Origin of the sequence: Exiguobacterium sp. s48, assembly GCF_018617395.1 — a bacterium.
GTDB lineage: Bacteria > Bacillota > Bacilli > Exiguobacteriales > Exiguobacteriaceae > Exiguobacterium.
In genome coordinates this window covers 689,893-746,774 of sequence record NZ_JACSKC010000001.1, presented here as the reverse complement: position 1 = coordinate 746,774, position 56,882 = coordinate 689,893, and the positions used below count along the sequence as shown (strand labels likewise).

63 protein-coding genes, 1 tRNA gene and 1 other annotated feature (2 of these 65 only partly in view) are annotated in these 56,882 nt (G+C 45.9%); of the genes, 22 read left to right on the top strand and 42 right to left on the bottom strand.

What is annotated here, in order from left to right:
• A protein-coding gene (locus KNO66_RS03845; RefSeq protein WP_214740592.1) for a PH domain-containing protein crosses the window boundary here: on the bottom strand, positions 1-172 show its 5' end (the start). The gene continues 197 nt to the left of window position 1, outside the view; 172 of the gene's 369 nt are visible here — the first part of the coding sequence; its start codon is at positions 170-172; the stop codon falls past the left edge of the window.
• A 118-nt stretch (positions 173-290) separates the two neighbouring features.
• On the opposite strand from KNO66_RS03845, the gene KNO66_RS03840 reads away from it, so the two are divergent.
• The 5 genes from KNO66_RS03840 to KNO66_RS03820 all read left to right on the top strand — a co-directional run bounded on the left by KNO66_RS03840 (position 291) and on the right by KNO66_RS03820 (position 3,088).
• A complete protein-coding gene (locus tag KNO66_RS03840) occupies positions 291-1,496 on the top strand; it encodes a cation:proton antiporter (RefSeq protein ID WP_214740590.1) in 1,206 nt (401 codons plus the stop codon).
• A gap of 98 nt (positions 1,497-1,594) precedes the next feature.
• Complete coding sequence (locus KNO66_RS03835; protein ID WP_214740588.1) at positions 1,595-1,891, top strand: hypothetical protein; 297 nt, start codon at positions 1,595-1,597, stop codon at positions 1,889-1,891.
• A gap of 66 nt (positions 1,892-1,957) precedes the next feature.
• On the top strand, positions 1,958-2,380 hold the full coding sequence (locus KNO66_RS03830; protein ID WP_483299181.1) for a helix-turn-helix transcriptional regulator: 423 nt from the start codon (positions 1,958-1,960) through the stop codon (positions 2,378-2,380).
• An 84-nt stretch (positions 2,381-2,464) separates the two neighbouring features.
• The gene (locus KNO66_RS03825) at positions 2,465-2,665 is read left to right on the top strand and encodes a hypothetical protein (protein WP_214740584.1); all 201 of its coding nucleotides are present in this window, start codon (positions 2,465-2,467) and stop codon (positions 2,663-2,665) included.
• Positions 2,666-2,683: 18 nt separating this feature from the next.
• Entirely contained in the window at positions 2,684-3,088 is a 405-nt protein-coding gene (locus KNO66_RS03820; RefSeq protein WP_214740582.1) for a nucleoside 2-deoxyribosyltransferase, read from the top strand.
• Here KNO66_RS03820 and KNO66_RS03815 read toward each other — a convergent pair.
• Complete coding sequence (locus tag KNO66_RS03815; RefSeq protein ID WP_214740579.1) at positions 3,075-3,839, bottom strand: helix-turn-helix domain-containing protein; 765 nt, start codon at positions 3,837-3,839, stop codon at positions 3,075-3,077. The genes KNO66_RS03820 and KNO66_RS03815 overlap by 14 nt on opposite strands.
• 115 nt (positions 3,840-3,954) lie before the next feature.
• Here KNO66_RS03815 and KNO66_RS03810 point away from each other — a divergent pair, with 115 nt between their 5' ends.
• Positions 3,955-5,205: an MDR family MFS transporter gene (locus KNO66_RS03810; RefSeq protein ID WP_353048531.1), complete on the top strand. Its 1,251-nt coding sequence runs from the start codon at positions 3,955-3,957 to the stop codon at positions 5,203-5,205.
• A gap of 99 nt (positions 5,206-5,304) precedes the next feature.
• Positions 5,305-5,558, top strand: a binding site (T-box leader).
• A gap of 66 nt (positions 5,559-5,624) precedes the next feature.
• Entirely contained in the window at positions 5,625-6,848 is a 1,224-nt protein-coding gene (locus KNO66_RS03805; RefSeq protein WP_214740575.1) for an MFS transporter, read from the top strand.
• A gap of 67 nt (positions 6,849-6,915) precedes the next feature.
• Here KNO66_RS03805 and KNO66_RS03800 read toward each other — a convergent pair whose 3' ends face one another.
• The gene (locus tag KNO66_RS03800; protein ID WP_214740573.1) at positions 6,916-7,302 is read right to left on the bottom strand and encodes an NUDIX hydrolase; all 387 of its coding nucleotides are present in this window, start codon (positions 7,300-7,302) and stop codon (positions 6,916-6,918) included.
• 91 nt (positions 7,303-7,393) lie between these two features.
• Between KNO66_RS03800 and KNO66_RS03795 the strand changes: the two genes are divergently transcribed.
• Positions 7,394-8,095, top strand: a complete 702-nt coding sequence (locus KNO66_RS03795; RefSeq protein WP_214740571.1) for a CPBP family intramembrane glutamic endopeptidase — start codon at positions 7,394-7,396, stop codon at positions 8,093-8,095.
• A gap of 5 nt (positions 8,096-8,100) precedes the next feature.
• Here KNO66_RS03795 and KNO66_RS03790 read toward each other — a convergent pair whose 3' ends face one another.
• Together KNO66_RS03790 and KNO66_RS03785 are read right to left on the bottom strand one after the other, a co-directional pair.
• On the bottom strand, positions 8,101-8,835 hold the full coding sequence (locus tag KNO66_RS03790; RefSeq protein WP_214740569.1) for a MerR family transcriptional regulator: 735 nt from the start codon (positions 8,833-8,835) through the stop codon (positions 8,101-8,103).
• A gap of 111 nt (positions 8,836-8,946) precedes the next feature.
• On the bottom strand, positions 8,947-9,492 hold the full coding sequence (locus tag KNO66_RS03785; protein WP_214740567.1) for a Rossmann-fold NAD(P)-binding domain-containing protein: 546 nt from the start codon (positions 9,490-9,492) through the stop codon (positions 8,947-8,949).
• A gap of 216 nt (positions 9,493-9,708) precedes the next feature.
• On the opposite strand from KNO66_RS03785, the gene KNO66_RS03780 reads away from it, so the two are divergent.
• A complete protein-coding gene (locus tag KNO66_RS03780) occupies positions 9,709-10,524 on the top strand; it encodes a diguanylate cyclase domain-containing protein (RefSeq protein ID WP_214740565.1) in 816 nt (271 codons plus the stop codon).
• 14 nt (positions 10,525-10,538) lie between these two features.
• Here KNO66_RS03780 and KNO66_RS03775 read toward each other — a convergent pair whose 3' ends face one another.
• From KNO66_RS03775 to KNO66_RS03745, 8 genes are all read right to left on the bottom strand, one after another.
• Positions 10,539-11,228 carry a glyoxalase gene (locus tag KNO66_RS03775; protein ID WP_214740563.1) on the bottom strand — a complete coding sequence of 230 codons (690 nt, stop codon included), beginning with the start codon at positions 11,226-11,228 and terminating at the stop codon, positions 10,539-10,541.
• A gap of 32 nt (positions 11,229-11,260) precedes the next feature.
• On the bottom strand, positions 11,261-12,016 hold the full coding sequence (locus KNO66_RS03770) for a hypothetical protein (protein WP_214740561.1): 756 nt from the start codon (positions 12,014-12,016) through the stop codon (positions 11,261-11,263).
• 14 nt (positions 12,017-12,030) lie between these two features.
• Positions 12,031-12,558: a DUF2199 domain-containing protein gene (locus KNO66_RS03765; RefSeq protein WP_285800711.1), complete on the bottom strand. Its 528-nt coding sequence runs from the start codon at positions 12,556-12,558 to the stop codon at positions 12,031-12,033.
• Positions 12,559-12,654: 96 nt separating this feature from the next.
• Positions 12,655-12,954 (bottom strand): hypothetical protein, encoded by a 300-nt coding sequence (locus KNO66_RS14855; protein WP_251127288.1) that lies wholly within the window; start codon positions 12,952-12,954, stop codon positions 12,655-12,657.
• A gap of 12 nt (positions 12,955-12,966) precedes the next feature.
• A complete protein-coding gene (locus KNO66_RS14850) occupies positions 12,967-13,266 on the bottom strand; it encodes a dehydroquinate synthase/iron-containing alcohol dehydrogenase family protein (RefSeq protein ID WP_251128051.1) in 300 nt (99 codons plus the stop codon).
• A gap of 129 nt (positions 13,267-13,395) precedes the next feature.
• Positions 13,396-14,322, bottom strand: a complete 927-nt coding sequence (locus KNO66_RS03755) for an NAD(P)-dependent alcohol dehydrogenase (protein ID WP_214740559.1) — start codon at positions 14,320-14,322, stop codon at positions 13,396-13,398.
• A gap of 99 nt (positions 14,323-14,421) precedes the next feature.
• Complete coding sequence (locus KNO66_RS03750) at positions 14,422-15,465, bottom strand: ABC transporter permease (RefSeq protein ID WP_214740557.1); 1,044 nt, start codon at positions 15,463-15,465, stop codon at positions 14,422-14,424.
• Positions 15,465-16,325: an ABC transporter permease subunit gene (locus KNO66_RS03745; protein WP_214740555.1), complete on the bottom strand. Its 861-nt coding sequence runs from the start codon at positions 16,323-16,325 to the stop codon at positions 15,465-15,467. Before KNO66_RS03745 ends, KNO66_RS03750 begins: the two co-directional genes overlap by 1 nt.
• 208 nt (positions 16,326-16,533) lie before the next feature.
• Here KNO66_RS03745 and KNO66_RS03740 point away from each other — a divergent pair, with 208 nt between their 5' ends.
• The gene (locus KNO66_RS03740) at positions 16,534-16,836 is read left to right on the top strand and encodes a hypothetical protein (RefSeq protein ID WP_214740553.1); all 303 of its coding nucleotides are present in this window, start codon (positions 16,534-16,536) and stop codon (positions 16,834-16,836) included.
• Positions 16,837-17,122: 286 nt separating this feature from the next.
• Here KNO66_RS03740 and KNO66_RS03735 read toward each other — a convergent pair whose 3' ends face one another.
• The 4 genes from KNO66_RS03735 to KNO66_RS03720 all read right to left on the bottom strand — a co-directional run bounded on the left by KNO66_RS03735 (position 17,123) and on the right by KNO66_RS03720 (position 20,474).
• Positions 17,123-17,551: a hypothetical protein gene (locus KNO66_RS03735; protein ID WP_214740551.1), complete on the bottom strand. Its 429-nt coding sequence runs from the start codon at positions 17,549-17,551 to the stop codon at positions 17,123-17,125.
• An 81-nt stretch (positions 17,552-17,632) separates the two neighbouring features.
• A complete protein-coding gene (locus tag KNO66_RS03730; RefSeq protein WP_214740549.1) occupies positions 17,633-18,397 on the bottom strand; it encodes a DUF817 domain-containing protein in 765 nt (254 codons plus the stop codon).
• An 8-nt stretch (positions 18,398-18,405) separates the two neighbouring features.
• Positions 18,406-19,266 carry a metal-dependent hydrolase gene (locus KNO66_RS03725; RefSeq protein ID WP_214740547.1) on the bottom strand — a complete coding sequence of 287 codons (861 nt, stop codon included), beginning with the start codon at positions 19,264-19,266 and terminating at the stop codon, positions 18,406-18,408.
• A gap of 200 nt (positions 19,267-19,466) precedes the next feature.
• Positions 19,467-20,474, bottom strand: coding sequence for a helix-turn-helix transcriptional regulator (locus tag KNO66_RS03720; protein WP_214740545.1), 1,008 nt, complete (start codon positions 20,472-20,474; stop codon positions 19,467-19,469).
• Positions 20,475-20,590: 116 nt separating this feature from the next.
• Between KNO66_RS03720 and KNO66_RS03715 the strand changes: the two genes are divergently transcribed.
• Positions 20,591-21,436, top strand: a complete 846-nt coding sequence (locus KNO66_RS03715) for an alpha/beta fold hydrolase (protein WP_214740543.1) — start codon at positions 20,591-20,593, stop codon at positions 21,434-21,436.
• Positions 21,437-21,459: 23 nt separating this feature from the next.
• On the opposite strand, the gene KNO66_RS03710 is transcribed toward KNO66_RS03715, so the two are convergent.
• From KNO66_RS03710 to KNO66_RS03680, 7 genes are all read right to left on the bottom strand, one after another.
• Entirely contained in the window at positions 21,460-21,873 is a 414-nt protein-coding gene (locus KNO66_RS03710; RefSeq protein WP_214740541.1) for a YhfM domain-containing protein, read from the bottom strand.
• Positions 21,874-21,974: 101 nt separating this feature from the next.
• Positions 21,975-23,393 (bottom strand): glycoside hydrolase family 32 protein, encoded by a 1,419-nt coding sequence (locus KNO66_RS03705; protein WP_214740539.1) that lies wholly within the window; start codon positions 23,391-23,393, stop codon positions 21,975-21,977.
• 19 nt (positions 23,394-23,412) lie between these two features.
• A complete protein-coding gene (locus KNO66_RS03700) occupies positions 23,413-24,843 on the bottom strand; it encodes a sucrose-specific PTS transporter subunit IIBC (RefSeq protein ID WP_214740537.1) in 1,431 nt (476 codons plus the stop codon).
• Between the two features lie 2 nt (positions 24,844-24,845).
• Positions 24,846-25,784, bottom strand: coding sequence for a carbohydrate kinase family protein (locus tag KNO66_RS03695; RefSeq protein ID WP_214740535.1), 939 nt, complete (start codon positions 25,782-25,784; stop codon positions 24,846-24,848).
• Between the two features lie 107 nt (positions 25,785-25,891).
• Positions 25,892-26,881, bottom strand: coding sequence for a LacI family DNA-binding transcriptional regulator (locus KNO66_RS03690; protein WP_214740533.1), 990 nt, complete (start codon positions 26,879-26,881; stop codon positions 25,892-25,894).
• A gap of 47 nt (positions 26,882-26,928) precedes the next feature.
• On the bottom strand, positions 26,929-27,405 hold the full coding sequence (locus tag KNO66_RS03685) for an N-acetyltransferase (protein WP_214740531.1): 477 nt from the start codon (positions 27,403-27,405) through the stop codon (positions 26,929-26,931).
• Between the two features lie 85 nt (positions 27,406-27,490).
• On the bottom strand, positions 27,491-28,354 hold the full coding sequence (locus tag KNO66_RS03680) for a cation diffusion facilitator family transporter (protein ID WP_214740529.1): 864 nt from the start codon (positions 28,352-28,354) through the stop codon (positions 27,491-27,493).
• Positions 28,355-28,535: 181 nt separating this feature from the next.
• Here KNO66_RS03680 and KNO66_RS03675 point away from each other — a divergent pair, with 181 nt between their 5' ends.
• The 5 genes from KNO66_RS03675 (at position 28,536) to KNO66_RS03655 (ending at position 33,252) form a co-directional block, all read left to right on the top strand.
• Positions 28,536-28,847 carry a hypothetical protein gene (locus KNO66_RS03675; RefSeq protein ID WP_012726238.1) on the top strand — a complete coding sequence of 104 codons (312 nt, stop codon included), beginning with the start codon at positions 28,536-28,538 and terminating at the stop codon, positions 28,845-28,847.
• Positions 28,848-28,887: 40 nt separating this feature from the next.
• Positions 28,888-29,679 (top strand): class I SAM-dependent methyltransferase, encoded by a 792-nt coding sequence (locus KNO66_RS03670; protein WP_214740527.1) that lies wholly within the window; start codon positions 28,888-28,890, stop codon positions 29,677-29,679.
• 153 nt (positions 29,680-29,832) lie between these two features.
• Complete coding sequence (locus tag KNO66_RS03665; protein ID WP_483299190.1) at positions 29,833-32,196, top strand: immune inhibitor A domain-containing protein; 2,364 nt, start codon at positions 29,833-29,835, stop codon at positions 32,194-32,196.
• Positions 32,197-32,303: 107 nt separating this feature from the next.
• Positions 32,304-32,374: transfer RNA gene (locus tag KNO66_RS03660), tRNA-Thr, on the top strand.
• Positions 32,375-32,556: 182 nt separating this feature from the next.
• Entirely contained in the window at positions 32,557-33,252 is a 696-nt protein-coding gene (locus KNO66_RS03655; protein WP_214740522.1) for a queuosine precursor transporter, read from the top strand.
• 37 nt (positions 33,253-33,289) lie between these two features.
• Here KNO66_RS03655 and KNO66_RS03650 read toward each other — a convergent pair whose 3' ends face one another.
• Complete coding sequence (locus tag KNO66_RS03650; protein ID WP_214740520.1) at positions 33,290-33,538, bottom strand: hypothetical protein; 249 nt, start codon at positions 33,536-33,538, stop codon at positions 33,290-33,292.
• Between the two features lie 147 nt (positions 33,539-33,685).
• Between KNO66_RS03650 and KNO66_RS03645 the strand changes: the two genes are divergently transcribed.
• The 3 genes from KNO66_RS03645 (at position 33,686) to KNO66_RS03635 (ending at position 35,103) form a co-directional block, all read left to right on the top strand.
• On the top strand, positions 33,686-34,042 hold the full coding sequence (locus KNO66_RS03645; RefSeq protein WP_214740518.1) for a PilZ domain-containing protein: 357 nt from the start codon (positions 33,686-33,688) through the stop codon (positions 34,040-34,042).
• Between the two features lie 84 nt (positions 34,043-34,126).
• Positions 34,127-34,768: a hypothetical protein gene (locus tag KNO66_RS03640; protein WP_214740517.1), complete on the top strand. Its 642-nt coding sequence runs from the start codon at positions 34,127-34,129 to the stop codon at positions 34,766-34,768.
• 62 nt (positions 34,769-34,830) lie between these two features.
• Positions 34,831-35,103, top strand: coding sequence for a hypothetical protein (locus KNO66_RS03635; protein WP_214740515.1), 273 nt, complete (start codon positions 34,831-34,833; stop codon positions 35,101-35,103).
• Positions 35,104-35,166: 63 nt separating this feature from the next.
• On the opposite strand, the gene KNO66_RS14920 is transcribed toward KNO66_RS03635, so the two are convergent.
• Together KNO66_RS14920 and KNO66_RS03630 are read right to left on the bottom strand one after the other, a co-directional pair.
• A complete protein-coding gene (locus tag KNO66_RS14920; RefSeq protein ID WP_285800710.1) occupies positions 35,167-35,295 on the bottom strand; it encodes a hypothetical protein in 129 nt (42 codons plus the stop codon).
• A 57-nt stretch (positions 35,296-35,352) separates the two neighbouring features.
• Positions 35,353-38,016: a cation-transporting P-type ATPase gene (locus KNO66_RS03630; RefSeq protein ID WP_214740513.1), complete on the bottom strand. Its 2,664-nt coding sequence runs from the start codon at positions 38,014-38,016 to the stop codon at positions 35,353-35,355.
• A gap of 259 nt (positions 38,017-38,275) precedes the next feature.
• Between KNO66_RS03630 and KNO66_RS03625 the strand changes: the two genes are divergently transcribed.
• A complete protein-coding gene (locus KNO66_RS03625; protein ID WP_214740512.1) occupies positions 38,276-39,310 on the top strand; it encodes a PTS sugar transporter subunit IIC in 1,035 nt (344 codons plus the stop codon).
• 170 nt (positions 39,311-39,480) lie between these two features.
• Here the strand turns inward: KNO66_RS03625 and KNO66_RS03620 are convergent, their stop codons facing one another.
• From KNO66_RS03620 to KNO66_RS03610, 3 genes are all read right to left on the bottom strand, one after another.
• Positions 39,481-40,476 carry a Gfo/Idh/MocA family protein gene (locus KNO66_RS03620; RefSeq protein ID WP_214740510.1) on the bottom strand — a complete coding sequence of 332 codons (996 nt, stop codon included), beginning with the start codon at positions 40,474-40,476 and terminating at the stop codon, positions 39,481-39,483.
• Positions 40,477-40,531: 55 nt separating this feature from the next.
• Positions 40,532-41,020 carry a GNAT family N-acetyltransferase gene (locus KNO66_RS03615; protein WP_214740508.1) on the bottom strand — a complete coding sequence of 163 codons (489 nt, stop codon included), beginning with the start codon at positions 41,018-41,020 and terminating at the stop codon, positions 40,532-40,534.
• A gap of 74 nt (positions 41,021-41,094) precedes the next feature.
• Entirely contained in the window at positions 41,095-41,529 is a 435-nt protein-coding gene (locus KNO66_RS03610; protein WP_214740506.1) for an OsmC family protein, read from the bottom strand.
• Positions 41,530-41,632: 103 nt separating this feature from the next.
• On the opposite strand from KNO66_RS03610, the gene cls reads away from it, so the two are divergent.
• On the top strand, positions 41,633-43,078 hold the full coding sequence (cls, locus tag KNO66_RS03605; protein ID WP_214742369.1) for a cardiolipin synthase: 1,446 nt from the start codon (positions 41,633-41,635) through the stop codon (positions 43,076-43,078).
• Between the two features lie 41 nt (positions 43,079-43,119).
• On the opposite strand, the gene KNO66_RS03600 is transcribed toward cls, so the two are convergent.
• Positions 43,120-45,093 carry a methyl-accepting chemotaxis protein gene (locus tag KNO66_RS03600; protein ID WP_214740504.1) on the bottom strand — a complete coding sequence of 658 codons (1,974 nt, stop codon included), beginning with the start codon at positions 45,091-45,093 and terminating at the stop codon, positions 43,120-43,122.
• A 234-nt stretch (positions 45,094-45,327) separates the two neighbouring features.
• On the opposite strand from KNO66_RS03600, the gene KNO66_RS03595 reads away from it, so the two are divergent.
• The gene (locus tag KNO66_RS03595; RefSeq protein ID WP_214740502.1) at positions 45,328-45,963 is read left to right on the top strand and encodes a peroxiredoxin-like family protein; all 636 of its coding nucleotides are present in this window, start codon (positions 45,328-45,330) and stop codon (positions 45,961-45,963) included.
• 57 nt (positions 45,964-46,020) lie between these two features.
• Here KNO66_RS03595 and KNO66_RS03590 read toward each other — a convergent pair whose 3' ends face one another.
• The 11 genes from KNO66_RS03590 to adhE all read right to left on the bottom strand — a co-directional run.
• Entirely contained in the window at positions 46,021-46,548 is a 528-nt protein-coding gene (locus tag KNO66_RS03590; RefSeq protein WP_214740500.1) for a GNAT family N-acetyltransferase, read from the bottom strand.
• Positions 46,549-46,609: 61 nt separating this feature from the next.
• Complete coding sequence (locus KNO66_RS03585; RefSeq protein WP_214740498.1) at positions 46,610-47,257, bottom strand: alpha/beta family hydrolase; 648 nt, start codon at positions 47,255-47,257, stop codon at positions 46,610-46,612.
• Positions 47,258-47,266: 9 nt separating this feature from the next.
• Entirely contained in the window at positions 47,267-48,004 is a 738-nt protein-coding gene (gene pyrH, locus KNO66_RS03580) for a UMP kinase (RefSeq protein ID WP_214740497.1), read from the bottom strand.
• An 84-nt stretch (positions 48,005-48,088) separates the two neighbouring features.
• Positions 48,089-48,391, bottom strand: a complete 303-nt coding sequence (locus tag KNO66_RS03575; RefSeq protein ID WP_214740495.1) for a hypothetical protein — start codon at positions 48,389-48,391, stop codon at positions 48,089-48,091.
• Between the two features lie 82 nt (positions 48,392-48,473).
• Positions 48,474-48,995 carry a GNAT family N-acetyltransferase gene (locus KNO66_RS03570; RefSeq protein ID WP_012726215.1) on the bottom strand — a complete coding sequence of 174 codons (522 nt, stop codon included), beginning with the start codon at positions 48,993-48,995 and terminating at the stop codon, positions 48,474-48,476.
• Between the two features lie 141 nt (positions 48,996-49,136).
• On the bottom strand, positions 49,137-51,047 hold the full coding sequence (locus KNO66_RS03565; protein WP_214740493.1) for a PTS fructose transporter subunit IIABC: 1,911 nt from the start codon (positions 51,045-51,047) through the stop codon (positions 49,137-49,139).
• A complete protein-coding gene (pfkB, locus tag KNO66_RS03560) occupies positions 51,044-51,973 on the bottom strand; it encodes a 1-phosphofructokinase (protein WP_214740491.1) in 930 nt (309 codons plus the stop codon). Before pfkB ends, KNO66_RS03565 begins: the two co-directional genes overlap by 4 nt.
• A complete protein-coding gene (locus KNO66_RS03555; protein WP_214740489.1) occupies positions 51,970-52,713 on the bottom strand; it encodes a DeoR/GlpR family DNA-binding transcription regulator in 744 nt (247 codons plus the stop codon). Before KNO66_RS03555 ends, pfkB begins: the two co-directional genes overlap by 4 nt.
• Positions 52,714-52,848: 135 nt before the next feature.
• Positions 52,849-53,763, bottom strand: a complete 915-nt coding sequence (locus KNO66_RS03550) for an alpha/beta hydrolase (RefSeq protein ID WP_214740487.1) — start codon at positions 53,761-53,763, stop codon at positions 52,849-52,851.
• Between the two features lie 84 nt (positions 53,764-53,847).
• Positions 53,848-55,032 carry a zinc-binding metallopeptidase family protein gene (locus KNO66_RS03545; RefSeq protein WP_214740485.1) on the bottom strand — a complete coding sequence of 395 codons (1,185 nt, stop codon included), beginning with the start codon at positions 55,030-55,032 and terminating at the stop codon, positions 53,848-53,850.
• A 763-nt stretch (positions 55,033-55,795) separates the two neighbouring features.
• A protein-coding gene (adhE, locus tag KNO66_RS03540; RefSeq protein WP_214740483.1) for a bifunctional acetaldehyde-CoA/alcohol dehydrogenase crosses the window boundary here: on the bottom strand, positions 55,796-56,882 show its 3' portion. 1,505 nt of this gene lie beyond the right edge of the window; the window shows 1,087 of its 2,592 coding nt (coding positions 1,506-2,592); the start codon falls outside the window, past its right edge; its stop codon occupies positions 55,796-55,798.

Sequence of the window (56,882 nt, the reverse complement as noted above, 5' to 3'; positions counted from 1 at the left end):
GTCCTTGTGCGTCACGGACGATCAGTCGTTTGTTCGTGAAGACGGCGACGTCACGGACAGTCTTATAGGCAGCGACTGCCCGCTCCCCGTCGATGAAAGACTCCGTGATATCACTCGGCACCTCACACTCCGAATAAAACGTCCAAGACAAATCCCCAATCGGGTTTCCCATATTCATCCCTCCTGAAATAAATGAGCATACTACTCCCTATATTCCACAATTATCGTTTGATTAGACCTTGAATGGGAACATATTGTATAGCATGTTGATTTCAGAGGAGGATGTCGTCATGATCGCGCAACAGGTCATCACATTGTTACTGATTGGCTATTTCATATATTTGATTGATTCCAAGCGAAACTATTTCCCTGTCCCTGTTATCCTGGTCTTGATTGGGATCGGACTATCTTATATTGCTTTCTTTGATTCCGTATTCATTACGAAAGATATGATTTTTGAGGTGTTCCTACCGGCTTTACTGTTTACGTCGGCCTATCAATTTAAGTATAACGACTTAAAAGATAATTTTGGAATCATCGCGATATTGAGCACGGTCGGTCTTGTCTTGACCGCCATCTTGATGGGGTATGGTACGTTTTGGATCAGTGAGTGGTTTACCCCGCTCAGCCTGACCGCCTCTTTTTTATTGGCGTCCATCTTGATTCCGACCGACCCAGTTTCCGTGACGGCGATTTTAAAGCGGAGTAAAGGTGAGAAGCGGATTGCGGATGTTGTCGAAGGTGAATCGATGGTGAACGATGGAACGAGTGTTGTCATCTTCACCATCTTTCTCAGTATGTTCGCAACGGGAGAGCGTTTCTCCACCTTCAATTTTTTGACCGAATTTTTGATTGTGTCTGCCGGAGGAATCGGCATCGGTTTTATCTTTGGATTTCTACTTAAGAAATTGATGATTGTCAGTTTTAAAAAACATGAACTCGTCATGTTGACAATCGTCACCGCATATGGGGCTTTCTATCTTGCCGATGCGCTAGAAGTATCGGGTGTCCTTGCGACCGTGACGGCAGGCATGATGCTATCTCATGAACTTGGAACTAAAGAGGATTGTGAAACTGTCCAACGTCATCTTGACGGTTTTTGGGACATCGTCATCCCAATCTTACTTGCCCTTTTATTCTTGTTAATCGGAATCGAGGCGACTAGCTATTTGTCTGTGTCGCTCTGGACATTCGCTGTACTTTTATTCCTCCTTTCCATCCTAACCCGTTTCATCGTCGTCGGCGGTCTTGTTTATACCGTTCCGATCTGGCGAAAAGAGTTTCAGAGTGATTTGACGGCGACTTCCTTACTCACATGGTCCGGCATCAAGGGTACGATGTCGATTGCGCTTGTCCTCTGGCTAGAGGCAGAGAAGATTAACGGGTCGAGCGAAATGATATCTCTCGCATTCGCCGTCATTTTACTCTCTCTGATTTTACAAAGCATCGGTGTCTACCCACTGACGACCTACTTAACGAATAAACATGACGAGTGACGGAACCCTTCCACAGAGAAGGGTTTTTTTGATTATGAAATTGACATCGCCCACTTTTAGTGTAAAATTACACTTGTAATATACTAGGAGGTGATTTGTTGGAAAATACTACAACGCCATCCGCCGCCATCTCTACGGGAATTGTGACGGTCGTGCTTGCACTCATCGCTTCGTTTCTCACTCCATCTTTCTTGAAAGTCGGAATCATCTGGGATATCGTTGCGTTCTTAGTCATCGGGATTGCGACATTCAGTTTTACATACCATTTTTATCAATCGAAACGGTTGACCTACTGGCAATACATTTGCTGTTATATCATCGTCTGCCTGCTCTTATTTATTGTATTTCTCGGAATCTCGTGGATCTTGATTTTCATTAGCTCAGCGACGCTCTGAGTCGGACAAACAGGAAGGAAAAACCATATGCAAAAATCCGAATTTATTGGACAGGTTTCTCGAAAAATGAAATTGATTCGTATCGAATCTCAGTATTCACAGGAAGAGATGGCGAACTTACTCGGTATTTCAAAAAAAACGCTCATCCAAATCGAGAAGGAGCGGAATGAAGCAAGTTGGTCGACGATTGTGACGCTATGCGCCTTGTTTAACGAAAGTGAGATTCTCATACATTTGATCGGTGACGACCCCGTCGAATTCGTCAAACTGATTGCGACCGAGAACACTTATGAGCCGAAAGAAAAAACACTCGGCGGACGCGTCTTTTGGCATGCAATCGAATCAGGTCCACATTTCACCCTTCAGCAAAATATCATCAGCGGACATTATCGGATCATCGATCTCGACCATGTGAGGTGGTACAGCACGTTTGATGCAGAGGATGCCGAACAGGTACGATTGAAGTTAGAACATCAGCGAGAGGTGTAAGATGACGAAGAAACGTAAAGATTTAGTGATCACTCTGTGTCTAATCGTAATGACAATCGCCTATTTTGGCTGATTCCGAATCTCATGATTGGTTACATTTGGGTTATCGGCACAATCATTTTGCTTGTCCTCTCTTCGCTTTATTTGACACGCTTGATTCAATCATACGTTCCACTTTCTTTGATGAAATTCGTCCTGATTAGCGTGATTTCTTTCCTTGTACTTGGCTACCTGTTAATCGTCCAATTTTATTTTGTGGCTCTTTACCAGATGAATCATCTATAACGAATTGGAGGTTCTCCCATGCGATTTTATGTCGGTTCAAGCTTCTCAAATATCGAAGAAGTACGGTTCATGTGTAATGAGCTGATTGCGCTCGGTCACACCCATACATATGACTGGACTCAGAACGAACGCGCCACATCGATTGATGCATTACGCTCGATTGGCGAAGAAGAGGTTTCTGGAATTCAATCAGCGGACTTTGTCGTCATCTTGTTGCCTGGAGGTAAAGGCGCACATGTCGAGCTCGGGATTGCACTCGGAATGAACAAATCGGTCTTTTTATACGATTTGGGTGACCAGATGATGAATATGAAGGAGACGAGCACGTTTTATCATGTGGATGCGATACAACGATGTGAGGGACCGCTCAACGCCCTCCCCCACCAAATTCAAGATCGATTGAAGCTTTCTAATCACGTTTGAGCTGATGCCCTTTATTCTTACGGAATCGAGCCGGGGTGCAGCCTACCCATTCCGTGAAATGCTTGTTCAGCTGAGCCGGACTGTTGAATCCGACTTCTTGGCTGATTGCGAGTAGTGTAAGATCCGAATAGCGAAGGAGCGACTTCGCATGAATCAGGCGTTGTCTCGTGATGTATTGATACGGCGTCTGACCGATTCGCTCTCGAAAGTTCCGTATGAACTGATACTTACTTTGATGGACGATTCGACTTAATTCCTCAATTCTAAGCTCTGTATGATAAGAATCATGAATGACACGCAAAACCGGTACAAATAAGTCTTCATCATCTAAAGAAGTGTGGATGAGGTGACTCTGAATGAACGTCATGACATCATCTGTAAGATCAATCTCTAAAAATCCTCGACTTGACCACTCCCCTAACAGTCTTCTTATCGACATGACCGCTATGGAAGGAAACATTGGATTGACCCTGTTTTCAAACCCGTTCAATCGACTCGCAATAAACCGAAAACTCACATAAGTCGTTTCAGTTGAATCAGCGAATAGTCGATAGGACTGATTCGGTTGAACCACAATCGATTCGCTGTCTTGGAGACGATATTCGAATGCATTCACCTCAATCCCAATTTTCCCTTCCAACACGAGGACCCAGACGATGTCTTCTTTGCTCGCTTCTCTCTCTGTCGTCCAATCTCCACTAGAGGAGACGTAACGTATGACGACGTCAGGCAGTGTAAGTAATTGTTCCATATACCCCTCCAGATTATTGCGCAAAAATCGAGCAATATAGTGCACGATGATTCACTTCAAATCACGCATACTGTTCATAACAGTCAAGTGGCCACTTCGCTGACCTTATGAAAAGATGGTGATTCACATGTTTCAATCGCTTCATCCTAATTTAAAAATACGACTTGCCTTGAACTTCTTTCAAAAGCTGACTCAAACCGCGATATTTCCCTTTATGACGATTTATTTTGTTCGCCAGTTCGGTGCAACGGAGACCGGACCGCTCATCGTCTTGACGATGATTGCCTCATTCATCGCAAGTCTCTACGGAGGCCATTTATCCGATCGATACGGAAGAAAGCGCGTTCTCTTCATTGGAGAAATACTACGTTTTGCATGTTATATCGGAATGGCAATCGCAGGTTCACATGTAATCGACAGTGCCATTTTATTATTTATCTTCTTCTTTTTTAGTAATCTTCTTGGTAGTGCCATCACACCTGCAAACGAGGCCATTTTGATTGATGATAGTCGACCAGACCAACGGAAATATTTGTACACACTCAGTTATTGGCTAATGAACGGGTCCATCGTCATCGGTAGCCTAATCGGCGGCTTTTTCTTCGAACAGCATCTCTTCTACTTGTTAGTATCGGCAGCTATTCTTTCATTCGGATGTGTCTTCCTGATTTCCAATAAACTCGAAGACAACTATAAACCTTTTCCGCGTAAAGAGCAGAAGACCGCTGGTGTATGGACAGGATACCAGACGGTCATGAGGAACCAACTCTTTTTGAAATACCTTGTCGCAGGGATTTTGACGTTGTCATTAGAGTTGCAACTGACGCATTACTTAGCGATTCACTTTGCTGAAACGTTACACGCTATCCCGTTCTTCCATTTCTCACTAGATGGGACGAAGATTCTCGGACTGCTTCGAGCGGAGAATACGATTCTCGTGTTACTGCTCGGTCTTGTGTTGATGCGTTGGACCAAATCACTCTCTGAACGTGCGCTACTTTACACGGGTGTCGCGCTGTTCAGTCTTGGATTCGCCATCTTACCGGTTTCACATGACCTTTCAATGTTAGTTCTCGCTACGGCTTGTTTCACGTTCGGAGAACTGCTGTATGTACCCATTCATCAAGCTATGCTTGCTCGACTCATCGAAGACCATCTCCGCAGTCAATACTTGGCCGCGAACGGTCTCCGCTACCGAGGTGCGCTTCTCATCGGCGCAATCAGTGTATCGTCTTATGATGTCGTGTCACCCGGTTGGATGACCGTGTCGTATATCGGCTTTGGCACATTCGCAATCTTCTTCTATCGTTCCATCTTGAAAGAACTGGATAAGTGTCAACCTTCAGAAATGAACCAAGCTTCCTAGATGACAATCATAGTTTAATACCTTGAAGAAGATATACATCTTTTTACCAAAATTGTTTCCAATATTTTCACAATATGCTATCCTTACAAAAATGATCTGACAAACGCGATGAAGAGAACAGTACATCAATGAATCTTTCGTAGAGAGCTCCGTCCGGTGAAAAGGAGTAAAGAACGTTGGTCGAAACAAGCCTCTGAGCAGCGCTATGGAACTCACCCCGAGGGATATGGCGACGGGCACTCCCGTTATAGAGTTGAGGTATAGTCCGATTCATTCGGCAGTACTGAATAAGGTTCGTGCGGTGACGTGCGGACGAACAGGGGTGGCACCACGATGAGAATCTCGTCCCCAAGAATTCGTTCTTGGGGGTGGGATTTTTTACGTTCCGAAAGTGATCAAAAATAGAAGGAGTGATTGACTTGAACTCGTTTCGAAAAACCTCTGCGCTACTGCTCGTCAGTGTCGGAATCTCAAACCTCGGTGCCTGGATATACTTCATTGCGCTCAACTTGATTATCTTAGAGATGACTAGATCCCCTTTCGCCGTCTCGATTCTCTATGTATTAGTCCCGCTCGCCTCGCTCGTCTCGAATCTTTGGTCAGGTAGCCTGATTGACCGGATCGATACGAGACGATTGATGATGTTACTGGATGGTCTGCGTGCGTTCCTCATATTCAGCTTAGGCTGGATTGATTCACTGTGGCTCATCTACGGGATCGTCTTTCTTCTCAATGTGATGAGCTCGTTATTCGAATCATCGAGTCTGGTCTACATGACGCGACTCGTACCTGCCTCGAACCGACAAAAGTTCAATGCGATGAAGAACTTTGTACAGTCATCCGGGTTTATTCTAGGTCCGACGATTGCAGGACTGCTCTTTCTAGTCGGGAGTCCGTCATTTGCGATTTTCGTGAATGCGTTCGCACTCATCGTCTCGGTCGGTATGTTGTCGCGCCTTCCGTCTCACCTTCGAACAGAAGCGTCGATTGAACCATTCTCTGTAAGATTAATTATCGAGGATTGGAAAATGGTCGTACGATTTGCATCAAATGCCAAATATGTGACGCTCATTTATGGATTGTTCTGTGTCATGACCATCTTCATGTCTGGGCTCGATTCCTTGGAGGCGTCATTCGCGACCCAAGTCCTTCACTTGTCTGAGAGCCGATATGGGTTTCTCGTCAGTATCGCTGGGATTGGGATTATCTTTGGATCACTCATCAATTCAAGATGGAGTCACTGCTTGTCCTTATCGTTTTGTATTGGATTCGGGGCGATCATGACACCAATAGGCTATCTTCTTTTCGCAAGTTCATCGTCATTCATGATGGCCACGGTTGGATTTTTTGTCCTGACATTCGCGCTTGCCTTTGCAAATACCGGATTTTTATCATTCTATCAACATCATGTCCCGGTCGAAATCATGGGCCGGTTCTCTGGTGTCGTCAATGTGGCAGAGTCGCTACTCGTCATCCTACTCACATTCGGGATTGGACTCCTTGCCGAAATGATTGGGATTCGTCCGGTCTATCTCGCATTCTCGATTGCCTTCTTCTTCGTTGGTAGTTATACGATGTATGTAATGCGCGATTCTTCGAAACAAGAGTATTTCACTCACAATCAAATCGAAGAAGTGTCTTAAGTCATGAGCCGGTCGTTTTTATGCGACTAGCTTGTTCTAATCGGTGAATCGCTTCGATGATTTTAAATCATACACTCCACCGTTTAATCAGTTCAATATCTTCTGGAAATGCATGTACTAAATGCTCTATTTCATGAATTGACCACCATTTTACCTCATCGATGTCCGTGTCGATGTTTGCAGTCGCCACTCGCTCGTCACACGTTGCCAAAAAATAGTGCGTTTCGACTTGATAACTTGAGATGATGGCTCGTTTGATATGTAATCTTTGATTAATCGAAATGCGATAGCCCGTTTCTTCGAACACTTCACGCTGGCAACATTGTTCTGGCGTTTCTCCGACTTCTAGACCACCTGATGGCAAACTCCATTGTTGCACGTCACGATTCTTTACGAGGAGAACTTTCCTCTCTTCGTTGATGCATAAAGCAGCTGATCCAATCCACTGTTTCATAGTCTTATTACTCCTTTTTCATTTTTCTGCTTGCAGGTGACGTTACGTCACCCGATATGATGGGGCTACAACCACATAAGGAGGAAATACGATGTTGAATCAAATGCAAAAGAAAACAACTCCCATTTGGACATGGAATCAGTTCGCAATTACGATGGTTCTTCTATTCGGAGTGACGCCCCTACTTATCGAGCGACAATTACACAACTTTCTAGAACAGTCATGGGGAAACACCCTCTATTCAGGAACAAGTATCGGCCTGTTATTAGCCATAATATTTATGACTGTCCTCTATTTCGTCGCAATACGTCCTCAAACCCTATCGCTGGAAACGTTAGGACTTCGCCGTTTTCCATTGAAAGATTCGGGCATCATCTTTCTATGGACAATTGTGCTAATTGTACTCAGTATCATCATCGTCATAGTCCAATCATATTTCGGTATCGGTACGTCGAATACAAAAACAGAGAGTTTACAAAGTGACTTGTCGATTATCTCCATACTGATTGCGTTTGGATCGGCGGCTATCGTTTCACCGATCTATGAAGAAATCTTTTATCGTGGGTTCTTATACCGCTTCTTTCAAGAACGATTTGGGGTTGGGAGCGGGATGATCGTAAGTGCTGGAATATTCACTCTCGCTCATTTACCGACGACAAACACGTTACTCGTCAATTTTGTATCGGGACTAGTGTTCGCTTGGGTATATGAACGGACTAACTCTGTCTATTCCAGCATGCTCATCCATGGCACCTTTAATGGGCTAGCCGTTCTATTGACTGCATTGGCATGAGGGAATCAGTCTGCTATCTCTTGATATAGTGAATCAATATAGGCAAGAATCGATGCATCGATTGGATACAGTCCTAATTCATTCGATGCATTAGTTGATTTTCGAATCTCCCAAAATGATTCAATCAATTGTTGATTGTCTCCAAATGTCTCGTCTGTTAACCAAGTCAAATCTTTTTTAAGAATTTGGGCTTCTTTTGAGGAAGGGGCGACCCCACGTTCGATTAGAATTTCGGTTCTCCGAATCAAGTTGATCCACTTTTTCGTATCATGCTCACCATCTTCTAATTTAGGTAAACTTGATTGCAATGAATCAGACTCTTCTTCCGTAAAATAGTCCGTCCATTGTTTCCGGTCATTTGATTTAGCTTGAATAGTTTGCAGTTTCGTCAAATCGATTTTTTCATTTTCAAGCTTCATGGATTGAAGGAGCGTGACCGTATAGTTCTGCGCCCGCTTCAATTCCTCTATCTTTTCTTCTAACGAGGACAGATGAGCGGACAAGATGCTTGTAAGGGATTCTTCATCTAAGATTCTCCGAATCTCATCGAGCGGGACGGTCATCGATTTTAAAAGCATGATTTTTTGAAGTCGAAACATTTCGTCATCACTATAAAATCGTTTCTGTACATCGTTCGTATAAGAGGGGGTGACCAAATTGATTTGGTCATAGTATCGAAGCGTACGCACAGACACGTTCAGTTTTCTCGCGACATCTCCAGTTGAATAGTGTCTGGTCAATTTTTGCCCCTCCTAACTACATGTGACGTGTATGTATGAATATCTTTTGAACTGATGAATCCCTTCATCCTAATCTGAAAATGAATTTCGTGGTACATCCCCATCCATTCACTAATCATTTCTCGAGTGAACATCTACGTCATCCTTTCGTGTCCCAATCAATCGATAGTCGTCTTGATTCTGAATGGCATCGAGAACCCCTTCTACAATCTCGTCGTGTGTCAACCAACGGACAGATGCCATCTCATGAATTTCACCTAATTGAACTTGTCGATACGTTTGTTGTTCATTGCGACATAGACAATTCTTCTCATATTCCGGATTCGCCCGGCTACCTAAAATATGTATCACGTCTGAATTTTCCGAATGATCCAAAATGAGTTGCATCGCTCTTCCTGAGCCTCGATCCACCCAGGCGATGACTCGATCAAACGGACCTCTTTGTTTCACTGCGTACTGTAGTGCGTTTAAAAGTGCTTCCTCCTCGCGATAGTCAACGATCAGTGGATGACACGTCTCAGGATTTCGTTGTACGATGCTTGCCATTTTTTCTTTATCTCGTCCAATGACCGTGACATCCTGTTCAATCGCTAAATAAGATGTGAGCTCGGCCAACATCCCTGTCCCTCCGACAATCAATACATGTTTTCGATTCATGCCATCACCTCATTTTCCATTATACACCAATATTTCATTCTTCTTATCCTATAGAGATGTTCGGAAACATTCACGTCTTTTCAAAATTAAGCCTTTTTTAATGCACTGAATCTTTTATAATGAATCAAGTGTTCGAATCGGTTTAAACAATCACTATTTCGGAAAATGGATAATAGTGTTATGATTGCAATTTATTTCTTTAAGAGGAGGATACCTATGAGACACTGGACAACGAGTTCACTACAACTGATAACACTCATCGTTGTATCATTGGCATGTAGTATTCTATTTTCCTCTGTACTGATGATAAATCATCTCCCTGTTTGGTGGATGATCTGTATTCCGATTCTTTATCTTTCAACTTTGCTCATACATCGAGGTTCTGGTGTACTTATTCTATTAGGATTCGCAGCTTACTTTTTAATCAACATGCCTGTATATGCGACGGCTGCTACCGCGCAACTATACATGTTGTTACTATTAGCGATTTTGACGGGTTTGTCTTACTGGCTACAAGTCATCCTGTTCCATGCTCAGTTTGCACTAAAGGTTGCGGAAGCGAGAGTCAGTCAGTTGATTGCGGTAGACCCGGAGACCGGTTTTGATAACCGAGATCGTTTTTTGATGGATATAGAGGCTGAACGGGATCGGTTGATTCGCCACGGTGAGACGTTCGTGGTGTCATTCATCACATTGCCCATTCTCAATCATTTTGAAAAACGGTATGGTTCATCCGAATATGAGTGGTTTTTAGACTATTTTAGTGACGAACTTCACGAAGCGACTCGACGAACGGACAAGAAGTATCGGGTGGCGCATGACACATTCGCCATGATTTTCCCTCGAACCTCAATTGAAAATGCACAAATTGTACATGAGCGAATCAGACCACTATTACTAGAGTATTCGCGTCAAAACGGCGATTCGCTCACTGTTGAATGCTCAGACAAATCGTTTGAGGTGAACTTAGAGAACGCACCCATACGATTAGAAGAAATTTATCGGTATGTCGAATCAAAGACTAAAAAATGAGTTCAATCGTGAACTCATTTTTTGATGGAGTGAATATGAAATTCGAGTTTCTCATCCATTTCGACGATGTATTGTTGATCAAGTACCATCTGAATCGGACTCGGAATCGACAATTTTGGTGAAAAGAGCCAAACGCGCCCTCGAGGTACGATCAGCATATATGTACCGTGATTTGGAGGACCCATGAAGTTTAAATGACGGGGGTCGATTGAGTTCCCATCTCTCCGTCTAACTCCAATTGTCTCAAGCGCCTTTTCGACGAGAGACGGGTCTTCTACCGTCAAACTCATCTCGCCGATTCCAAGAAACTCATTTGACGAAAAGGACTCGATGTTACTTTCCGGATTAATCGAATGTCGAGCAATCAACTCGATGACGTTCTCGTCCGCGTCGTAAAAATAAAGCGATGATGCATCAATCCCTTCAAAATAGATTTCGTCCTCCCCGTCCTCGGTCAAAAGCGGGACACGTGACTTGATCCATTCCTTCGCTTCTTTGAACCGGTTAGCCGGAATATTGATCGCGAAATGGTACTGTCGCTCTTGCTCCGTTATAGCCTCTTGAAATATCAAGGTATCTTCTCCTAATTCGATTTGAAAGCGGGTCGAATTTTCGTCCACGACGGATAGTCCGAGCTTCTCCACATAAAAACGTTTCATTTCGTCTAGCCGGTTCGTATAGAGCCTGGCTTCTGTAATTCTCATAAAAACCCTCCTCGTATTCCTCATGTCCTTGCTTATCTATGTGACTTGATGGCTCGCTTGTATTTTTGGTATTCTGACCAATTCATATTCATTCCTAGTAAATCAGAGCAACAACCTTCTTTCCACGTAATCGGATTGAAACCAGTCTTTGACGCTACGTGACTCTTGCCTGAATCATCAAAACTCAGAGCCAATTGAGCCACACCCTTTCCCGTATAGGTTTTAGCCAATCTCGGATTATACCGGCTGTAATGCTCACCTAGAGAAAAATATGGCTGTACTGCCCACGGACATCGCTCAATTGCCATTTGAAGATATTCGCGCTCTTTATGTCGTAGCACCTTTGAAACGCTTAGACAAATCAATGCAGAAACTTCAGGTGTTGCTACTTCAATCAATCGATTCGCCACTTCAATGACTTCCTCGTCTATCTCAAAATCATTCCATCCCATATCATATAATGCCAAGGCAAAATAGAAGGGTTTATCTGGATGGTATGAAAAGGCGGTTCGGCAAAATGCATTCACTCGATCATAATCTTCAATCCGATCCAACCGTTCGTAACCAATAAGCAAATCCCAGCGATATGATTCGGTCGGATCGAGCAGCACATAGTCAATTAACAGCTGCTCGATGTCCGGAGTGTTGCCCATGAATTGTTCAAGTTCTTTGAATCGTTTGTCGTGAACAAGTAACTCGATTCGCTCCAACATCTTCTGCTGAATCGAAGTGAGCGCTTGATTTCCTGTATACAAATCGAAAATCAAAGATGACTTCAATTGACTCACCCTGCACTCCTCCTTTATCCGCTACGTTCAACGAGTCGGAATATATCATCGACCCGCGACCTCGTGATACCATTACGCTGCTCCATTGCAAGAGGATGATTCGTTGGTTCGAGTTCAATCAATGGACGTAGTCCGACTCCACGCATATGTACGTTTGTCTTTAGATTGATGGTATCTGGATAGATGGGAAGATCCGTCGATAACCAGCCGAACATCGGGCCGAGGTCTACACGAGCTGGTTCATCCCATAAATCGATGACTTTGAAAAAGTTATCCGGACTGAGTGATACCCAGACATTCCAGATGAAAGGATCGTCTTCTCCAATGATCGGGAGTTCGAGGCATCCGTTGATAAAGAAATGAGCTTCATCGAGGACGCAAATATCATCTGTCAAAACGACGCGCTTCTTCATCTCCCGTTTCGATAGGCCGTCTAATACTGATGGCATGATCGATTCAAAGCCGACTGTATGTTCTTTACTCGTGCCACATATCGAGCAGTTGCAATCACTCTTGTGTTTTCGTTTGAAAAGGTATCTCATAAGTACTCGCTTTCTGATTTGAGTTTAATTAATGGTATGTGAAATAAATCTATTCATTTTACACGTATTTCATTTTTTATAGGAAATCACGGTTTGTTAGACGAATGTAGTAACTCTTGAATCAGTCTCTAACACTCGCGTCCGCGTATCATTTTTAGATAGAAACACTTCTTCCCCATTTTTATCAAAGCAATATGCAATCGGAATCGAGATTCCACAATTTCGATACGATCCATCCGCATGACTCGTTCCGATAATCATCGCTTTTCGTTCCATCGCAATTTTTCTCGCTTCTTCCGTCCACTCCGTGAATTGTTCCTCACTAAACATGCCGACTCCAATTGGATTGAATATGATTGATAGATGCTCATGATTATTTAATCCCTCTACCCCCATAAAAATCTCCCTTCAAAGTAAGTATCCATATTCCTCCGCTCCATCTATGACACTTGATGGCATGAACAAGCGCTCACTTTCAGGTGTTTTCCGTCGCGTTAACAACGTCTCACCATTCTTATTTACAATGAGAACCCGATCTTTATTCGTATCATCTCGATACCCTAAAACAATCGATGTGTTGAATTTGATTGCTAAGTCACTCAGCTCATCTAATTCAGTATATGTACAATATCCCTCCGGATAGAGAATCAAATCCACCGTAGGGTTCGACTCAATCTCTTGCTTCAGTTGCTTAAGACTTCGTTCCATTTTTGGTTGCCCGATCAATATATTCATGACTACTCGCCCGCTCTCATGATTCGTCTAGTTGGTATGTAAGTGAGGTTCTCAACCACACCTCACGAAAAAATTTGATACTTCTCTTTATACTACCATCTATCATCTGATTGATTCTTCATTGATTTTCACCACTACATTCCCAACCTTTTTCCCTTGATCGACGTATCGGTGTGCCTCGACAATCTCATCTAGCGAATAAACCGAATCAATGACGGGTTGTAGCTCTCCTGCTTCAAACAGTTCGTTTAAGAACTTCAAATCCTCCTTTCGTTCGCTCGCCGGTCCTTGTCCCGCGACGGAACTGAACGCCCCGTTCTCTGCAACGTGCGTTTTGGCTAGTCGTTTATCAATTTTCCCCGAAGCGTCAAAGACGGCATCATACGTACCCAATTCACGGTCATACCCTTCTCTCGAATAGTCCACGACTACATCTGCCCCTAGCCGCTTCACGAGCTCGATGTTCCGTTCATGGCATACCGCAGTCACATGAACGCCGTAGTGCTTCGCAATCTGGACGGCAGTCGAACCGACAGCACCCGCTCCACCATAAATGAGAACGTTCGTCGCTCGCTCGATACGTGCCTTCCGTAAAAAATGTAATGCAGTCGTCCCACCAAATGGTAGCGCCGCTGCCTCGATAAAGCTGGCATGCGCGGGCATCTGAAACACACATTTCGATTCGTTCACGCATGCAAACTCGGCATAACCACCAAAACGCATCCCAGTAAGGGCATAGACGTTGTCTCCTACCTGAAAGTTTTTCACACTGTTGCCTGTTTCTACGACTGTACCTGCCAACACGACACCGAGAATCGGTTGACGTGGCGCCTTAAACCCAACAACTAATCGCATCGGTAGTTTTCCTAAAGCTGGAACGTCTAGTGCGCGGAGGCGTCGGTCTCCCGAGTGGACGGCCGATGCATGGACTTGAATCAGTAACTCATTACTTTTCGGCTTCGGTTGATGCACTTCTTGAATGACGAGTACTTCCGGTGGCCCATACGCGGTACAAATCGCAGCTTTCATATCGATTCACTCCATTCATGAATTGTCACCTCAATCTGTTATATACGTTCCCTCCAATAACAGGATTCAGTCCATCAGTCATGGAAAAACCGGATCATATCAAACGATATCATCCGGTTCATTCTTTACTGATACACTCGAATTGACGAGGGAAAACGGATTGTCTAATGAAGCGGCAGCCGCTTCCGATTGTGCAATGTTCATTTCGGTCACCATCGGTTCTTGACGACGTAGACGGAATGCCCGTTCAAGTCGACTCGTCAACAAGTTAAAGATAAAGATGAGTGCCGCCAGTCCAAGTGCCGGAACCAGGAACAAATGATTCGTCATCCACGTCATCGCAGTGAATTGTCTAAAGTAATACCCGAACATTGAAGACCACTCATAAATCGTCGGCATGACACCTTCTTGCAAGAGAACAGTCCCTCCAAAGAAGATTCCAAACAGTGAAAGATGAATGAGTAACATGAGCGTCTGGACAAACTGTTGCATGAAGACGATCACGAGGGTTGGGACAAGATGCGGGAAGAGATGTAATTTCACGCGATGCCAAATCCCGCCTCCAAGTGTTTGAGCCACAATCATGAATTCTTGTTGAAGCAATTGGCGAATCTCTGTGATCAGGTATAACGTGACGGCGGGTAGTCCGAGAACGACTAAAACGATTAGCTCGATTTTCACTCGATCCAATAGAGGAGGTACTAGTGTCGAATCCCAAAATGTCATCGTCGACGCGAGCATCATCAATGCCAGTAACGAAATCGGTAAAATCAAAAATCCATCGAGCAACGTTTTAAAGAAATGGTTTAACCGTGTCCCCCTGAATGCAAGCGGAATCCCCACCAATAAACCGATCGTCATCCGCCCAAGCGCGACAATCGCACAAATCCCGACAGTCCACTTAAAACCTTCCACGAACATCTGAAATAAATCATATCCAGCATAGTCCGTTCCGAGCCATTGATCTTTTGACGGCTCTAATGGCGGTATTCCGATAAGTCTCCCCTCATCTGAATAGAGCATAAGGGTTTGATCCACATTCCCATCACGAAACACGGTATTTCCAAAACTCATGATAAGGAGCCCAACTACAATGACAAAACAGACGATAAAAATCGGATCACGCATTAATATTCGGCGCATCAAACCCCACCTTTCCATGCATTTGGAATGATCCACTCAATGAATAGGTCCAATAGAAAAATCGGGAGATAGATGACGAATAAGATGACTAGCAAGATCTCCATCTGTGGATTGTAGACGGCGAAGCGAAATAGTCCCTGGACGTTGAACAAATATTCGACGATGAGAAGCGTCGATAAGATGGTGATGATGTTCGAACGGAAAAAGAGGTAAAATCGATAGATGATGTTCGGCAACAAATGCTTCCAAAACAGTCCACTCGGCCGAATCCCTTTCGCTTGTGCGAGCTCGAGATACGGGATGGCCTCTTGTTCATGGATATGGATGGTCAGCCATTTGATGAAGAAGAACAACGTCGTCAGTGTCAAGGTGACAATCGGGAGAAACCGAATGTACTCTGCGAACCCGCCTGCCACTTCGATTCGGTCGAACCCCGTCGACTTATGGATTGTAATCGCAAGAAATTGAGAAAAAATTAACCAGAACAAATCCGGTACCATCTCGAGTGTCTGACTCGTTTGGTGCAGGACGGTGCGAACCCTTCTACCGCTCCGGTAATAGAAATATGCATACAATAGACCAAGCGCAGTCGACACGGCGAGCGCCGTCGTAAAAATGATGACCGACTCTTTGACGAGCGGTCCAAGTTCCGGCAAAAGAGGTAAGTCTGTTTGAGCGGTGATATTGTAGTATGTAATCTCGTCAAGCTTTTGAAGTTGGTTCAGCTGTTGCTCGATACCGCTCCAATAACTCGTCAGACTAAAATCGGTCTGAACGACAAGCGTCGGTAACGCACTAATTGCAATCAAGACAAAGAATGCGATGACAAGATGTGCAGATTTTCTTGCAATATAGGCCATAATTCGATCTCCTTTGGATGACATATCTCAATGAAAAGTGTAAAAGGATGTCCGGTTGATTGTTTATTTTCTAAAGGGAATAATATCCAAAGACACTTTCCACTGATTCTAGCACATTTATTATGTGAATAGAAACAATTTTCAGAAATCATTATGGATAATGATGTATGCTATGATAGATTTGTAGAAAAATTTAGGAGGTTGAAGCATGTGGATTATTTTTGGACTCGCTGCGATTGGGGCGACGCTTATCAATTTGACTGTATTTATGATGGAGAAGGATTATAAACTGACAATGGCAATCGCCCTATCCTTGACAGCATTGACGTTATGCGCAGAATATAGCTTGCTCAACATGTGGGTCGAAGCTAAAGACTGGGGTGCCATAACGGATGTCGTACCCGGTATGTCGCGAGCACTGTGGTTCTTGACGATTGCGGCAATCTTTATGAATATCCTTCCGATCTTTTTAGAGAGAAAGCGAACACGTATGATGGAATCGAAAAAGTAAATCAGCATAAATGGAGCGTGACTATGGAAAATAAATTATTTGCGACTTTAGCTAATCCTTTTGGAATTTTCATTTTTGCAGTGATCTCGCTGTCACTTATATACCAGGCTGGTCTCCGTCTATTGTCGTTTCAGTACATCTTGTTTGTAACCAATTTGATTGGTGGTCTGGCTTTCATCTTTATGATGTTACTTTTAGGGCGTACATATAAAAAAATGGACAAGAAAACGTGTTCGAAGCTATGAATTTAGCTTTGAACACGTTTTTGTTTGACCATGTCATACAATCAATCATCTGAATGGGTTGAGTACAATAACTCACCTTCAAGTGAGCGCAACTCATATTCAATTCCTGAGTGCATCTGCTTCGTCATCGTCGCACGACATGAAAACACATGCCCTGGACCATATGCAATGTCCGGTATTTCCTTGAAACCATATGCACGCTCGCCGAACCTTAACGTCACGTTCGATGAGCCCTTCGATGATTGGTCATCCACGACATAACATTCTCCCGTCTCGACAACGTAATTCGTCGCCATACGGTCATACGTCTCCATCCCCGCCATTCCAAGTATAGCAACTGATGCGAAGACAGCGAGAAAGACTCGTCCCAATTTCACACGATTGCGTGTCTTCCGCCACTCTCTCCAGTAGATGACAAGAGATCCTAAACACAATAATCCAATGAACCAAGCGAGCACAATTTCCAACAACCCCATCACCTCATTTTATAATACGACTATTTACAAAAAAGGATTCGGTGCACCTCATAAAAAAACTCGACACATGTCGAGTTAAGTCGTTTCATATTCTAGTTTTCGCTTTTGCCAAGCGACAAGCAGGATGCTGATGATGACGAGTAAAAACCAGGACGACAGTTTACCCAAATCGACGATGGTCCAGCCGTTCATCTGGTCCGGGTACGCCCAGCCGTTATAAAAGGTGACAATATTTTCAGCCAGCCAGATGAAGCAGGCAATCAAGAAGAAAGACAGGACGACCGGCATCTCGAATCGGCGGTCATCGAGTTTGTACGAGACAACCGAGCGACCAAATGCCAAGAAAATGAGTGCAATCAGCAGCCACCGTAAATCTAGCCACACATGATGCCAAAAAAAGTTAAAGTAAATGGCAATCCCAAGTCCGAAGGCAATGATCGGATTCGGCATCTTCGTGAATCGTAGATCGAGGCGACGCCATGCCTGGACGACGTAACTCCCGACGCTCGCGTACATAAATCCCGCATAGAGCGGAACACCCCACACTTTCGTGAACGCCTCATCCGGATAGCTCCATGACCCCATCTGCACTTTGAACAGTTCAAGTCCGAGACCGATGACATGGAACCAGCTGATGACCCTCACTTCTTCCATCGTCTCAAGTCCCGTCTTCACGAGAATCACTTGGACGAACAGACACCAGATGAGTAAGACATCATATCGCGGGAGCGGTAACTCCACAAATTTCGTGACGGCGAGCGCACCAAAGATGGCGACCGGGAAGATACAACTAAGTGCCTGTTCGTATGCAAAGATAAAGAGATATCGTATACGTCCCATCCGTTGCCCTACCTTTCGATGTATTCATATAAAAATGAGGATTCTCCGTCATAAAAACGTGGGTCAAAGACGCCGAGCCGTTCTTCATTTGCCACGACGACGACGAACGGTGACCATTTGGTCAATGTGCGTGCCTCTTGATTCACTTCAAACAATGGCTCAAGATTCGTCTTTTCGGCACTCGTCAATTCGTATTGCAAGGTTGCTTTTTGATAAATGGAATCTTTAAAAAGCGATACGTTCTCGTCAGACTTCGTGATGACGGTGAACTGAGTCGGGATGAATGAAGCGGAGAGCGCCACTTCATCATGTTCGTCCGCGTAGGTCTGATACAAATAGGCTCCTTGCGCACTCTGAATCGCGACATACAGGACGAGAGCCGCCCATGCATACCGATACGTCTTATAGCGGACTTCTTGTTTACGGGCGACTAGCCAGGCGACCAAGAAAATTCCCCAATAGACAAAATCGACAATCGGGATCACACCGAATGTAACTCTCACGTCCGAGACCGGTTCAAAATAGCCTGTCCCCCATGCATTGAATAAATCGGATGTGTTGTGTATGAACACAGACAACAGTGCCCACCAAAAATAGCGGATATCCGTCACGCGAAAGAGAAGACGAACGAGTATGTAAATGAGTAGTGCAAAGAGCGGAACAAGAAAGATGGAGTGTGTGATGCCGCGATGCCACATCTGATACATTCCTTCCGTATCCCACAACCGTGAAATCACATCGCTGTCCGGGATTTGGCTCCCGATGAGTGTCGTGACGAACAAGGCTCGCTTTTCATGTTGTTGTAAATCACGTTTATCGGCTGCACCATATAGTGTCAATCCGAATATCGTATGTGTGATCGTATCCACGCTTTACCTCCATAATGAAAGAGACATCTCCCAATCTTGGACGATGTCTCTCCTTCTTAATTCTCTTCATCCATTTTCATCGCACGTCTTGCGACGATGATCACGAAAACGACAGCGACAATTGGAATGATCAATGGCATCCAATTTAACATCCGCCTGTCCCCCTTCATCTAGTGTCGCAAGCAGTATAGCACATCTACTCACTCGATAGAGGAATGAATGCTTGTGTTTTCATAAGTAGTTGCCATTTTTTCGATTGTGGCTTTCATGTGATCACGGAGCGTGAGCGGTTCGACCACTTCTACCTGTGCGCCTAAAGAGAGCAACCAGTAAATGAATCCGTCAGAAACGGCGGCATCGAAACGGATGAGGAATCGTTCTCCATGTTCCGATACAGAAACGTCCTCCCCTAATTTATCAAAGATGACCGGGAGTACCCGCTCGTCCACAGACAAGACGATTTGCTCATCCAAACCGTTATACATATTGAACGACTTTTGATAATAGTCATCAGGTAGGTGATGTTTCGGGCGAATGGTGCCGTCTTCCACAATCTCCGAATTGACGATGCGGTCGACTCGATAGTTCCGCACTTCTCCAATGGATTCATCGATACCAATCAAATAGTACTGCTCGTGATTCCAATGCAAGTCAATCGGATTGACGACATAACGTTCTCCGTCACGACGAAGCGGGAACGTTCGCTTCGTCACATCGAATCCGACGACATCTGTATATTGAAACGAGATGGCTTTTCGTTCATGAATGGCCCGTTGGATACGATCGATATGATAAGGAATGTGTCCGTGTTTTTTCTTCGGCGTCTTGATGATTGATTGTAGCGTCTTCGCTTCAGGGATGCTCGTCAGCATTTGAAGTTTCTCAACGATTTCTTCGGTCACATCTTGTGAAATGAACTTGGCTGCGACGATTGCATCGACCATCATCCGAAGTTCATGAATCTCAAATAAGCGAGCCGAATGCCAATATTTTTTGGCGAGACCATTCTTCTCCAACTCATCCTGCACTTCAAACCCCGAATTATTCAGTGCCTGGATATCGTCTTTCACCGATTTTTTTGCTAACTTAGAAGTATCTCCGATTGTTGATAAATGTTCAAGCAAATCCTCTAGCGTCTTTGGATTCGCTTCGTCCGTGTAACGTTCAAAGAAACGTCGTACTTCAAGTAACCGCTCTCGGTTATTCACGGTTCTATCCCCTTTCATTTCTCTATCTAAATTATGTATAAACAGACATTATCATTTTATTTCCACGAAATAAAGGTATTTTCCATTACAAACTGTTTAAGGAGGCGCCATCTCTAGTGAAACATTATGCACACGTCAACGGCTCAAAAATCGAATATATAGACCGTGGTCACGGTCCCGTCATCGTACTGATTCATGGGACCCAGTCCTCAAGTCTAGAACCATACCATGTGGACCAACTCGTTTTGTCCGGTTTCCGGGTCATTGTCCCATCTCGGCCTGGATATGGAGAAACTCCCTACTCGTTTTCAGCATCCCCTCAAGCGTTTGCGATACAACTCCATCACTTGATGCAGATGCTAAAGATTGAGCGGTATCATGTATATGGCATCTCTGCCGGAGGACCGACCGCCATCGAGCTCGCTTCACAGAATCAGCGTGTACTCAGCTTGACCCTCGCTGCCGCCGTGACGAGTGTCGTCGATTTCCCGTATCGGGACACGGTCAGTCGAAATATTGTCCAACCCGCATTTATTGCACTTCAATACATCATGAAGCAGTTCATCGCTCGTGCCATTCAAAAACATCCATTCGAAGCGACGGCCCGTATGATTCAATCGACGAGTGTGTTGGCACTCGAGACGATTCGAGAAGAGGTGTCACCATACGACATCTTCCTCCTAAAACGTGTCGCGAATCAGATGGCATTTGGACTTGGCGCACAGTTCGATTTAAAACAACGTGTCTCAAGTGAGGTCTTACTCGGTGTCACCTGCCCGACCTACATCGTCCATTCAAAAAATGACAAGGCCGTCCCGGTTCGTCATGCGCATTACGCGAAACGATTGATCCCGCATGCTCAGTTAACGATCCTGAACAGCCCAGGACATCTCATTTGGGTCGGACGACAAGCGAGAAAATCAGAGCGACAAATCGAACGGTTTATCCGATTCAACTCATAAGCATCTCAAAAAGAGGTGCTTTTTTACGTATTTAATCCTAAAATTTCAATCAGTCGATTCGTCGTATGTTCCGGTATCTTGTAGACCACGTCATCCCGTCCAAATTTCGTGATGACACTTGGACGGTTCGGTTGACCGAGCCAAAGCTGATAACGCTCTTGCTCCCCACCTTTAAATTGCAGCAAGAGATCAAAATCGGGTGCTACTTCAATCTCAATGTATTCGATTTCTTCCGAACTTCGTAGCATTTCCGCAAACACCCGCACCTGGCTCAATTCATGAAACTCTAACGCTGCTTCCGGATTGAATGTTCCGCGCTCTGATGACTCCGCCACCATCACGCGTTCAACTTCTTCATTCTCAATTTCCCCAATCGGATCCCCAAATGGTGCGGTAATCGTTCGAATTGCATCAACCCACTTCATCATTTTATCCATTCTCTCACCCCTCTCTTCTCTTCATCTATACGTAGATCCAATCGAAACGGTTTCAACATTTGGAAAAATTAAAAAGCCGAGCAAACGCTCAGCTTTTACACTCACTCATATTTCCAACCGACTAAACTTGCCTCGTCTCCGACGTAGCGGACCCGTTTCTCACCATCACTTGGGAAGACGCGAAGGGTTGCCACAGCGTCACCGTCATTGACGAAACATTCGACACTCGACGAGTCGACATACAGATGAAGGGACGTGACCTCAATCACTTTTGTCCGGGTCGTCCCAAACTCCGTCGCGAACGGTTCACCCGCGTTTGTCCGATCGATGGTCAATTCGCGTGTATCTTTCTCGTACCGAATCACGAGCGACTCATCTTCCGTCTTCAATAGTTCAAGTTTGAAGTCTTCGCCAGCCGTCGACAGTTCCAACTCATAACGTTCGGGTGAAACCACGTCAAGCCGTGTCCCTGATTCGTTGACAAACTGGTCTTTTCGGAGTTTCTTCATTTCAGGGATTGGTCGTTGTATCAACTTGCCATCTTCGAGTGATAGCTCACGTGGCAACGTCAACGCATGTGCCCAGCCGTACCGGTCTGTAGGATATTCAATCTCCGGTAGGCCCATCCACCCGACTAAGAAGCGACGACCATCATGCTCCGTCGTTTGCGGGGCGTAAAAGTCGAACCCGAAGTCGAGCTCTTCAAACGACTCGTGCGTGAAGACGAGCGTCTCTAAATCGAGCGTACCTGTGACGTATCCAGATTGATAGATGTTGTGATAGCGATGACCTTCAGGCTCAATCCCTTGCGGAGAAAAAATGAAGACATGCCTTCCATTCAGTTCAAACACGTCAGGACACTCCCACATGTAACCGAACTGCTCGAGCTCGGTCTTCACCTCACCTAAAAACGTCCAATCATTCAAGTTGGTCGAACGATATAAGACGACACATCCTGTCTCATCCGTTCGCTGTGCACCGACAATCGCATAATATGATCCATCTTCTTCCCATACTTTCGGATCGCGGAAATGTTCCGTGTAACCTGCCGGAATATCCGGGATGGCCACGTTGCGCCGCTCGATCATCCCGTCACGTAAGACACCGATAATTTGCGAGGCGTGACGCGTCCAATCGTCCGTACGATGATTCCCGGTATACATGACGTGAAGGGTGTCGTTTACGACGAACCCACTTCCAGAATAGGCACCGTGGGAATCCTCCTTCGTTTCAGGGACTAACGCCACCCCGCGGTCGGTCCAATGGACGAGATTGTTCGAACTGACATGATACCAATGTTTGAGACCGTGAACTGGCCCGAGCGGAAACCATTGATAGAATAGATGGTACTCTCCATCGTAATAGGTGAAGCCGTTCGGGTCATTGAGGAGGCCCGTCGGCGGCTGGATATGGTATCCAAACCGCCACGGCGATGCGCCCGTCTTTGCACGGAGCACCTCCATCTCGAGGGCGCTCACGTCACGGAGTGAACGATAACGTTCGGCCTTCGTCCAATTCATTGTGTCACTTCCTTTTTTGTTATGCGGCTTGTTTGACCGCTTCTTTTTTTGCTTGTCGTTTCGCGAGGATGAATGTCAATCCAAATGTTACGGCAAAGGCGATGGCCATGCCAATGATATACGAGATGATCGAACCCGGTGCGATTGAAATAATACCTGGTAATCCGGCAGCACCGAGCGCTACTGCCAATACGTCGTTTCCAACGATGAATGCAGAGGCGATGGCTGAACCGACGATGGCTGCGATGAACGGATAACGAAGTTTTAAGTTGACCCCGAACATGGCAGGCTCTGTGATTCCAAGTAGTGCAGAGATTCCTGATGCTGAGGCGATCCCTTTCATCTTCTTATCAGCAGTCAAGAAGAAGACCGCAAGAGTAGCTGCCCCTTGTGCGACGTTTGACATCGCAGCAATCGGGAAGATGAACGATCCACCAGTTTCCGCGATATCGGCGAGAAGCTGTGTCTCAATCGCGATGAAGCTATGGTGCATCCCCGTAATAACGATTGGGGCGTAGAGAAGACCCATGATCAAACCACCGACGAAACCGAGTGAATCATATGTCCATACTAACCCATCGATGATCAGGTTCCCTGCTTCACGAGTGATCGGTCCGACGAAAGCGAACGTGATAAACGCTGTGAAGAGGAGTGAGAGTAATGGCGTGAGCAAGATATCAAGTGATGCCGGCATAAACTTCCGAATGTTGATTTCAAGCTTCGATAAAATATACGTCGAGACGAGGACTGGTAAGACTTGTCCTTGGTATCCTAACTTCTCAATCTCGAGTCCGAAAATGTTCCAAACCGGAATCTCTTCAACACTTGCCTGAGCGTATGCATTGATCAAGTCCGGGTGAACCATGATCATCCCGAGCGCTGCACCGAGGTACGGGTTACCACCGAACCGCTTGGCTGCGGAGAACCCTATGAGTACTGGTAAGAAGACGAAGGCGGCGTTTGCGAACGTATTGATCATCGCTGCGAGATCCGCCATGCCTGGATACTGATCAATCAACGAACGTCCGTCAAAGAACAAATCCGGTGCCGTCAATAAGTTGTTGATCCCCATCAAGAGACCGCCGGCGACGATGGCCGGGATGATTGGAACAAAGATATCCGATAACATTTTGACGAACTGTTGGAGCGGGTTCATTTTTTTCGCTCCGACTGACTTCACGTCTGTCGTCGACATGTCTCCAAGACCAGTCATCTGTGAAAATTCCGCATAGACCTTGTTGACCGTACCTTGTCCGATGATGATTTGGTATTGTCCGCCTGTAGAGAATGTTCCCTTCACCACATCAAGTTGTTCGAGTGCTTTCTCATCGACCTTTGACTCATCGTTCAATACGAGACGAAGGCGAGTCGCACAGTGGGCGGCTGCCGCAACGTTTTCTTTCCCACCAATCGCTTCTAGTATGGATGCTGCTTCTTTTTTATAATCCATCTTCATTTCCCTCCTAACGTTTCATTCACAAGTTGTCGTGATGGAATAGCTGGAATTGCGCCATAAGCTGTACATGTTAATGCACCCGTTACGTTTGCATATTCGATGTCGGAACGTAAGCGCTCCGGGTCAAATCCGAGCGTCGCCAACCGATACAAGTAAGCTCCAACGAACGCATCTCCCGCTCCTGTTGAATCGACACTGTCGATTGAGATTGAAGGAACGATTTCATGATGTGTGCTTGTCGCAATCAATGTCCCACGAGACCCTAATGTGATGGCAATCTGTTTTGCACCTAATTGAAGTAGTGCTTGAACAGCGTCTTCAAGTTGCTCTTTACCGGTCAACAAGTGGGCTTCTTCTTCACTCAATTTAATGAAGTCTGATTCCGCGATGAAATGTCTCGCATCTCGTTTGAACTGCTCAAGGTCCGTGATCAATGCATCTCGATAGTTCGGGTCAAATGAGATGAACAAACCATCCCGCTTTGCAAATTGCAATAATTTGAAGTACGCATCTTTCAATTTTCCATCAAGTAGTGCTGTTGCCGAGCCGAAATGAATAATGTCTCCTGACTCGATCACCGATAAGTCGATCGACTCGAAGGCATACTCCCCGTCACTTCCGCGACGGAATGTGAAGTCCCGCTCTCCGTCCTCTTGAATCGATACGAATGCGAATGTCGTATCTCCAGACTCCACAAGGTTTTCTGTTCGGACGCCGTTCTCGACTAACGTCTGTTTCAAGAAAAGACCAAACGGGTCATCGCCGACCTGTCCGAGGAAACTAGATTGTCCCCCGTGCTTACTGACGACTGCCGCGACATTCGCAGGTGCGCCTCCTGCTTTTTTGACGAACGTCGTCCCGTTGACGAGATCGCTCGAGGCATCCTCGCATACCCAGTCAATCAACAATTCGCCGATACAATGTACGGTGTTCATATCGTCCACCTCCAAAAATCAAATGAGTTCTTTACACGATTGGTACCGGTTCCAATTTAAAATAAAAAATGTTGCGGAACCGGTTCCGCAACACAAATGTAAACGATTTATTTTAACTTGTCAACGCTTTCTCGAACTTTTAATTCAAAAATTGTGAACGTTTTCATCGGGACATGTTCACCGTGTAAAAGCTGTAGCATCATGTCAGCTGCTTTCGACCCGGTTCTGCGATAAGGAAGGTGCACCGTCGTAATGGATGGATGCAGGACTTCCGTGAAATCATATCCCCCGAAGCCACTGACAGAAATGTCATTCGGAACCTCAATCCCTTGATTCGCGAGTCCCTTTAATACGCCTAACGCAATGTTGTCTGTCGCACAAACGATCAAGGAAACAGTGCCGACCTCATCTGCCAGCTGTTCACCGATTGGAATGGCGTCTTCAATCTTAAACGTTGTTTGAATGACTCTGACATTTGCCCCCGATTCTTGAAACGATTTCAAAAATCCGTCACGTCGCTCTTGTCCGACTGCGATATCTGTCTCCGAAACACCCACGTAGACGACGTTCCGATGACCCCATCTCATAAACTCACTACCGAGTGCATTGGCCGCTTCATGGTCAGGATAAACGAGACTATGCACGTTGTCATGCTGTTGCCCAATCAACAGAACAGGAATTTGAATCGCCTCAATCGCCTCAAGGTGACGTTCCGTCACCGTCGTCCCGAGCCAGATGATCCCGGCTACTTTTTGTTTGGCCAAGTTGTATAGCTGTTCGATTTCTCGTTCCGTCTGTTGTGCTGTATTGACGACGAGCATTTGATATCCTCGTTCCGTGAGCTGTTCATCAATCCCCATCATCGTCCGTGAGGCGGCATACGAATCGAGCCGTGGAACGATGACCCCAATCATCTTCGTCTGCTTCGACTTGAGACTTTGCGCGAACTGATTCGGCTCATAATTCGTATCTCGAATGACCCGGTCGAGTTTTTCCCTTGTTGCCTTTCCGACCGACCCACCGTTCAAATAGCGTGAGACCGTACTTTTTGCGACCCCAGCGAGCTCGGCAATGTCTTTAATGGTGACTTGCTTCATCCTTACCCCTCCATATGAAAAAAGCTGACGTGCGAGACGCCGTCAGCTTAATGGTTTACTACATATCGTTTCTTAAAATTTAAATAATACAGACCGTTTCGTTTTTCGAATCCATTCTGCAGGAGAACATGGTGCATCTCTTGTTGATGTGGGCTCGTTGGCGGAATACCGGCACGAACGATCTGCCCGTCAATCAAATTCGAATCAAGCAACGCGAGACGAAGTCCCTCTGTCGCATATCCTTTGTTCTTGTATGCATCAAACACCATCAAGTCGAGCTGGTAAACGCGGGCAAGCTTGAGTAACAAGACTTTGCCGACCAGTTTGTCATCGACCATCAAGTCGTAATAGAAGTCCTCTCCATAACTATGCTCTTCTGCGTGATAAAGTTGCTCCGACCCCATTTCCTCGAGGATTCCTTTCAACTCTTCTGCAGAAACGCCGTATGAGTTTTCTCCATATTTTTGAAAATGTTCATATTCAATCTCATCAATCTGGCGAATAGGTTGACGCACGATATTCATCCCGTGCCCTCCTTAACTAGTAGTTCAATCTCTCTGCGCTTATTATAAACGAATCCCTTCATCAAGCGCAAAAGATAACCGAACGTCAAATCGGTTCGATATGAATATGCACCGAATCGACCGCATGCTGTTCATCTAGTTTTCGTTCGATGTCGTCACATAATTCATGGGCCGCATCCACGGTCAGGTCGCCATCGACCGCAATCGTCACGTCGAGCATCACGTGATTTCCAAGATGGCGTCCTTTAATTTCCCGAACTTCTTTCACCCGCTCAAATTGTTCAATTGTTTCTTCATAAGACTCGACGAGGTGTGGTGGAAATCCATCAGAAAGCTGATGGGTGGCATCTAAAAAGATTTGAATCGCTGTCCGGATAATCATGCCGGCAATGACAATTGCTAAGACCGTGTCCATCCAAGATAGTTGAAAATAAGCGAATAACACACCAAGTGTGGCTCCAACTGAAATCATCGCATCGGCCAAGTTATCTTTTGCCGCTGCTTTAAGTGCCAATGACTTTGTTTTCTTCGCGAGGTTCAAGTTGAACCGATACACCCCGAACATGACGAGCGCACTGACGAAGGCGACGACCGCGGCCAACGGATTCGGCTCCGCATATTCTCCCCCGATCAAATTAGACAGGCTATTGAAGAAAACAAAGATACCGACCGCAATCATGATCAATGAAGCGATGAGCGCAGAGATCGTCTCCATTTTGGCGTGACCATACTTATGCTCCGCATCACGAGGCAATGCCGCAACCCGAATGCCGATATAGACGGCGACGGATGCGATAATATCCGTCGTATTGTTGAACCCATCGGCTAAAACTGCCTCTGATTCATATAAGTATCCGAAGAATACCTTTAGTATAGATAAGATCAAATATGCCGTGATCGACACAATCGCTCCCTTGAGCGCTTTTGGTGGATGATTTGTTGTCTCCATCCGCCCACCTCCTTATTAGCTCAGTTAGTATAGCAGGTGACATTCGTGTGGGGATAGAGAAACAATGTTTCTTACAGCCAAAATAAATGGAATATATTCCCGGTAGTTTCGTTTAACAAATTTTATGGTAAAGTAAACAGGAAGAGACCTTAGGGTTAAACCGCAAAAAGAGGTGAAACAGATGTTTACAGAACGAGATGGGATCAAATTACGATTGGAACAAATTGACAGATTATTAATCGATTTGAATCGCGAGGCGAAGCAATTGATGGCACGCCTCCGCGAATTAGATGCTTCTGGTGAAAATCCTCACGAAGTATCTTTGAAACCTGAAGAACGCGATACGTTGAAATCGTCAATCGATGAAACGCTTGAAGCGCTACAAAGCCGTTCAAAACGTCCGATGAACGTGAACGACGAGAAGAAGAAAGAACTCGCTTCTCATAAAGCACTCATCGATGAGTTATCAGACTTACTCAGTAAGAAAAAATGAGACGCACCTGCGTCTCATTTTTTATGAAGGAGCCCGAATCATGTATATCGTAACCACTTGTTTACGCCCGACAGATGATGTCTTATCTCGTGCGCAAACGCATGCTGCAGAGTACAACATGAAATTTGTCGAAAGACGCAAACATTCTATGGATGAATTGAAAAAACGCTATCAGCAAGATGTACTTGTATTTGATAAGCGACGTGTCGAGTTCACACCCATGAATAGTACAGAGCCGTTCTTTTTCCACCCTTCGAGCTCTGTCTTTCGGGTGAAGCAACTGATCCGAGGTGGAAGAGACCCACTCATTGACGCCATACAAGCAACACCGGGTGATCATATTCTAGATTGTACACTCGGACTAGGCTCGGACAGTATCGTCATGAGCCATGTCGTCGGTTCAAGCGGTAAAGTAATCGGCCTCGAGAGTCAATTCATCACAGCTCAACTTGTTCGCGAGGGTATGTCCGTATGGGTCGAGAAAGATGAGCAAGTGAATGAAGCAATGCGTCGCATTGAAGTCGTTCACTCCCATTCACAAGACTACCTAAAAATATGCGATGAGAATTCGTTCGATTGTATTTACTTTGATCCGATGTTCGAAAAAACGATTTCAGAGTCGGTTCATTTGAACCCACTTCGCTCAATCGCCGATCCTTCCCCACTCTCAGAAGAGATGATGATCGAAGCGAAACGAGTAGCTAAGAAACGGATTGTCTTGAAAGCTCATTTTGAAAGTCCAGCGTTTCAACAGTACGGTTTCACTCAAATCAAACGTAAAACGTCCAAGTTCCATTACGGATATATCGACCTAGAGTCTGAGTCTATTTAGTTCATTTTAACTAAATAGGACTTTAGACTCTTTTTTTGTATATTATTTTCTGAATATTGACATTAATCAGACACAAAAGGTACATTAACAACAAGCTCACACATTTTCCCATTATTTTTTTACAGGAGGTTCATACAAATGAAAAAACGTTCCATGCGTCGAACGACTCTCGCGGCTCTCATGACTTCAGCCATGACGGTCAGTTTCGTTCCGGCTGCCGGTGCTGCACCACTTTCGGTCGCACCATCTGCTCCGACAACAAGCGAGCTCGCTCCGTTCGACCACAATATCATCGATGAGGATCGTCTCGCGAAAGCACTTGAAAAACGAGGCGTCATCAAAAAAGGATTATCTGCATCTGAACGAATGAAAGCGGTCGATGCGTATATCTCGAAAAAACAAGGTGAGGCTAAGGATGCTCATAAGCACGATGACGAATTGAATGAAAAAGCTGCAAAAGCAAAAGAGAAGATACATAATCAATTCGAAAAAGAATCTGAACGTATTCTCGACAAAGCTAAAAAAGGTCAAGCGAACTATCGTAAAGGAAAACCGAATGGCCAAGTGAAGGTTTCCCCTGCACAACAGTCTGCATATAACGGTTCTGTTCGTGAAGACAAAGTTCTCGTTCTTCTCGTCGAGTACAGCGATTTCAAACATAACAACATTGAACAAGAATCAGGCTATATGTATAGTGACAACTTCAGCAAGGAACATTACGAGAATTACATGTTCGGTGACCAGTCATTTGAACTGTTCAACGGTGAGAAAGTTCAAACATTTAAACAGTATTATGAAGAACAATCAGGCGGAAGTTACACGGTCGACGGTGAAGTTTCAGAATGGTTGACTGTTCCTGGAACTGCAAAAGACTATGGTGCTGACCGTGCAACTGGCGGACACGATAACGCCGGCCCTGGTCCACGTCAACTCGTTAAAGATGCATTGAATGCTGCAGTCGCATCTGGAATCGACCTTTCAGAACACGACCAATATGACCTATACGATTTGGATGGTGACGGTGACTTCAACGAGCCGGACGGCCTCGTCGACCACTTGATGATCATCCATGCGGGTACTGGGCAAGAAGCTGGTGGCGGTGCACTTGGTGACGATGCTGTATGGTCACACCGCTGGGTTCTTAACGGAGTATATCCAGTTGCGAACACTGAAGCCGCTGTCCCTTATTGGGGTGGTAAAATGGCAGCATACGATTACACAATTCAACCAGAAGATGGCGCAGTCGGCGTCTTCGCACACGAATTTGGACATGACCTCGGTCTTCCAGATGAATATGACACACAATACACAGGTCAAGGTGAGCCAGTACAATCTTGGTCAATCATGAGTGGTGGTAGCTGGGCTGGTAAAGTCGCTGGTACGGAGCCAACAAGCTTCTCACCACAAAACAAAGATTACTTCCAAAAAGTAATGGGTGGTAACTGGGCGAACATCACAGAAGTCGATCTTGAAGACATTAACGCACAAGGGTTTGTCTCACAACTCGATCAATCTGTGACGAAGTCAAACAATCCAGGAATCATCAAAGTCAACCTTCCTGATAAGAAGATTAAAGGAATTGAGCCGGCATACGGCGATTACTATTACTACTCGACAAAAGGCGACGACTTGCATACTGTACTCTCGACACCGACGGTCAAACTCGGCGCTGATGGTACGCTCGCTTTCGACACACGCTTCGAGATCGAGTATGACTACGATTACTTGTATGTGAAAGCACTTAGTGGCGGAAAAGAAGTCGTCCTTGATGTTTACGGTGATGACGACACTGGTAACGGTGCTGAATCAACGAATGGCGCTTGGGTAAACAAATCATATGATTTGTCTCAATTCGCTGGACAAGACGTGCAAATCGTATTCGAATACGTAACAGACGGTGGACTTGCTCTTGAAGGGTTCGCACTCGACAACTTGTCAATCAAGTCAGAAGGTCAATCGCTTCTCGCAGACGATGCAGAAGGCGCAGAGAAAGTCACGCTCGAAGGCTTCGTCAAATCGGACGGATATGACACGAAACCGCACTACTACTACCTCGAATGGCGTAACCACGCTGGGTCGGATATGGGTCTTCTCAACGGTCGCGGCGTGAAATATAACACTGGTCTTGTCGTTTGGTATGGTGATGACTCGTTCACAGATAACTGGGTCGGTGTTCACCCTGGTGAAGGCTTCCTCGGTGTCGTCGATTCACATCCACAAGCGCTGATCGGTAACTTGAACGGACAACAAACAGTAGCGGGTAGCACGCGTTACCAAATCGCTGATGCGGCGTTCAGTCTTGATAAGACACTTGCTTGGTACATCGATTCACCAAGTCGTGGAATCTACGATTACAAAGCTCAAGCTGGCGTGAAGCAGTTCAATGATGCGAACTCGTACATCAACTCGCTCATTCCAGATGCAGGACGTAAACTTCCGCAATACGGTCTCGTCATCGACGTGGTCGGTGAAGCGAAAGATAACTCTGCAGGTGCAGTTTGGATCCGTAAACAATAATGATGTAGCATTCGACCTCCACTCTTCTTCTATCGAAGATTGGGGGTCTTATTATTCTAAAAAAGCTTGAAAATGACGATTAACCTGTGTAACATAGTTGGTGTAACGCCTCTGTAGGTTAGTGGCAGACCTCAGCAATGGTAATGCTGCAGCACGAGTTCGATTCTCGTCGGAGGCATCAACTCTACCGTTCAATCGAGCGGTGACAAGCACTTCCTGAATATTTCAGGAAGTGCTTTTTGTATGGCGCTAGACATCAACATGAATTTCTACACCTCCCCTCACCTTGACATCATTTCCGTTCCTCTATAAACTTGAAAAGTTGAAATCATTGAATAGTTAGAGGAAGGAGCATGATTCATGCTAAACGAATGGTTATGGATTCCTTCTGCCATCCTTACACTCGGTCTTCTCGTCCTCAGTTACAAGTTATTCGGACGAGTCGGCTTATATGCTTGGATTGCGATGGCTTCAGTCGTCGCCAATATTCAAGTCACGCAACAGATTGTAATTGGCGGATACATTTTCACACTCGGTAATATCGTCTACGGTTCGCTCTATTTAGCGACAGACATTTTGAACGAAAAGCACGGACGAGCCGCTGCCCGTAAAGGCGTATGGCTCGGGTTCTTCATCTTGATCGTCTCGACGGTTCTTATGCAATATGCTCTGTTATATGAGCCGTTTGAAGAAGCGATGTTTATGCACGATAGTTTTGAAGCACTCTTCTCGATGCTTCCGTTAATCACACTCGGTAGCCTTGCCGCTTATCTCGTTTCTCAATTGTTCGATGTCTTTGTCTACTCGAAGATTCGCGCAAAAACGGGTGAGAAAAAGCTTTGGCTCCGTACGACGGGTTCGACCGTCTTATCGCAACTGATTGATACATTCACATTTTGTATCATCGCGTTCTGGGGAATGGAATGGGACATTTGGTGGAATATCTTCATCACGACGTACGTGGCGAAGTTTGTGATTGCGTGGATGGCGACTCCGTTCATGTATTACGCCAAACGCACGAATCCACAAGACGAATCGGAACAACATGCCGCATAATCAAAAGCCGTAACTTCAATGTGAAGTTACGGCTATTTTATGGTCGTTTGATCTGGATACGCACAGCATACGGACGGGCTTCTTCAATCGACGTCGACTCTCGACAGACTGTGATTGCTTTAAACGCGTCAATCGCAACCGCTTCGATAGTGTGATCATTCGTTTCGACTTCAAGAATGGTATAAGCAGGTAGACACTCGAGTTTAACCCACTCCCCGTTACGTTTTTTTTCATAGATGACTGGTGTTTGAATCGAGTAACGTCGGAGTAAATCATGAACATTCATCTGATCTCCTCCCTATTCAAATCGTATATCTATTATAGAAAGCGTTCTCACTTCTGTAAAGCGAGCACACAATAATTTTATACATATTTCCACTTCATTTTGAATTCAATTTTACCGATAAAAGAAGTAAAGAAATGGGGTGAATTGATGCGTTATCGCCGACAGGAGACGTTCCGCTATATCTTACCGAATCCCCGTAGCATCCCTTATCGACTAGTTTGGGAAGAAAAAGAACTATATGACGGGGAAGGATTACTCCTCAATGTGAGTTCTCATGGATTAAAACTGCGATCGGACTATCTCTTCCCGCTCTCTGATGATTTACAGGTCCATTTTCTTTTTGACCTCGTTCCGACACTTCAACCGATCGAACTTATGGGACATGTCAGACACCGTGGCCAAACGGGCTCACTGTATGATTATGGGATCATGCTTGATGTGAAGTCTGATGAAACTCAGCAACTCGTCACGATGATTAAAACGTATGCACGTGAAAATAAATGAGGACATGCGTGATGCATCTTCTCATTTTTTCGTGTTTCCAAAAGAGGGTATACTACAACTATCAACCATTGACGAGGTGTTCGTATGACAAGAAAATTCTTATTGATTCCATGGGGACTAGCGATCGCAATTGCTATTTTCGGCCCAAATGTACCGTTTGACGGACGATTTTTACTCGACTTCATAACCTATAATACGGACGCATATGAAGGCTATTCCCTTTCATTGTTTAGCATTTTAGGCGTTTATCCGTTGGCACTATTCCCACTTCTTTGGTCAGAAGTGAACCAGTTGAAGCCAAATCCACTCATTGCTGCAGTGAGCAGTTTCTTCGTCGGTGGATTCTTACTAGCGCCATATTTGGCTTTCGCTAGACAGTCACCTTATCCGACACCGGTCAAACCACTTCCGACACGCATCCTCGGCGTCGTGCTTTTACTGGTGACGATTGGGTTGTTCATTGCTGCAGCCAATACTGGTAATGTTGCAGAATACTGGTCCTATGTGGAGAACAATCAATTTGTCCGAACGATGACCGTCGATTTCTTTTTGTTGGCCTTCATTCAAATCACGTTAATGAATCGAGACGCCAAACGCTATAAAATGGGGTTATGGCCACTCCCTTACATTCCACTCTTCGGTTTAATTTTTTGGCTCATGATTCGCCATCAGAAACCGTTTAATGAAGCTCCACCGAAGCGAGAACAAGCCGAAATGAAACTTTGATCCCCCATTTTGACCAGAAACGGCTATACTAAAGATTAGCTGTTTATGAAGGAGACCATCACATGCGTTATTTCCAAGTCACATCTTACGTGACTGTAAAGAATGAAGAACTTGAATTCAATGAATACGTAAAAGTACCAAACCCAAAAGTAGATCAATTCTTGAAGGATACGTTAGAACTTGATTTATACGATGACAAAGTGTCCTTACAAGAATGTGTTGTCTCAAAAGGGAAATGGGAATGTCCGGTCGGTGATTTTGTCATTACGGAACATATGAACGAGAAAACTTTTAATCGACTACAAAATAGCCGTTCCGTAATGTCCAAATCATAAACCAACTCACAAAAATGCCTCTTAGTCCAATCGACTAGGAGGCATTATTTACGGTTTCATAATTTATTCATTTGATTCATCTTCAGGGTCTGGATCGGGATGCTGTGTCGGAGCCGGTTTTTTCGCCGGGTTCGATTCATCATCTGGTACTGGGTCCGGATGAACCCCTGGTTGTGATTCGTCGCGTTTCATCATATCCCTCCTTCTTCATTCCTTTGTATATCCTTTTTTCATTGTTGTAAAACCAAATCAGTGAATGTTTTGGTTTCCAATCACGCGTCGCGAAATCGCTTTTTCTATCTCCACAATGAGGAATACTGCAAGACCGAACGCCACAGGGTAAATCCAGTCTTCCCATGTCAATGGAGCTGTTCCGAATAAAGTGTGCATGAATGGAACATACGTGATAAACAATTGGAGTGCAATGAGTAAACCAGACACGAGAAAAGCGATCTTGTTCTCGAAGAAGTGACGATTGAATGCAGGCACCAATTCAGTTCGACAGTTATACAAATGGAACAATTGCGCCATGACAATCGCGTTCAACGTAATCGTTTGCAACTTTTCTGTGGAGTAATCAAAATCACCAAGCATGTAGTTGATCCAAAGACTACCTCCCCCAATCAAAATCGATACGAACGTGACACGGAAGATATAATACCGACTGAGAAGGGGGACGTTTGCTGGTCGAGGCGGTCGTTTCATCGTGCTCTCTTCAAGAGGCTCGAACGCAATGGCCAAGGAAAGTGTCACGGCCACAACCATATTGACCCAAAGAATTTGAACCGGGCTGAGTGGTGCCGCTGCTCCTAGCAAGATGCTCATTGCAACAAGTAACGCTTGTCCACCATTCGTTGGCAGGAGGAACAAAATGGTTTTCTTCAAATTGTCGTACACTCGACGTCCTTCACGTACGGCGTTGTAAATCGTCTTGAAGTTATCATCGACTAAAACCATTTGCGACGCTTCTTTTGCAACTTCAGTTCCTTTGATGCCCATGGATACCCCAATATCCGCTCGTTTCAAGGCTGGCGCATCGTTCACCCCATCTCCGGTCATCGAGGTGATTAGGCCGTTCTCTTGCAATCCTTTGACCAGGCGTAATTTATCATTTGGACTCGTTCTAGCGAACACATCATTATGAATAGATGCTTCTTTAATCTCTTCATCCGACATATCCGTCAATTCACGTCCTTCGAGCGCCCCTTCCACTTCCATACCAAGTTCTTTTGCGATGGCAACTGCTGTATCTTTATGGTCTCCTGTGATCATTTTGATTCGGATTCCAGCATCACGACACGCAGCGACCGCTTCAATCGCTTCTTGGCGAGGCGGGTCGACAATTCCGAACAACCCAAGGAACGTTAGACCATTTTCTACATCTTCATGGTCGATTGACTGTTTCGAATGGTCGACTCGTTTGAATCCTGCACCGAGGACACGTTGCCCGCGGTCAGCAATCTCTTTACGCTTTTCATCCCAATAGTCTTGCGTGAAGTCTTCTGAAGCAACCATCTCAAACAAGCGGTCAGGTGCTCCTTTGACAAATATCATTCGCTCCTCATTATAATCCACGAGTGTCGCCATATATTTGTATTCGGAGTCAAATGGAATTTTCGATATCACTTTCAATCGTTCGATGGGACGCTCTGCTTTCTCCGCGACTGTCAATAGACAAGCCTCGGTCGGATCCCCGTTGATCACCCAGTCCCCATCCTCTTCGTTCAATTGTGAATCATTACATGTTTTACCGACGGTCAAGAGATCAACCATCGACTCATCATCATCCAAATCAAACGGCTGACCGTTCAGTTCAATGTCTCCATTCGGAGCGTACCCACTACCAGACACTTCGACATCATGATGTGCCGTCACGATCTGTTTAACCGTCATTTCATTTTTCGTTAACGTCCCTGTCTTGTCTGTACAGATGACGGAAACCGCCCCTAATGTCTCGACTGAAGGTAAACTCCGAACAATCGCTTTTTTCTCAGCCATATTCCGCACACCAAGTGCTAAAATAATCGAAATGACTGCCGGCAATCCTTCAGGAATCGCAGCAACAGCTAATCCAATCGTCGTCAACATGAGTTCGACCGGTTCGTAATCTCGAAGGAAGTAACCAAACGCATAAATGATGACAGAGATGATTAAAATCGCAATCGAGACAGTTTGACCAAATTTAGTCGTCTGACGGATCAGTGGCGTTTTGACGGTTTGTACCTCAGAAATGGAGGCATTGATTTGACCAAGTTCTGTCCCTTCTCCAATAGCGATAACGATGGCTTTGGCACTTCCTGTCGCCACACTCGTACCGGAATATACCATGTTCTTCCGATCGGCCAAAACAGCTTCTTCTTTTACGATGTCTGATTTTTTCTCGACAGTCGTCGCCTCTCCCGTTAAAGCCGATTCTTCGACCTTAAACTTTTCAGCTTGTACGATACGGGCGTCGGCCGGTACTTTATCCCCTGCTGCGAGAACGAGGACGTCACCGACGACCAGGTCACTCGAGTCGATTTCAGATTGCTTGCCGTCTCGAATGACGGTTGCCTTTGTTTCTAATAATTTTTTGATTCCTTCGAGCGCTTCTTCGGCCTTATTCTCTTGTAAATATCCGACGACACCGATGATCGTGACAACAAGCACAATGACGATTGTGTCGATGTACTCTCCGAGGAAGCCCGTGACGACTGCGGCACCGAGCAGTACGTATACAAGAATATCGTTAAACTGTTTTAAAAATTTAATTATTTCTGGCGTCTTCTCTTTTTCTGGTAACACGTTCTTACCGAATTCTTCTTGTCGACTAGTGACGGTATCTCTCTTGAGTCCCGATTCAAGATCAGTCTCTACTAGAGATTGCACCTCATCGATTTCAAGCGCGTGCCACTGCCTGTCTTCGTTTTGCATGGTTCTTCCTCCTCGAGAAATACTTTATGAAAAATCTATCATCTATCTGTTCCCAATCTGGTGGACCACAACACGTCCAAACGTGTCAAATTGTTGGCGATTTCCCAAGATATCGCTTACATGAAATCACATTTCGAATTGTAAACGGTAACATCTTTCATTTTTAATTTTTCTTGAAATTTTGGCTTTACATAAGCGTTTCTATGCCTGAATATAGAATAAATTATGAATGAAATTAGAGAGAAAGAAGGAAGAGTTTATGGTCATTATTCAAGGAATTGCACTTTTACTGCTCATCCTCGCCTTATTCACATTGTTTAGCTATAAGGCACCATCCGGAATGAAAGCGATGGGCGCGCTTGCTGGTGCAGCAATCGCGAGTTTTCTCGTCGAAGCGTTCAACGCATATGCCATCGGCGGATTGCTACCACTCCCTCTGTATGAGGAAGTCGGACAGGTGGCTGGGGCATTGTCAGGTCCTGCAGCAGCGGCACTCGTCGCCATCGCACTCGGAATCAACCCCGTCTATAGTTTGATGATCGGGTTATCCGTATCAGGGTTTGGAATCCTTCCTGGATTTTTCGCCGGTTACATCTTGGCTTTAGCCGGCACTCGAATCAATCGTTATCTCCCGACAGGCGTCGATATGATTTTCTATGTCATCGTCATGGCACCGCTCGCACGCCTTGTCGCGACAGGCGTCGACCCACTCGTGACAAACACCCTCTCGCAAATCGGTGCGGTGATTGAACTTGCGGCCACTCAAAATCCGGTCGTCATGGGTCTTGTCTTAGGAGGGATTGTCACAGTCGTTTCGACATCACCACTCAGTTCAATGGCCTTGACGGCCATGCTCGGATTGACCGGCGTCCCGATGGCGATTGCTGCGCTCGCGTTGACCGCATCCATCTCAATGAATTATTTGTTATTCCGTCAATTGAAAATCGGAACAAAGAAGGATCAGCTCTCAGTCGCCATCGAACCGTTGACGCAAGCTGACCTCATTTCCGCTAACCCGATTCCGATTTACAGTGTCAACTTTGTCGGTGGAGCCATCGCCGGGTTGATTGTTGCCATGACCGGTATGATTAACGATGCACCGGGTTCGGCAGCTGGAATCCCCGGACTCCTTGTCATGTATGGTTTTAATGATTGGCAAACGGTCACGCTTACAGCCGTCGTGCTGTTTGTCCTCGGAATTGGTTTCGGCTTGATTGGAAGTCGCTTGTTCAAAAATTTCCCGATTGTCCGTCATACGGAAAAAGTCGAATCAACAGAAGAAGATGCCGCCTAACAAAAAATCGATGCACGCTCGAACAATTTGTTCGGTGGCATCGATTTTTTTTATGATTCGTATGATTGTTCTTACAATAGAAAAGTGTCGACACGTTCACAAAGAAATCATCGCACGTTCTTTCCAATTGTGAATTAATCGCCGGTTTAGTAAATCTACGAAAAAGCGTGTCAATCTACTGTGATGACTGTTCCTGTCTCACTGGATTGACGTGCAAGTTCAATCAAGTGGGTTGTCAACGTTGCATCCTTTAGAGAAACGACTGGTTGTCGTACCTCATAACTATGGGCTAACTGTTGATAATACGACAAATAGCTCCCTTTCTCGATTTGAATCGATGCAACCTCTTCTTTCGATAATACGCCAGTCTCTAATAAATCACTTTCTAACTTGCCTTGCTTCAGAGCCTCTTCTTGAGGATCAAGTCCATATTTCACGAAACTTCCAAGTGTGCCGTGCACTTCAAACCGAGGTGTTTCTCCAGCGATGAACGGGTTCGAACGAAGGTATACTCGCTTTTCACCATAATAGAAAGTCAGATGGAACCCATCATCGGATTGTCCGCCATCCCGTTGAATCATCACATCTGCTTGAATACGATCCGGCTTTCCAAACAAAGCGAGCGTTTGATCAATCAGATGACTTCCTAAATCGAATAAAATACCTGAACCGGGTCCTGCATTTTCACGCCACCGGTCACGTACATTCGGACGGAAACGATCAAATCGAGATTCAACCACTTTCCAGTCTCCTAACTCATTCGAATCAAGTAACGACTTAACCGTCAAGAAGTCTCCGTCGTAACGACGGTTTTGATAAACGTTGACGATGCCCTTCGACTTTTCTTCAAGTGCCATCAACTCGTATCCTTCTTCCGTTGTCAGAAATGCTGGTTTTTCAACGAGCACATCTTTTCCTGCCTCAAGACAGGCAACAATCATCTCTTTATGTAAATGCGACGGTGTCGTGATGACATATAGAGAAGCATCCGATTGAAGCGCCTCCTCTAATGTCGCATATACCGTGGCACCAGGTAATTCAGCCTGCACTTCTTCCGGGCGCGATGACACGACGCCACTCACTTCAAATGAATCAATGGCCTTTAAGAACGGCAAATGGAACGTGTTCGCCGAGAATCCGAATCCTACCAACATGGTTTTAATCATATAAAACCCTCCTTTTCGCTTTTGTTATTATATCAAAAAAAGGGTCTAATGACCCTTATGCACTCATGCTCTCATCTAATCTGTATTCGAACGTATTGTATCCGTTTCGTGAATCGACAAAGACGAAACCGAAACGTGGATAGTAATCATTTAGAAATTCATTGTCAGCAACACAATCAAGACGAATTGGTTCATCTTCATCGGCTTCCTCTAAGACATGCTCCATGAGCTGCTGTCCGACGCCTTGCCCTTTTAGTTTTTCGCTGACGACGATTCGGTGGATATATTGTCCACGTTCACTGTCGTCCCATAAGTGATCATCCCACTCATCTGGAGGTAACAATGCGATTGAAGCTAAAATTTGTTGGTCATCTTCAAAGACATATACACTGCCTTCCGCAATATCAGTGCGCACACGCTCTACGAGGTCCTGTTCCAAATATTCGGTCCATTGGTCGCTTCCTTGTTCATTTAGCGCTACGGCTCGTTGTTCGATTAGGTTCGCGATGTGTTTGGCATCGCGCTTCGTCGCGAGTCGAATCATAACGTCCTCCTTTAGTCATACAGTATTTGAAATACAAATATAACGGAGAACATTATGCCTTTCAACCATCTTGCTCACTGTTGAAGATCAAACGGAGTGACGTCTCCATCGTTTAATTGATAGCTATACGTCAATGTCGCATTGAGGCTATGCGATACGGAACAATAACGCTCGACGGACAATGCGATGGCCCGGCGGACTCGTTCTTCCGATAACTCGCCTTTCAGGATATACAAGATGTGAATGGCTGTAAAGCGTTTCGGATGTTCGGTCGCCCGCACCCCATCAATTTTCATTTCAAACGCTTCGATTGGCTGGCGCATCTTGTGGAGAATTGACACGATATCGATTCCCGTGCAAGATGCGGTCGCGTGAAGTAACATTTCCGTCGGACGAGGTCCCGTATCGAGCCCACCGACGTCCTCTGACGCATCAAGTGTCACCTTGTGTCCAGATGGCGTATGTGTTTCAAACGCCATCCCTTTCTTCCAAACGACTTCCATGTTCATCATCTTTTCCCCCTATTTCATTTGATAGCATCCTATTCCCTCATTTGATGTATGATTAAGCTATGAATCGATTATAAAGGAGTGTATGTCGTTGGATTGGTCTATGATTTTCAGTTGGGGACTCTATATCGTCCTCGGGTTAAACATGTTATTCGCACTCGCCGTCATCTTCGCCGAAAGACGTGACGTAGGCGCGACTTGGGCCTGGCTTCTTGTCCTGTTTTTCTTACCAGTGCTCGGCTTTATCATTTATCTGTTCCTTGGGCGACAACTAAAGAAGGATAACTTCTATAATTTAAGTGTGGAAGAACGTTCCTTCCATTCGCTTCAAGTCGAAGCGCAACTTGAACAGATTCACACGCGCCAAACACAGCTCGCTCAGCCATTGTTTGAAAAGTATGACCAACTGCTTCAAATGAATTTACGATCGTCTAAATCGTTAATCAGTGTACATAATCGTTCCCTCATCTTGCACGACGGCGAACAAAAGTTTAAAGCGCTGATGGATGATATTCGTTCGGCCGAAACGGAAATCAATATTCAATATTACATCATCCAGCGCGATGCTCTCGGTCAAGCACTATTAAAAGAGTTAATCGAGCGTGCGAAAGCCGGTGTTAAAGTCCGACTCCTTTATGATGCGGTCGGCTCACGTAGTCTCCGTAATTCTGACTTTAAAGAGTTGATTGCGAACGATGGCGAGGTCCGCGTCTTCTTCCCACCGACACTCGGAATCATCAACTTCAAGTTGAACAACCGAAACCACCGAAAAGTTGTCATCATCGATGGGAAAATTGGCTATGTCGGTGGATTCAATGTCGGTACCGAGTATTTAGGTTTAGTCGAAAAATTCGGCTATTGGCGCGACACGCATTTACGCGTCGAAGGAGACGTCGTTTACAATCTCCAACACCGATTCATTTTAGATTGGAACTATTCAGGTCATCGAAAACATGACCCGGAAAATGCCTTCTGCTTTGCGCGACATGACATCAAAGAAAATTCTCCGATGCAAATCGTCACGAGCGGACCAAACTCGGATACGGAACATTTGAAGAACATGATGGTCAAAATGATCATGTCCGCTAAACGTCGGGTCGTCATCCAAACACCTTACTTCATCCCAGACACGAGCTTTATGGATGCCTGTAAAATGGCGCTCCATTCTGGCGTCCAGATGGATATTATGATTCCTGGAAAACCGGACCATCCATTCGTCATGTGGGCGTCCCTCTCGTTCCTTGGGGAACTCCTCGACTACGGGGCAAACGTCTATCTGTATGATGAAGGGTTTCTCCACGCGAAGACGCTCGTCGTCGATGATGAGATTGCGACCGTCGGGACGACAAATTTGGACGCCCGAAGCTTCCGTCTCAATTTTGAAGTGAACGCACTCATCTACGATGAACGGGTCGCCCTCGAACTCATTTCTTTATTCGAGACCGATACGGCGGTCAGTCGAATTTATACAGTGGAAGATTATGAATCTCGTAAATGGACGGTGCGCGCCCGTGAAGGGGTGTCACGCCTTCTTAGTCCAATCCTATAAAAAGACATGAGGCAGAGCGCTCCGCTCTGCCTCATTCTCGTTTACAGTTTGAACCGCGAGACGAGGTCTTGTAACTCCTCGGCCATGGTCGCGAGTGCTTTTGCTGACTGTGATACTTCTTCAATCGATCTCAATTGATCATCGGTCGTCGCCGCCACTTGCTTCGAGACGCTCGAATTCTCATCGGCGATGTCGGCAATTTGTGATGCCGTCGCTGCCACTTCCTGAACGTTCGCCGCAATCTCCTCGACGGTTGCGGTCACGTCTTCAATCCGTGGTGTCATCGCGACTGTCCGCTCCTTGATTTTCTCGAATCGGTCTGCTGTCATCTCAGATGACGCCAACCCGGCTTTCGTATGAGTAGATACTTCCTGCATCAACTGTACAGACTGTTCCGTCTCATGCTTGATTCGATCAATCAACGCCGCAATTTGTTTCGTCGACTGCTGTGACTGTTCCGCAAGTTTACGCACCTCGCTCGCAACGACCGCGAATCCTTTGCCGTTCTCACCCGCACGTGCCGCTTCAATGGCAGCGTTCAACGCTAACAGGTTCGTCTGTTCAGCGATTCCATTGATGACCGTGACGATTTCTCCAATTTCGTTTGAGCGATGTGCCAATGAGTGAATGACACCCTCGAATGTCACGACAGACGCATCGATCGCCTGCATCTGCTTCACGTTCTCTTTCACGGTCGTCGAACCGTCTTCCGCCTCATTCGAGGTTTCGCGTGAAAGTTCAGAAACGTCCATTGAACTCTCTGAGATTCGCATGATGCCCGATGTGATCGCTTGGAGCGATGTCGCATTGTCGTCGAGTTGTCGCTTCGAGCCATCGGCACTGACTGCCATTTGATCAACTGCGCGAGCAATCTGTTCCGATGAGGCCGTATTATGTGCCGAATTGGCCATCAATTCTTGTGACGATGCGGCCACTTGACTGATTGAATCATCAAGACGGAGCAACACCATACGAAGGGAATCGCTCATTTCGTTAAAACTCTCTGAGACACGCCCGATTTCGTCGTTCGATAAGACGGTGATCGGCTCTGTTAAATCACCCGATTTAATCCGTTCTGCTCCCTCTGTCAATAAACGCAACGGACGTAAGATTGAGCGGAGGACAAAGTAGAGAAGAATGGCTGCAATCCCGAACATTCCGATGATGACGAATCCAGTCGTCCAAAGAATGCCGACTGTCTCGTCTTGAATCTCACCGTCATATAACGTACCGGCAATTTTCCATCCGGTGATGAGGTTCGTCACGAATGCCTTCTCCACACCTTCTCCATTCTCCGATGCAGACAGGGTCCCTTCTTCATTGGCAAAGAGCGATTCTGTCCAAGATTCATCCATCTTTTCACCGACAGCCGTCGACGGATGAATGACGACTTGTTCGGCCTGGTCGAAGATGGCAACGTATCCTTCTTTCCCGATTTGAATGGTGGACGCCACTTCAGCGATATCGTTCACATCGACGTCTACAGCGACCACACCATTACCGTCTGAAGTCTTCTTCGAAACCGTGATCATCATTTTTTGAGAGGCGGCATCGACGTACGGATTCGTGATGGCAACATCTTGTCCACTTGCTTCAGCCGCTTCATACCATGGGCGAGTCCGTGGATCATATCCTTCTGGCAATTCCTGTTCAGGATAGATCGTCATCGCGCCTTCTGCCGAAGCAAAGTAGATGTTCGTTACTTTTGGATGTGTCTCCAAATACTCGGTAAACTTCTCTGCTAATGCTTGATTCGCTTCTCCCTCTTCATAAATTGAACTATCAATCCGATTCGCAAAAAACGAGATGTCCGTTTGAATCGGTTCGATGAGGTTCGTGACCTCGTTGTTCATCCGGTCCACCCCCGAATTGGCGGACTGGATCATTTGAGACTCGATTTTTCCTTTCGCCTGCGAATAGGCGACGATTCCAATCAATGTGGCTGGAATGAGTAATAATAAAACGGATAAGACAATCAACTTTTGCTTGATACTAATCGTACGCTTCTGTTTCATAAAACATCTCCTTACCCCGAATAAAATGTTCAAGCGAGTTCGATGAGTCGAATCTCCCTTGGGTTACTCACCATATCGGTCAAAAGTCATCTCATCTAAAGAGTTGATTGAATTATTCGAAAATTATTTTTCGAAAACTGAAATGGAGTTTCAGCACTATGTTCGATTAGACAAATCAAACTATTCGTGTTTAGAGAAAGATTAAGTTACCATATCGGAAAAGGGGGTCAAAAGATGAATTCATTATTGGAAGAAATCAAATCGTATAAAGATCAGTTTAAACAAAAAGCACCTGCCGAAAAGCAACGATTGATGGCTCAGGCGACTCAGGAATTGAAAGACTCTAGAATTGCGTCAGGATTGACAGTTGGAGATCAAGCTCCGTCGTTTGAATTGCCTCACGCGGACGGGACAGCCGTCAACTTGAAAACGCTCCTTGAAAATGGACCAGTCATCGTCACATTTTACCGAGGTGGATGGTGCCCATACTGTAACCTCGAGCTCCGTGCTTACCAGCGCGAGTTGGCAACGATTCAAGAAAAAGGCGCGACTCTTGTCGCAATCAGTCCGGAGACGCCGGATTATTCCCTTTCGACGAAAGAAAAGAATGAACTTGATTTTTATGTATTGAGTGATGTTGATAATATTGTCGCACGTCAATTCGACCTCGTCTTTGACATGCCAGATTACTTGATTGATATTTATAAAGCATCTGGACTAAATGTCGATGCCCATAACGGGAACGAGGATTGGCAGTTGCCGAAACCGGCCACGTTCATCATCCAATCCGACGGGACGATTTCTTTCAGTGATGTGCCTGCTGACTATACAGAACGTGTCGACCCGAAAACGGTTATTGAAAAATTGTAAATAAAAGGAGATGACGCGCGTCATCTCCTTTTCTATTCACTTCACTTATTTCGTTTATTATCTTACAAACTCCTCGTGTAACATCGCGTACACCATGCTATCGGTCCATTCAATCTTATTCCAATAGTCTCTCAAGAAATGAGCTTCTTTTCTCATTCCAACCCGCTCGCATAATTTCTGGGAAGCTACATTTCTGGCGTCGAGATTGGCTTGTACCCGATGTAGATTGAGCTTTGTGAACAACTCCCCTAGCAATCCGCTCACTGCCTCCGTCGCATATCCTTTTCCTGAATGCGATTCAGAAAAACAATACCCGATTTCTACCGTATCTTTCATACCCGTGTACCAAACCGTGAGATCCCCAATCACTTCATCTTGATGTACGACTGCTAAATTCAACGTACTAGTCTCGGTAAGAATAGAATTTGTTAGTTTTTTATCAAATTCTTTCTTCCTGTTTTCAGACGTCCATGGCTCATGCAAAAGATATCTGCATACTTCTGGTTTTGAATACATTTCGAATGTAGCATGCAAGTCTTTCTGCATAAATGGTCTGATTTCTAGACGTTTAGTGGTAAATTTCACGTCGACTCCTCCCTTACATTTAATCGCGCTCTCCTCATGAAACTCTCCTCCGGTTCACGACCTATGAGGACATGATAAATTGCTCCACTCGCTTGAGAAGAGTTTCAAGTAGCCGGAGTGACTGGTATGTGTTACCTGTGTACTCGAGACTGTGATTCATCTGCTCGATAATCTCGAGTTCAGTCAATGCCATATGTTCAAGATGCTGGATTCGTTCCAGTACATAATGTTGGTCCGTCGTTCCTATGAGAATCATCTGTTGTCCTTTATGAGACTGGATCGCTTCGTATATGTCGTCTCGTTTCAACAAAGGTGTCAACCAAACCAGTTTGGCATCATGAAACGCGTTTCGGGTGAGTTCACTTGCCATCGCAACCGTACCGAGCGATTTTCCGACGATGATGTATCGTCGAACGGAATCAGTATGTAGGATTTGATCGATGACGAGTCGAACATCATCAACAATCGCCTTATTTACATCGACTGAATCGTACCGCTCGTCGCGATAGTTATAGTTGACTTCGAGAACGTTCAACCCATTCTCTATGCACAATCCAGTCGTATAGCGAAACATTGGAGAATCATTTGTATATCCGTATCCGGGCAACAAAATCACGAGTGTGTCGGATGACGAATCAGGCTGCAGGTAGGAATACGGGATGGGTATTCCGTTTTTCCCAATGACGTGACCATCTGTTACTTCATACATGCTGTCTCCTCAATTCTGCAAGAGCTGCGTTTCATGGTGATGAATCATCGTTCCAATGCTCTCTCCTTCGAGAATCCGATGAATGGCGTTCCGCTCCTTGAAGTCGAACAAGTGAATCGGCAAACCATGATCTCTCGCGAGAAGCAATGCCGATTGATCCATCACTTTCAAATCATTCGAAATGACATCGTTATAGTGAAGGGTTTCATATTGACGAGCGTCCGAATCCAAACGAGGATCGCGGTCATATACGCCAGAGACGCCATTCTTTGCCACAAACAAGGCGTCGCATCCCACTTCGATGGCACGCTGAACAGCCGGGTAATCTGAAGAGACGAACGGTTGACCGTTACCGCCTGCGAAAATGACGACATACCCTTTTTTCAAATGATTGATTGCCCGAAGCTGAATGTATGGCTCGGCTACACTTGGCATTGGAATCGACGTCATGACGCGTACTTCTCGATTGGTATCTCGTTTCAAGATACCACGCAGCATCAATGAGTTCATGACTGTCCCGAGCGTCCCGATGCTGTCAGCTTCAACTCGATTGATCCCCCACGCTTCTGCTTGATTTCCGCGAAAAAGATTTCCCCCGCCGACCATGACACATACTTCAACCCCGCTATTTGTGAGTGACAATATTTCTTCTGCTATCAGGCTGAGGCTCATTTCGTCAAAATTATCCGTTCCATCACCAGCTAGAGCGGCTCCACTTATCTTGATACAGATTTTCCGATGTTCCATCTTTCCCCAACCCTTCATTTGGAATTTTTGTTCAATTCAGTATAGAAGAGTTTATATAATGGAACAACACTATTTTTAATTGATTCATAAGGACATTTCTTTATATTCCTTGTAAAACTCATCGAACATATAAAGTCCACCGATTTCTTCATCGATAAACGTATACAAAGACATTTCAAAGTCTAAAGGTTGTGCTTCGGTGAAACACGCTTTTACTCTAAGCAAGCCTTCTCTTATATACAGCTTTCCCTTTTCTATATTCTCGTTTGAGATATAGTACCGTCCAAGATCAAGATGGTAACGAGGGAATTCTGGGTACTCTGCAATCGCCTTTAACAGATACGGTTCATACTGATTTGGACGTTCGAATTGATGTAGATTAGCCATTGAATAGTAGAGGATCCCTTTTGATTTAGCATCCATTTCACTCAACAAAAAAAGACCGTAGAACATTCTACAGTCTCTAAGCTCAGGCTCCCATGATGGAGTCATGGCGGGTCGTTTCCCAACCGTACGCCACTTCGCGGAGCATCAATTCACCAAACTCTCGATCTTTCTGGTCGATGACCTGCCCTTGTTTTCGCTCATAAAACGTGCGGAACGGATTCATCTCAAGCGCCCAGATCAGGAGTCCTGCCTCACACATCGATTGCACGGCATGCTCAAGGAGAGCGGACCCGATTCCGTTCCCTTGATGGTTCTCCAAAATATAAATGGCATACACTTCATTCGTGTGGTCTGGATACTCTCCTGTCCGCTCTTCTCCGTAAAGAACGAAGCCCACGATTTCGTCCTCGACAATCGCCACAAAGCCGGCTACTTCTTGCCGACGAAGGGCGGTCCGCAAGCGTTCTGCCCATTCGATGGAGCCGGATGATACTTTTAACAAATACTCGGTCGGTACGATCCCCCGATAGGTCGTACGCCACCCGTTCACACGCACTCTCGCAATCCCATACACATCATCTGGTTTGGCGACCCGAATGTCCAATGTGACCCCCTCCTCACCCGAAGCTTTACAAATAGTTTACCACAAATCCCCAACTTGCAATCCGAGATTATGTGAATTTTGCACGGACATCGACAACAAAAAAGACGTCACCTCTGGATAAAGGCGACGTCTCTTCTCACGTTATGCAACTTCTTTAGATTGGACTGGTGTCGATGTTGTTAACGGTTTTTTCAAGAACGAGAGGAGCAATGCTCCGACCACCGCACCTGCCAAGATGGCGAGTGCATAGAGACCCATACTCACCGCGACGTTTCCAGCTCCTTCAAGAAGTGGGAAGACGAAGATCCCACCGTGTGGCGCTGGTAATTGAATCGTGAAGAATGCGGATAATCCGCCTGCAATGGCAGATCCGAGAATCGCTGATGGAAGAACGCGAATCGGGTCCGCAGCGGCGAATGGGATCGCCGCTTCCGTGATGAACGAGGCTCCCATGATATAAGCAGTTTTTCCTGCTTCGCGCTCTTGTTTCGAGAACTTTTGACGAGCGAAGACTGTTGATGCGAGTGCGACGAGGAGTGGTGGTACCATCCCTCCAGCCATGACGGCTGCCATGACTTCTTGGTTACCCGCTGTAAGTGCTGCCGTACCGAAGACGTACGCTGTCTTGTTGATCGGACCACCCATATCGACTGCCATCATCCCACCGACGATGACACCAAGAAGGATGGCGTTCGCGCCACTCATACTGTTCAATGTATCCATCAACCATGTCATGAGTGCTGCGATCGGTTCGTTGACGACGAGTAACATGATCATCCCGGAGATGAATGAGCCGAGTAACGGATACAAGAGGACTGGCTTAATCCCTTCAAGTGAAGCTGGTAATTTCGCGAGTGCTTTTTTCAAGAAGAGGACGACATAACCTGCTAGGAAACCGGCGATGAGACCGCCGAGGAATCCGGCATTCCCTTGACTTGCGAGTACCCCTGCCACGAGACCTGGTGCGAGACCTGGGCGATCGGCAATCGACATCGCGATGAAGCCGGCGAGAATCGGAACGAGGAAGCCGAATGCAGCTCCACCGATTGTCATCAATTGTGCAGCAAATTCATTGTAAGACGGGTCATCCGGGTTAGCGGAGTTGATGCCCCAGAAGAAGCTGATGGCAATCAAGAGTCCACCTGCGACAACGAGTGGGAGCATCGCAGATACACCGCTCATCAAGTGCTTGTACACACCTGTACGCTGTTCTTTCGAAGCACCACCTGATGTTTTTGAAGCCTCATATACCGGCGCATCTTGTTTTACCGCGCGATTGATGAGTTCTTCAGGTTTCCGAATCCCTTGTGCGACCGGAACTTCGATGACTCGCTTACCAGCGAAACGATCCATTTCAACAGCCTTGTCCGCTGCGACGATAATCGCCGTTGCCCGGTCGATATCCGCGCGCGTCAATTCATTTTTTACGCCAGTCGATCCGTTCGTTTCGACTTTAATATCGACGCCCATCGCTTCCGCTTTTTGTTTTAAGCTATCTGCTGCCATATACGTATGCGCGATTCCTGTCGGGCATGCCGTGACCGCCAAAATGAACGGTGCATCTTCATTCGTCGGTTTGACGACTTCTGGCTTCTCTTCTGCCGCTTCTTTTTCTTCGATGGCACGGATGACATCGCTTTCAGAAGTGGCCGCATAGAGACGTTCTTGGAATGCAGGGTCCATCAAGTAAACTGAAAGTTTAGAGAGTGTTTCAAGGTGTTCGTTATTCGCATTTTCTCCTGCCGCAATCATGAAGAAGAGGCGGCTCGGTTGTCCGTCTAACGCTTCGTAGTCGACACCTTCCGAGCGACCAAACGCGATTGCTGGCGTTTTGACAGCACTCGTTTTCGCGTGCGGGATGGCAATCCCTTCTCCGAGACCAGTCGTGCTCTCGCTTTCACGTTTTAGGATCGCATCGCGATAACCGTTACGATCTGATAGTTTACCGGCACGGTCGAGGACATCGACGAGTTCTTCGATGACCTCACGCTTAGAACTGGCACGAAGATTCAATTGAATCGTATCGCGTTGGAGCAAGTCCGTGATTTTCATGTTGTTTCCTCCATTCGTTTTAATGGTGTAAGTTGTACTTGATCAATCAAGCGGTCAATCTCTTGTTTTGAACATAAGCCGAACGTATAAGCAGATGCGCTTCCTGTCGTGACCGCGTATCGAAATGCTTCTTGTTCACCTTTTTCTTTCACATTTGCGACGAATCCGGCGACGAGAGAATCTCCTGCACCAACCGAGTTCACGAGCTTCCCGGACGGCGTGTTCGCTGTGACGGCTCCGGCTTTGTTGACGAGTAGCGCCCCGTCTCCCGCAAAGGAGATGATGACGTTTTTCGCCCCGCGTTTGACGAGCTGTTCGGCATACGGAAGAGCTTCTTCAAACGTTTCAATCTCGGTATCAAACAATTCACCTAATTCATGGTGGTTCGGTTTGATCATGAGTGGTTCAAGCGCGAGCACTTCGAGCATGGCGTCTTTCGTTGTATCGACGACAAAGTCGGCACCTTTTTCGCGAATAGATTCGGCGATGGTCCGATATAGCGAGTCTGGGAGGTTACTTGGGATACTACCCGCGAGGACGACGATATCACCTTCTTGAACTTGGTCGAACTTGGTCGTCAATTGCTCGAGCTCACCATCCGTGATATTCGGTCCGCTCGCATTCAGTTCTGTTTCCTCTTTCGCTCGAATCTTGACGTTGATTCGGGTGTTCCCGTTCACCTCTACGAAATCGGTGTGTACACCGTGATTGACGAGTGACTTTTTAATGAAGTCACCGGTCGTTCCGCCGATGAACCCAAGTGCCTTCGTCTCTTGTGCATATTCCCGAAGAACGATGGAAACGTTAATGCCTTTACCGCCTGCCCGTTCCGTCGTCTCTTCGATTCGGTTCACTTCTCCTAGATGTACTTCTGGTAATGTTACGTAGTAATCAATAGAAGGGTTGAGTGTTAACGTGTAAATCATTTCGCATTCACCACCTTTGTGATTGTTTGGATGGAACTCATTGACTCATCGCTCGATGTGATCAACTGTGCGGCATCTAACGTCGCGACTCGGCTGAACGTTCGTTTCCCGATCTTCGATGCGTCCGCGAGTACGAACGAGGTTTGTGCCAATTCGATTGCCGTTTTTTTGACAAGTGCTTCTTCTGGGTCTGGGGTCGTGTAACCCGCTTCAAGGTCGATTCCATTCATTCCGAGGAAGGCGAGGTCGACGCGATAATTCATCATACTCTCGCGTGCGTTATACCCGACAAGTGCCTGGGTGGAACGCTTTAATTCTCCGCCAATCACAAACGTCTTAATATCAAGATCAAATAATTCATTCGCAATCGGTAGACTGTTTGTGACGACGACAATCTTCTTCCCTTCTAAAAAAGGAACCATCGCCTGAGTGGTTGTACCGGCATCTAAATAAATTGACATCCCGTCTTCGATGAACGTTGCGGCCTTCCGTGCAATCGCAACTTTTTCATCCACGAATCGGTCTCGCTTCTCTTCAAATGTCGGTTCCTCATCTGGAGTCGCAATGAGTGTCGCGCCCCCGTGAACCCTCGCCAGATACCCTTCCGCTTCGAGGTCCGTCAAATCTCGACGGATTGTCGACTCGGATGAGTCCGTCAAATCAACCAATTCTTTTAATTTGACGACCTTCTGCTCAGATAAGCGTTGCAAAATCAACTGATGTCGTTGTTTCGTTAACATCTTGTTCCCTCCATACGTCTAATATAAAGCGTTTTCATTATAAAAACAACTAAAATCATTCAAAAACATTCATTTTCATTCAATTTGTCACAATTATAACATAAAAAACGGTCATTTAATGACCGTTTTTTATGTTTATGACTGTTTTTTTAACCAATCATCCAATTCTTGAACGAGTTTTGGATGAATCGGTGCATCAATTGCCTCCCGATACTCTTTATGCAGCATAAGAAGCGAATGAGGTGACTCCCGAGTCACGAGCAGATGATTCATATCATCGATGATCGATGAGGTGACCTTCCCTTTCGTTTGAATCATATGGACATGCTCTGGCGGGACTTGAACATCACGTCCCCCGGTAATCGCAAGAACCGGGACGGTCACATGCTCCAATCGTTCCCGTACATCATAGGATGCATGTTCTCGAATCCATTTCGCATTCACGACTTGACCTCGATATTTGAATGACGAAACGTTCGTCCGTAAAGAACGCTCTAACAAATCATCCTGTCGTTGTCTGACCTTTTTGGCAACGCCCGTCAATCGGTAGAAGAGACCTTTTATCCCTTTCACGCGTTCGATGTCTTTAGCGAGTGCACCTGCTTGGTATAAGAACATCTGCTTGGACGATTCATGGAAACCGGAAAGTAAGATCAGTCCATCCGCTTTCGTCTCAAGTTGAACGGCAGGGGCAAGGACGGCCCCTTCACTATGACCGAGTAGATATAATCGCTTCACATCGGCCAGTTGTCGAATGGTGCGTACGACAAGAATCGCATCGTTAATCAAGTCATGTAAGCCGACTTTGTTGAAGTCACCATCAGACTTCCCGATTCCTTGTTTGTCATATCGGAACACGTTGTAGCCATGGTCGTACAACGCTTCTGCCAACTTGGCATACGTGTTAAAACCGACACCACCCATGTTGCCGTCCCGGTCACTCGGACCGCTTCCGCTCAACATGACGATGGTCGCCCGAGGCTCCTCATGGGAAAGAAAAGTCCCCGCAATCGTTCCATATGCTGTCGTAATCGTCATCTCTTGTTTCATCGTATCGCCTCCATTACTATCATACCCGAAACCGACATCTAAAAAAATATGTCGCCGTCTTCTCAGACAGCGACAATGATTAGGTCAGTCAGCTAGCCAAGCATGTAGCCAATCGACGGCATCCGTTAATCCGTCTTTCGTCAGACGTTCGAGAGTGTCCTTCTCCGTAAACACATGCCAACTTCCCTCTAATGAATCACTTAATATAATATAGGGAACCCCAGCCTCATCGTAAGCATCCCCCGGAGAACTCCCTAGCGAACGAACTGTTAATTGATCGAAAGGAGATTGTTCAAGAATGGGATATGATTTCATTCCTTTCGTTCGAACGTATAGTGGACCATCACCAGTCCCAAGAATATCGAGCAGGATGACCGTTTCCACTTTTTCTTTTTGTCCCGCTAGCCGTTCAAGGAAATCGTCACTCGCTTCTCTAGAGTCGCCATTTCCATTCAAAAAGACATATCGAATCGTATAGTCCGGTATTTCCTCGTCCATCACCTGCATCAGGTGATATAAGACCGTCGACGGACCGACGGCAGACAAATAATGGGCCCCATGCCAGGACGAATCGAGTCGTGACATGAGAATGATTTCCCGTTCCGATTTCCCTTGTTGGACAAATTCGACATATGGAATCTCTTCACGATAAGGTTTGACCTGTATCATTTCTCCGTCTTTCAGTTCTTCAGCCGTATCCAAGTCGACCCCTGTACCATCTAACGGCATATAGGATGACGCGAAAACAAAGCCCATCTCATATGGATCATCTTCATAAGGGGTGATCAAGTATCCTACAGCTCCTGCAGATGCGAGCTCTGACAAGTATGCATTCGCTTCCCGATCATTCAAAACCTCACCTGCATAATCAACGGTATACGCTTCCTCGATGTTGTCATATGAATACTTTGTCGTCGGTAAGACGATCACTTTCTCTTTGACGTCCGGAATATCTTGTCCCCACTTTAGATGTAAAATGGTTCCTTTGAACGGCTGATCAAACGTCATCGATGAGAGTCCTTCGTATGATTCATCTCCCACCTCAATCTCAGTCCAACCGGTCACCCGTTCTGTATAAAGGACGTTCCGGGTCATATCGACGGATAGCTCGGTTCCGAAAGATTCAAAAAAGTCGGCACTTTCCCAACCGTCTGCACTTCGGTCGATGGACGAAATGTATTCCGCCGTTTCTAGCGGTGTCGATTGAATCGGATTAATAAAAAGGAAAAGAGTTGCGATCGAACGCAACAAACTAAACACTATGATCATGACACGATCTCCATTCATCAATAAGTTACTATGTATACCATTTTTTATTATATACAGCTATTTATCGCCTGACTATTCTAATTTTTATCAATTTAAATACAAATTTACAAACTGAATATCATATTCCGACCACAAAAAAAGCCCGTTCGAGTGAACGGACTTCAGACTGTAGACAAAGTATAGGTCTTATGCCCAATCCGGATACGGCTCGCTTTCCTAGGGGCAAGCAGGGAGCCGCATCGCGACTGCGTCACTGCTGGGTCTCCCTTTGCTTGCTATTCCCTCAGGAGTCTCGCCTGCCCGTTCTTGGTCACCTTTTGTCCTCCGTCCCATATAATGGTGTGAGAAGAACACACAGGGGGCGGATCTAATGATCAACAAGTCGACACCATCCATCCTTCACGGTCTGACGAACGGAACGGATGTTGAACAGCGGCCCGAGGAGGATGATCTCGGCGTTTACCTTCCCTTTCCCCTAAAACATCGAGTCAAAGTAAATACCGAGCTTTTTCTTCGGCCGTCGTGGCCTTAGAAAAAAGACAAACGGCCGCCAGGTGACGACCGTTTGCGTTGCTCGCCCGACGGCGCCCCGACTCCGACAGGTAAGCAATCCGACGGAGACCCAGCAGCGACATAGGTCGCGATGCGGCTCCGGGATTGCCTGCGGAAAGCGTGGGCGCCGGACAGGCGAGCGTTATGATTCATGTTAGTCAACAAGCTGAAGCCCGTTCGAGTGAACGGGCTTACTTGTACATGTTGATCCTTATACGCCTTCGTATGCTGCGTACATGATTTCTTTCAACTCTTCAACGAGCGGCATTTTCGGGTTGGCCGTCGTACATTGGTCTTCGAATGCGTCGACCGCCATCTTGTCGATCTTCGCATCGAGGTCTGCTTTCTTGATACCTTGCGCCTTGAACGAAAGTTTGATATTCAAGCGTTGACCGAGCTCGATGATCGCTTGCACGAGTGACTCGACACCTTCAGCTGTCGTGCTTGCTGGAAGACCGAGGTAACGTGCGATTTCTGCGTAACGCTCGTCAGCGATGAATGACTCATATTTCGGGAATGCCGCAAGTTTCGATGGACGTGTCGCGTTGTAACGAATGACGTGTGGCATGAGAATCGCGTTCGTACGACCGTGTGGCACGTGGAACTCTCCACCGATTTTGTGAGCGATCGAGTGGTTGATACCGAGGAACGCGTTCGCAAACGCCATACCCGCCATCGTTGAAGCATTGTGTACTTTCTGACGAGCTTCCGCGTCGCTACCGTTTTCATACGCTTTTGGTAGGTAGTCGAAAATCATCTTGATGGCGCGGAGGCAAAGCCCGTCTGTGTAATCATTCGCCATGACGGAAACGTATGCTTCGATCGCGTGTGTCATGACGTCCATCCCTGTATCAGCCGTGATTGAAGCTGGGACGGTCATGACGAACTCAGGGTCGACGATGGCAACGTCTGGAGTGATCGCGTAGTCAGCAATTGGATATTTCACGTTCCGTTTTTTGTCAGTGATGACTGTGAACGGTGTCACTTCAGAACCTGTACCAGACGTTGTCGGGATGGCGATAAACATTGATTTGTTACCGAGTGTCGGGAACTTGTACGTCCGTTTGCGAATATCCATGAATTTTTGACGAAGGTTTGAGAACTTCTCTTCTGGACGTTCGTAGAAGAGCCACATTCCTTTCGCGGCATCCATCGGTGAACCACCACCAAGTGCGATGATCATGTCTGGTTGGAAGTGACGCATTGCTTCGGCACCGTTCATGACCGTTTCAACCGATGGGTCAGGTTCGACTTGGTCGAAGATGCGGTACTCAACACCTGCTGGCAAGTTTTTGATG

Excerpts from the sequence above, each read along its gene's own strand:
- KNO66_RS03675 (WP_012726238.1), top strand. The coding sequence starts at position 28,536 with ATGTTTACAGAACGAGATGGGATCAAATTACGATTGGAACAAATTGAC.
- KNO66_RS03785 (WP_214740567.1), bottom strand. The coding sequence starts at position 9,492 with ATGAATCGAAAACATGTATTGATTGTCGGAGGGACAGGGATGTTGGCC.
- KNO66_RS03710 (WP_214740541.1), bottom strand. The coding sequence starts at position 21,873 with ATGGATAAAATGATGAAGTGGGTTGATGCAATTCGAACGATTACCGCA.
- KNO66_RS03780 (WP_214740565.1), top strand. The coding sequence starts at position 9,709 with ATGAGACACTGGACAACGAGTTCACTACAACTGATAACACTCATCGTT.
- KNO66_RS03545 (WP_214740485.1), bottom strand. The coding sequence starts at position 55,032 with ATGATCATAGTGTTTAGTTTGTTGCGTTCGATCGCAACTCTTTTCCTT.
- KNO66_RS03810 (WP_353048531.1), top strand. The coding sequence starts at position 3,955 with ATGGTGATTCACATGTTTCAATCGCTTCATCCTAATTTAAAAATACGA.
- KNO66_RS03565 (WP_214740493.1), bottom strand. The coding sequence starts at position 51,047 with ATGAAAATCACGGACTTGCTCCAACGCGATACGATTCAATTGAATCTT.
- KNO66_RS03685 (WP_214740531.1), bottom strand. The coding sequence starts at position 27,405 with ATGAATATCGTGCGTCAACCTATTCGCCAGATTGATGAGATTGAATAT.
- KNO66_RS03555 (WP_214740489.1), bottom strand. The coding sequence starts at position 52,713 with ATGTTAACGAAACAACGACATCAGTTGATTTTGCAACGCTTATCTGAG.
- KNO66_RS03650 (WP_214740520.1), bottom strand. The coding sequence starts at position 33,538 with ATGAATGTTCATGATTTACTCCGACGTTACTCGATTCAAACACCAGTC.
- cls (WP_214742369.1), top strand. The coding sequence starts at position 41,633 with ATGATTTTCAGTTGGGGACTCTATATCGTCCTCGGGTTAAACATGTTA.
- KNO66_RS03825 (WP_214740584.1), top strand. The coding sequence starts at position 2,465 with ATGATTGGTTACATTTGGGTTATCGGCACAATCATTTTGCTTGTCCTC.
- KNO66_RS03625 (WP_214740512.1), top strand. The coding sequence starts at position 38,276 with ATGGTCATTATTCAAGGAATTGCACTTTTACTGCTCATCCTCGCCTTA.
- KNO66_RS03640 (WP_214740517.1), top strand. The coding sequence starts at position 34,127 with ATGACAAGAAAATTCTTATTGATTCCATGGGGACTAGCGATCGCAATT.
- KNO66_RS03630 (WP_214740513.1), bottom strand. The coding sequence starts at position 38,016 with ATGCAAAACGAAGACAGGCAGTGGCACGCGCTTGAAATCGATGAGGTG.
- KNO66_RS03755 (WP_214740559.1), bottom strand. The coding sequence starts at position 14,322 with ATGAAAGCTGCGATTTGTACCGCGTATGGGCCACCGGAAGTACTCGTC.
- KNO66_RS03740 (WP_214740553.1), top strand. The coding sequence starts at position 16,534 with ATGTGGATTATTTTTGGACTCGCTGCGATTGGGGCGACGCTTATCAAT.
- KNO66_RS03795 (WP_214740571.1), top strand. The coding sequence starts at position 7,394 with ATGTTGAATCAAATGCAAAAGAAAACAACTCCCATTTGGACATGGAAT.
- KNO66_RS03730 (WP_214740549.1), bottom strand. The coding sequence starts at position 18,397 with ATGGGACGTATACGATATCTCTTTATCTTTGCATACGAACAGGCACTT.
- KNO66_RS03665 (WP_483299190.1), top strand. The coding sequence starts at position 29,833 with ATGCGTCGAACGACTCTCGCGGCTCTCATGACTTCAGCCATGACGGTC.
- KNO66_RS03680 (WP_214740529.1), bottom strand. The coding sequence starts at position 28,354 with ATGGAGACAACAAATCATCCACCAAAAGCGCTCAAGGGAGCGATTGTG.
- KNO66_RS03765 (WP_285800711.1), bottom strand. The coding sequence starts at position 12,558 with ATGAGATACCTTTTCAAACGAAAACACAAGAGTGATTGCAACTGCTCG.
- KNO66_RS03700 (WP_214740537.1), bottom strand. The coding sequence starts at position 24,843 with ATGGATTATAAAAAAGAAGCAGCATCCATACTAGAAGCGATTGGTGGG.
- KNO66_RS03600 (WP_214740504.1), bottom strand. The coding sequence starts at position 45,093 with ATGAAACAGAAGCGTACGATTAGTATCAAGCAAAAGTTGATTGTCTTA.
- KNO66_RS03840 (WP_214740590.1), top strand. The coding sequence starts at position 291 with ATGATCGCGCAACAGGTCATCACATTGTTACTGATTGGCTATTTCATA.
- KNO66_RS03815 (WP_214740579.1), bottom strand. The coding sequence starts at position 3,839 with ATGGAACAATTACTTACACTGCCTGACGTCGTCATACGTTACGTCTCC.
- KNO66_RS03635 (WP_214740515.1), top strand. The coding sequence starts at position 34,831 with ATGCGTTATTTCCAAGTCACATCTTACGTGACTGTAAAGAATGAAGAA.
- KNO66_RS03775 (WP_214740563.1), bottom strand. The coding sequence starts at position 11,228 with ATGAGAATTACAGAAGCCAGGCTCTATACGAACCGGCTAGACGAAATG.
- KNO66_RS03745 (WP_214740555.1), bottom strand. The coding sequence starts at position 16,325 with ATGGCCTATATTGCAAGAAAATCTGCACATCTTGTCATCGCATTCTTT.
- KNO66_RS03615 (WP_214740508.1), bottom strand. The coding sequence starts at position 41,020 with ATGATTCGACTCGCGACGAAGCGCGATGCCAAACACATCGCGAACCTA.
- KNO66_RS03750 (WP_214740557.1), bottom strand. The coding sequence starts at position 15,465 with ATGCGCCGAATATTAATGCGTGATCCGATTTTTATCGTCTGTTTTGTC.
- KNO66_RS03705 (WP_214740539.1), bottom strand. The coding sequence starts at position 23,393 with ATGAATTGGACGAAGGCCGAACGTTATCGTTCACTCCGTGACGTGAGC.
- KNO66_RS03575 (WP_214740495.1), bottom strand. The coding sequence starts at position 48,391 with ATGGCTAATCTACATCAATTCGAACGTCCAAATCAGTATGAACCGTAT.
- KNO66_RS03830 (WP_483299181.1), top strand. The coding sequence starts at position 1,958 with ATGAAATTGATTCGTATCGAATCTCAGTATTCACAGGAAGAGATGGCG.
- KNO66_RS03645 (WP_214740518.1), top strand. The coding sequence starts at position 33,686 with ATGCGTTATCGCCGACAGGAGACGTTCCGCTATATCTTACCGAATCCC.
- pfkB (WP_214740491.1), bottom strand. The coding sequence starts at position 51,973 with ATGATTTACACGTTAACACTCAACCCTTCTATTGATTACTACGTAACA.
- KNO66_RS14920 (WP_285800710.1), bottom strand. The coding sequence starts at position 35,295 with ATGAAACGCGACGAATCACAACCAGGGGTTCATCCGGACCCAGTACCA.
- KNO66_RS03800 (WP_214740573.1), bottom strand. The coding sequence starts at position 7,302 with ATGAAACAGTGGATTGGATCAGCTGCTTTATGCATCAACGAAGAGAGG.
- KNO66_RS03820 (WP_214740582.1), top strand. The coding sequence starts at position 2,684 with ATGCGATTTTATGTCGGTTCAAGCTTCTCAAATATCGAAGAAGTACGG.
- KNO66_RS03695 (WP_214740535.1), bottom strand. The coding sequence starts at position 25,784 with ATGAACACCGTACATTGTATCGGCGAATTGTTGATTGACTGGGTATGC.
- KNO66_RS03670 (WP_214740527.1), top strand. The coding sequence starts at position 28,888 with ATGTATATCGTAACCACTTGTTTACGCCCGACAGATGATGTCTTATCT.
- pyrH (WP_214740497.1), bottom strand. The coding sequence starts at position 48,004 with ATGGAACATCGGAAAATCTGTATCAAGATAAGTGGAGCCGCTCTAGCT.
- KNO66_RS03595 (WP_214740502.1), top strand. The coding sequence starts at position 45,328 with ATGAATTCATTATTGGAAGAAATCAAATCGTATAAAGATCAGTTTAAA.
- KNO66_RS14850 (WP_251128051.1), bottom strand. The coding sequence starts at position 13,266 with ATGGAACGAAGTCTTAAGCAACTGAAGCAAGAGATTGAGTCGAACCCT.
- KNO66_RS03610 (WP_214740506.1), bottom strand. The coding sequence starts at position 41,529 with ATGAACATGGAAGTCGTTTGGAAGAAAGGGATGGCGTTTGAAACACAT.
- KNO66_RS03690 (WP_214740533.1), bottom strand. The coding sequence starts at position 26,881 with ATGAAGCAAGTCACCATTAAAGACATTGCCGAGCTCGCTGGGGTCGCA.
- KNO66_RS14855 (WP_251127288.1), bottom strand. The coding sequence starts at position 12,954 with ATGGGGGTAGAGGGATTAAATAATCATGAGCATCTATCAATCATATTC.
- KNO66_RS03620 (WP_214740510.1), bottom strand. The coding sequence starts at position 40,476 with ATGATTAAAACCATGTTGGTAGGATTCGGATTCTCGGCGAACACGTTC.
- KNO66_RS03550 (WP_214740487.1), bottom strand. The coding sequence starts at position 53,763 with ATGAAACAAGAGATGACGATTACGACAGCATATGGAACGATTGCGGGG.
- KNO66_RS03585 (WP_214740498.1), bottom strand. The coding sequence starts at position 47,257 with ATGTATGAAGTAACAGATGGTCACGTCATTGGGAAAAACGGAATACCC.
- KNO66_RS03655 (WP_214740522.1), top strand. The coding sequence starts at position 32,557 with ATGCTAAACGAATGGTTATGGATTCCTTCTGCCATCCTTACACTCGGT.